The following is a 42682-nucleotide window of genomic DNA, read 5'->3' as shown; positions in this document are numbered from 1 at the left end:
ATATAGGGTGGGATAATTTTAAAAAGCAAAAATAATTTATATAACTAATAACTATAGAAAAGCAGATTTGAAAGAATCTGCTTTTTTCTCTTAATAGATTTAATTATGCATTCAAAAGAACAGAAATTGCAGGCCTTCGGGCGTTTACTCGATATTATGGACGAACTTCGGGTGAAATGTCCTTGGGATGCAAAGCAGACGAATGAAAGCCTTCGTACAAATACGATTGAAGAGGTTTATGAGCTATGTGAAGCAATTATACAAAATAGTGATGAAGCAATAAAAAAAGAACTTGGAGATGTCCTTTTACATGTAATTTTTTACTCTAAGATAGGAGAGGAAAAAGACGCGTTTGATGTTGCTGATGTCTGCAATACTTTGTGCGATAAATTAATCTTCAGGCATCCTCATGTATTTGGGGACGACGCTGCAAAAACGGCAGGTGAAGTAGAAAAATCGTGGGAGCAGATAAAACTGAAAGAAAAAGGAGGAAATAAAACAGTATTAGAAGGGGTACCCTCTTCATTGCCTTCTATTGCAAAGGCTCACCGTATACAGGATAAAGCCCGTAATGCAGGATTTGATTGGGAAAAGAAAGAAGATGTATGGGATAAAGTATCCGAAGAATTTTTGGAGCTTAAAGCTGAAATATCAAATATGGACGGTGACAAAATGGAAGCTGAATTTGGAGACCTATTCTTTAGTATGATCAATGCAGCCCGTTTGTATAAGGTAAATCCAGATAATGCATTGGAACGAACCAACCAGAAATTTATTCGGCGTTTCAATTATATTGAACAGGAAGCTATACGTCAGGGTAGGAAGTTGAAGGATATGACTTTGGGCGAAATGGATGCTTTGTGGGATGAGGCTAAGAAGAGATTATAAGTGAGCTTCTGGTTTAGCGAGTGGTAAACGTAAAATAAGAAGAGGTAGTTTCTTTAGAAGTTACCTCTTCTTATTTTATTATCTATTTATTCCAAAAATCCAGATACTTTTTTGCAACACTCACATAATCATGATTCTTTTCTACAAACTCGCGGCTTCTTCTTGAAATCTCAGGAATATCCTTTTTATTCAATATGAGCCATTCCAGTTTATCAAATACATCATCTTCGTGAGGGTGTACATTCACTATCGGCTGATTGGATGTGTCTCCGTACAGCTCGTAGATGTACGGTTCACCACCACCCACTACAACTTTGCCTTGCGCCATAGCCAATAGTGCATTCATGGCAGGGGTATGGGAATATAATTGGTCTAACACCACATGTGCTTGAGACATCAATTGTTGATATACATCGTAACTAACCGATTCCACCCTTGTAACGATTGCTTTATCAGGATATTTTTCTTTAATCCTTTCCAAGGCTTTTTCCATAACATCAGTACCTTTAAATTTCTCCCTTACTTTGTTGATACCAATAAAGAAATTGACCTTTTCAGGTTCTTCTGGTATTGGTTGGAATTCAATCTCGGCAGTATTCATCGGTAAAGGGATATATTTTACCTTATTCGCAAAATAAGGTTCGTAAGCTTTGTAGTATTCATATAAGCAGGCAGCAATACCGTCTACAGATTGGGCCAGGCTCCTATTGAAGGATTCAAGAGGCGTGCCTATCCATTTGTCGATAAAGCGTTGGTTGAAGTCTACATTTATTGGTTTTCCATCAACAAAAAATTCCGAGTAGTCGAATATTTTGTTTCCTAAGCAAGCTTCTACCCAATAGGAGTCATCTCCAAAAGCTCCCATAAAAACTTTCTTATTGTTTTTTCTAAGCTTTTTGTATAGATGGTTATTCACACGTACATTTTGTGTGGTGAAGCACGGATTTATGAGTTGTACTACATCGTAGCCTTTAAATTTTTTGAATTTATCGAGCACCGACATCAGGCTTGTAAATGTATCTATTATACCGGAGCTTTTACGACTCAGATCTATATCACGCGGATAATTTTTAAATCCGTCTCCATCCGAGGCGGTTAATACTTCGTGACCTAAAGAGCGTAGGCCCTCAGCAAGAGTAAGGTGTGCCCGGCTATATTCGCCTATTAGTAGAATTTTCATGTGTTTTGTTTGTTTTGTGCAAAGATAACTATTTAATTATAGATGATATATTTTCAAATTAAGTCTTTTTTCTTTACGATAAATGTGTCCTTATCATTGATATATAATACCGGGAACAAGTTGTCTTCACGCCAATCGGGATTTCGCTTTGTTAAGTCATTATTGAAGAAGGCTCTGATAAAGAAATCAGAATCATTATCTTCATTATGTATCAATATAGATTTCTTTTTGAAAGATTCTTTGTGCTTGTCCAGTATATCATCTAAAGATAATTCTTTAGCTAAATTTATAATGTTGTATTTGTCGTGCCGACGGCTATTATTTGCAAAAACTGTATATACATAGCCTCCTTTTTCTCCGATTGGTTTTGCCAGACATATATGAAATGAACCTTCGGTAGCCATCATCGTTTTCTGGAGATGTTTCTTCATCGTTTTTAGCCAGATAGTACCAATGACGAAGAAAATCAGATAGGGTATGATATACCATGAAACAAGCATATCATTATTAAATAAATAGAGTATTCCTATTAAGCCAACAAAAAGAAAGCATACAGGAGGAAGCATTAATATTGTTTTCCACCACTGAGTATTTTTTAAGTAGCTCATCTTGAAACTGTAATCTTTTTCTAATTTAGCGTAATCGTTAGGTTTCATATAATAATATATCTTTTCTTATTCTGGATTAAAGTAGATTCTTTTTTTGTTGAGGATGAATTCCGGTGTGAAAATACTCTTTAATTCCGACTAAATAGTTCATTCTACTCGGATTTTCGATAATATATTGTTCTAAATTAACTTTCTTTCATAAATATTATTAGAGAAAATAAAGAACTCTTTTCGCGACAATTATATTCTCTTATATAAGTCAGAAGATTTAAAATGAGTAAAAATAGAAACATCAATAGTGAAAAGGATGTAATACTATCAGAAAAGAATTAATTTTACAGGTAATTTTCAGAAACCGTATTATCCCATAATTATATTTTTTAGGCGATGGATAATAACAACTACCCGGTATATAATGCCAATGGATTGACCTATTCGAAGTTTAAGAGGCTGATGAAGGGGTTGGAAACTACATTGTCAGCCGAAGATTTACAAAAACTGAGACCTGTTGTAAAGAAAGCAATGGGCGAAGGAGTTTATTATAAAGATGAAAAAGTAGGTAGTATTACCGACCTTACAGTTAGTACATGTATTATATTGATGGAAGAACTCGGTTTGAAGAGTGCTTCTATTATTGCATTGATCCTCTATCGTCCGGTCGTCCATAAGTCTCTATCTATAACCGATGTACAAAAGCTCTTTGGTCAGGATATAGCAGATATAGTATCCGGCTTGATAAAAGTGAATGCATTGGAGATGAACGAGTCTGCGATAGCATCGGACAATTATATCAAACTTTTGATTTCTTTGGCTGAAGATATGCGGGTGATTCTGATTAAGATAGCCAGTCGTTTGCACAAAATCAGATGTGCCGAGAAATACAACGAGCAATATAGGATGAAGCTTGCTGTCGAAGTTTCATACCTTTATACCCCTTTGGCTCACAAATTAGGATTGTACAATATAAAAACAGAATTCGAAGATCTTTATCTCAAATATACGGACAGGGAGGCATATGATTATATTCTGGCTAAAATAAGTGAAAGTAAGGCATCGCGTGATAAGTATATCGCAGAGTTTATTGCTCCGATTGATGAAAAACTGAAAGAAACAGATTTGAGGTATGACATCAAAGGACGTGTGAAATCTATTTCATCGATAAATAATAAATTGAAGAAACAAAAAATAGATTTTGAATCTATATATGACCTATTTGCAATTCGTATAATTCTTAACTCTCCATTAGAAAAAGAAAAGGCCGAATGTTGGCAGGCATATTCTATTGTTACGGATATGTATACACCTAATCCAAAGCGATTGAAAGACTGGCTGTCTATCCCTAAAAGCAATGGGTATGAATCTTTACATACCACAGTAATGGGGCCCGGATCCCGTTGGGTTGAGGTGCAGATTCGTACACGTCGTATGGATGAGATAGCAGAGAGAGGATTAGCTGCGCATTGGAAGTATAAAGGAGTAAAGAGCCAATCAAAAATGGATGACTGGCTTGCGGGACTGCGCGAAATGCTTGAGAATAATAGTATGGATTCGGGGGAAAAACTTGAGAATTTCAAACTGGATCTTTATGATGATGAAATTTATGTTTTTACGCCTAAGGGCGATTTGCATAAGCTACCGTATGGCGCCACAGTACTTGATTTCGCATTTTCTATTCATTCTCGTGTAGGTTCTACTTGTGTATCAGGATTGATAAACGGAAAGAATGTCTCTATTCGTCATAAATTGAAAAATGGAGATCAGATTGAAGTTGTAACTTCACCTAATCAATCTCCAAAACAAGACTGGCTTGGTTTTGTAACTACTTCGAAGGCTAAAAACAAAATACGTCAAAGCCTCAAGGAAGAAGCAAATAAACAGGTGGAGATAGCCAAAGAGATGGTGAAGAGGCGTGTCAAAAATCGGAAAATCGAGATAAATGAATCCGTTATGATGCGTCTGATCAAAAAACTGGGATTTAAGACAATTACCGATTTTTATATTAAAATAGCGGAGGAAAATCTGGACATAAATACAGTTATAGATCAGTATTTAGAACTGGAAAAGAAAGATTCTGAAACACACGAAAGGTATGAAGCTGTAAGTGCAGAGAAATATATTCCTCAAAATTTGGATATAACAAAAGAGGTCTCCAGTCGTGAAGAACTTATTCTGGATAAGAATCTTACCGGAGTAGATTATAAGCTAGCTAAATGTTGTAATCCTATATACGGAGATGAGATATTCGGATTTGTGTCTTCGCAAGGAATAAAAATACATCGCAGTAATTGTCCTAATGCCCATGATATGATTTCCCGTTTTGGTTATCGGGTTATTCCGGCCAGATGGTCGGGAAAATCGGGCTCTTCTTATACAGTAACCTTGCGTGTAATTGGTAATGATGATATTGGCATAATAAATAATTTGACATCTATTATTGCAAAAGAAGCAGGGATCAATATGCGTTCTATAAGCATCGACTCTAACGATGGGCTGTTTCATGGAAATATATCGGTAGTTCTGAATAATACGGATATGCTGAATGGGCTAGTGAAAAAACTGAAAACGGTGAAAGGAATAAAAGAAGTCAGTAGAATAAACTAGATAAAAAGAGCCTTTGAGAAAATTTATCTTGAAGGCTTTTTTGTTTATGGATATTCTGAATTTAAAGTTTTTCTCTGATTAATATAACGGAATATTAACGATATTTAAAGTGCTTAGGTTATCTTGTAAGATGTTCAGCCTTAGCTACAATATGGCTTAAATGTTAATAAATAAATCTCTTGGGTTATTCTATCAAAAGATACATAATAATTATTAACTTTGGCCCCGATTAGAAGAATAGCATATGCAAGGGCTATACAAACAAGCGTGAATATGATGCGGTTTATATTGATAATGTTCTTAATTGTGTATACAGGTGTACATGTAGCAGCAACGGAACTAATGCCCAGCGGAGAAGGAATGCGAACAGCATTCAGAGAAAAAAACTCTGAAGAAAAAGAAAGACGTAAAAAAGAAAAGAAAATTTCCGGCTATTTGAGAGCAGACTATTTAGTGTATTTAGTTATGATAAGTAGTGGAGCGTACATTCTAATCAGAAGAAAGTCTAAGAATATACATCTTTAATATATTTATACAGAAGCCGATATTTATTTTTCGGCTTTTTTTATGCTTAGTTGATAATGTGAAAAACAAATTTTAGAATGGAAGAGGTTGAAAAAAAAGTAGTATTGGGAATTAAAGAGAAACCGAAACCGGCTCAATGGCTATTGCTGAGTATACAGCATTTGTTTGCGATGTTTGGTGCAACGGTTCTGGTGCCCGCTCTAACCGGAATGAGTCCGGCTGTTGCTCTGATCTCAAGTGGTATAGGTACATTGGTCTTTATTGTGATTACTAAAGGTAAGGTTCCATCTTATCTTGGGTCGTCATTTGCATTTATTAACCCTATTATCGCAGTAAAAGCTTTAGAGTTAGACCCTGCTTCGGGTGTGGGGGTAGGTAGCTTTCTTGTGGGAAGTTTCCTTGTAGGGGTTACTTATTCTATTGTTGCGTTGATTATTGCAAAGGCTGGTACAGGTTGGTTGATGAAACTACTACCTCCTGTTGTAGTTGGTCCTGTTATTATGGTTATAGGGCTTGGGCTTTCGGTTACAGCAGTAAATATGTCAACAAATAATCCTGCTGGAGATTATGACCTTACTTATGTATTAGTAGGACTAGTAACATTGACTATAACAATTTTAACCGCAATTTTTACACGAGGGTTCCTTAGCGTTATTCCAGTACTAGTCGGTATTATTGGTGGTTATGTTTTTTCTCTAATACTTGGTATTGTCGATTTGCAACCTGTTATAAATGCAAACTGGGTACAATTACCTCCATTCGAGATTCCATTCGTGCATTATACGCCATCATTTACATGGCGGGTCCTTTTGATGATGGTTCCTGTTGCTATTGTACCTATAGCTGAACACATAGGGCATCAGTTGGTGCTAAGTAAAGTTGTAAATAAAGATCTGATAAAAGATCCTGGGCTAGATCGTTCAATGTTGGGTGATGGTCTTGCAACAATGATAGCAGGAGCAATCGGTGGACCTCCGGTGACAACATACGGTGAAAATATTGGTGTACTAGCCATCACACGTGCATTTAGTATCTATCTGTTTATTGGAGCTTCCATATTTGCTATTTTATTTGGCTTTTGTGGTAAAATAGCCGCCTTGTTAACCACCATTCCTACTCCTGTAATGGGTGGGGTGTCAATATTATTATTCGGTATTATTGCATCTAGTGGTTTGCGTATGTTGGTTGAAAATAAAGTTGATTTTAGCCGTAAGCGCAACCTTATTATTGCATCTGTTATCTTAGTAATCGGTATCGGTGGTGCAGCTATTCACATAGGTAAGGTATTTTCACTGGAAGGGATGGCATTGGCTTCTATTATAGGAGTTATTCTTAATCAAATACTGCCGGGAAAACAAGTCGTAGACTTCGATGAGATGTTTAAAGATTAATTAGTAGTATAAAATACAAAAAATGAGTTAGAGATTGCGGCATAAAAGCAGCTACAATCTCTAACTCATTTTTTATGTTCGTAATCTAATTTGGTTATTGGCAGCTATTCTTATGATATATCTTACACCTTATTAAGGTTGTTTTCCTTATTTAGCATATTTTATGTTTGAGCCTTATCCCTTTATGTATTTTTACTTTTTATTTCTGCTTTGGCCTGAATTGCTTTGATAATAGCTGTAATGTTGATAGAATGGGCTTCTTGTTGGGGGCTTTTGTTGATTCTTTAAAGAAAAACTGTTTTTAAACATATCTAATATCATGTTAAATAGTCCTTAATTCGCAGGTGGCTATTTGTGAACTCTTGAAATAAATTCTATATTTGAAGGTTTTAAAAATGAAAATCGAAACTTTTTTAAGCGTAATATGGAAAAAACCCTTGTTATTTTAAAGCCTTCATGTGTTCAACGAACATTGATGGGTGAGGTTATTTCCCGTTTCGAGAAGAAAGGATTACGTTTAGCCGGAATGAAAATGATTCAATTGACTGATACCCTTTTAAATGAGCATTATGCCCATCTGAAAGATAAACCGTATTTTCAACGAGTAAAAACTTCAATGGAAGTTTGTCCTGTTGTTGTCCAATGCTGGGAGGGGATTGACGCTGCTACTGTAGTCCGGAATCTGGTTGGAGCAACCAATGGTCGTGAAGCAGCGATAGGTACTATTAGAGGAGATTTATCTATAAGTTCTCAAGAGAATATTGTTCATGCTTCCGATTCATCAGAATCAGCGAGAGTTGAGTTGAAAAGATTTTTTAAAGATGAAGAGATTTTTGATTATAAACTATCTACGCTATCACATTTATATGCTTGTGACGAGATCTAATTTATATTATGCAAAAAAGTAAAAATATTTTGACCGTAACCTTTAAAAGAATAAAACTATTGCCATTAGCAGCAATGTTTTTTATACCAATGAGTGGCTTCGCTCAAAAAAAGACTAATTCTTCAGAAACTAATGCTGATAGAGTCGAATTAAAATACAAACAACGCCATAGCAGATCCGCAGGAAATGATCTCTATGCCGATGGGATAAAAATAAAAAGAGACCTATCTATTTTAAAAGAAATACAAGAAGAGCGAGTGTTGTCGGCAGATGAAATTCCTGCTGAAGATCTTTATGGAGGAATATGGAATAATCGTTATGTAAATGCATATCGTTCAATAGAGAATATTCCGGATACATTTCAGGTTAATCTGGCCAATTTTACAATGCCAACAATGGGACATGTAACATCTAATTTTGGTCCCCGACGTCGTAGAATGCACTATGGTATCGACTTGAAAGTGCAAGTTGGAGATACTATTTATGCTGCATTTGACGGAAAAGTGCGTGTGAAGCAATACGAACGCCGTGGATATGGTTATTATCTAACAATTCGTCATCCCAATGGTTTAGAAACTGTGTATGGGCATCTATCTAAATTTTTAGTGGAAGAGGACGATGTGGTTAAATCAGGTGATCCGATTGCATTAGGAGGTAATACAGGCCGTTCTACTGGTTCGCATCTACATTTGGAGTTTCGTTTCCTAGGAAACCCAATTAACCCAATAAATATTGTTGACTTCGAAAATAAAGTATGCCATAAAGATACTTATACAGTTACAGCAAGTAGTTACAGTCGGAGTTCGAAAGGGGTTAACGTGAATAATCTTGCTTCAAGTGCTACTAGGTCCAAAGCAAATGTCAAGAATAAATACGCATCGGGAAAAGTAAATTACCATCGGGTAAAACAAGGAGATACATTAGGTGCGATCGCACGTAAATATAAAACAACAGTATCTAAACTGTGTTCATTGAATAGTATTACACCAAAAACCACATTGCGTTTAGGAAAATCGTTGAGAGTATCTTAATATCTTATCAGAATAAAATAACAGGCCGTAAGAACAAAATCTTACGGCTTTTGTTTATTTATTAATTAGGGCATTGCAATCTAGTTTTGTGCTGTAATTATCTCATTACATGTTATAGTGATAATACGCATATAGCCTTGTCGGTGTAAAATCTCAGCATATCCATATTTTACATTGAACTTTATGTGGTGATATATTGTTTAGCGGATTTGATTCTAAAGAGAATCGATTAAATTTTATGTGCTTAGGAAGCTCGAAATCGTCGAATCTATGGCAGAAATTTCAGATATTCGTTTTTTTAATGATTTATTTGTAAACTATCGTTTGCGTTTTGTTCGTTTTGCAAATACTTATGTTCGAGATCTAGTTATTGCAGAAGATATTACAACAGAATCTTTTATGGCGTATTGGGAAAATAGGGAGAATCTTCCATCAGACTCTAATGTTCCTGCATACATATTGACAATAATCAAGAATAAGTGTCTCAATCATTTGCAACATAATGAAGTGCGCACTAAGGTTTACAGTAATATACAAAGTGATGTTTCATGGGAAATGCAGATGCGTATTATGACCCTTGAGGCCTGTAATCCGGAACAACTGTTTTCGTTTGAGGTAGAAAAAATAGTAAACGACACATTGTCTACCCTGCCGGAAAGAACTCTTGAGGTCTTTACTCTGAGTAGATATAAGAATAAGTCACATAAAGAGATTGCAGCAGAATTAAATATTACTACTAAAGGTGTTGAATTTCATATAACTAAAGCATTGTCGCTTTTGCGTGAAAGATTAAAGGACTATATGACTTTTATTGTGACATTCCTTTCAGCATGATTTTTTTTCTTAGTTTTTCACTAGGGATACTTCGCTTCTATCTGTTATTTATATAGGTGGTAGGTAAAATGGACTTTTAGATTGTTCTATAAGTTTGGGCTTGTTTATTGAATAATGGCAGTTGATTCTAATAGGATCAATTTGTTTTATGTGTTTAGGAAGCTTGATACCATCTAATCTATGACAGGAATTTCTGATGTTCGTTTTTTTAATGATTTATTTGCGAATTATCGTTTGCGCTTTGTCCGTTTTGCTAATACTTATGTTCGGGATTTAGTAGTCGCAGAAGATATAACTATGGAAGCATTTATGGTCTATTGGGAAAATAGAGAAAACCTTCCTCCTGATTCTAATATTCCTGCATATGTGCTGACTATAATTAAAAATAGGTGCCTCAATCATATACAGCATAATGAGGTGAGGTATAAAGCATACAATAATATACAAAGTAATGTTGTATGGGAAACGCAGATGCGTATTATGACGCTTGAGGCCTGTAATCCGGAACAACTGTTTTCGTTCGAGGTAGAAAAAATAGTAAACGACACATTGTCTACCCTGCCGGAAAGAACTTTTGAAGTTTTTAGGTTGAGCAGATATGAGAATAGGTCACATAAAGAGATTGCAGCAGAATTAAATATTACTACCAAAGGTGTTGAATTTCATATAACTAAAGCGTTATCACTTTTGCGTGAAAGATTAAAAGATTATATGACTTTTATTATGACTCTGCTTTCTGCATAATTTTTTTTCATTTTTCACTAGGGACGTTCCTGCTTTATCTGTTGTTTATATAGATGGTAGAAAAAATGGATTTTAAATTACTTTACAAATTTTTTGAAGGATTTGCTACAGAAGAAGAGGAAACGGCTATAAAACAATGGCTGGCCGATTCTACTGAGAACGAAAAGCGTTTCCTTGAAGAGCGGAGATTATTTGATGCAATACTCCTGAATACAGAGGTTTCAGTAGTTGAACAAAACGGAGTAAATACTGCATTTAATATTAGTTCAAGGCGATCTACCTATCTTTTTCAGTTTCTTAAAATTGCAGCAATTGTCACTATAACCTTATTGGGTAGTTGGTTTTATTTCACACAAATAAATAAACCCAATAGATTTATAGCAAATCAAGTCATTTCTGTTCCAGCCGGTCAACGATTGAATCTTACTTTATCTGATGGGACTAATGTTTGGTTAAACGCAAAAACCAGAATTGAGTATCCGGTTTCTTTCAATGATAAAGAACGTCTGGTCATTTTAGATGGTCAGGCATACTTTGATGTTGCAAAAGATAAGGATGCCCCGTTTCGTGTTAAGACTAAAGATGGAATAGTAGAAGCCTTGGGTACAAAATTTGATGTGTTGGCGTATTCCGATAATCTTCAGTTCGAAACTGTGCTTATGGAAGGCAGAGTAAAAGTCAATGTAACAGAAGATCCCTCCCAGATACTAATTTTAACTCCTAACAATAAGGCTTTGCTCCGTAACGGAAAGTTACAGGCCGAATTTGTTGATGACTTTAGTGCATACCAATGGAAGGAAGGTTTGATTAGTTTTAAGAATGAGCCTTTTTATCAAATAATGAAGTCGTTTGAGAAAGTATATGATGTAAAGGTTGTTATAGAAAATCCTAAAATAAGTAATCTTATATATACAGGCAAATTCAGAATTATCGATGGGGTGGATTATGCCCTTCGCGTATTACAAAAAGATGTGAAGTTCGTATATAATAGAGATACAGAGAGGCATATTATTTATATTAAGTAGATACAACTAATGTTTAACCTTATTAAAACCAAATGCTTATGAGCTATTCCTAGCGGAGTATACTGTAAAAAAAGCCAATAGGTACTGCAATACCTACTGGCTCGAAAAAAAAATCAATACAATTTATTTGATCGTATTAACTTAAAACATCGTAAATCTATGGAAAATAATGTTTTTCAAGACTACTTTTTACCTAAAAATGGGAAAAATAAACATTTTTTTAGAATCATGAAAATCACGACGTTACTTTTATTCGTCGGCATTCTCTCTATCTACGCAGAGAATACATTTTCTCAAAATGCACGGGTTACAATTAATAAAAAGAATACTCAATTGGAGAAAGTGCTGAATGAGATAGAGAAGCAAACCGACTATCTTTTCATTTATAATGATAAGGTGGAAACAAATCAAAGAGTATCAGTAAATGCTAACACTAAGCCTGTAAGTCAGGTATTAAACGATTTATTTAAAGATACAAATGTTAGCTACTCTATGGAGGGGTCGCATATCATTCTGTCTAACAAGAATGAAAGTTATAACACCAATTCAAGTTCTCCTCAACAAGAAGGGAAAACGATAAAAGGAAAGGTTACTGATACAAATGGAGAACCGCTTATTGGTGTAAGTGTTACAGTTAAAGGTACTACTGTAGGTACTGTAACAGATATAGATGGAGCATATACACTCAAAGTATCCGATTCTAATGCAACTCTAGTGTTTTCGTTTATAGGATTTCAGGCTCAGGAAATAGCATTGAACGGTCAAAGTAATATAAATATATCTTTAGCTGAGGATGTTACGCTTCTGGATGAGATTGTTGTTGTTGGATATGGTACAATGAGAAAATCAGATGTTACAGGTTCAATATCTACTGCTAAAGGAGATGACATGGTAAAATCTCAAAACTTTAGTGCAGTAGAAAATCTTCGTGGTAAAGCATCAGGGGTTAATATTTTCTCAAACTCTAGTCAACCGGGAGCATATTCTAATAGAGTTGTTATACGTGGTATGTCTACAATAAATTCATCTTCAGATCCTTTATATGTTGTAGATGGTGTAGTTATGTCAGATTTCTATTTATTGAATCCGAATGATATAGAAAGTATTGAGGTCTTGAAAGACGCTTCTGCTGCGGCTATTTACGGAGCAAGAGGAGCCAATGGTGTGATATTGGTTACTACTAAGCGTGGAAACAAAGGTGAAGGTACTATGGTAAGTTATCAAGGATCAATCAGCCTTAGTTCAGTTGCTCGCTATATGGATACTATGAATGCACAAGAATGGACCGACGCTTTCATGATAGGTTTGGAAAATGAGAATAAATATCAAGGAAATAGCTGGTCTTTAGATCGTTCAAAATGGTTTACTGATAGAAATTATTTCGACGCTAATGGTAATCCTTTATATGATACAGACTGGCAAAAAGAAGCAACGCGTACAGCTGTTTCTCATAACCACCAGTTTAATATTCAGCAAGGAGGAAAGAACTCTTCTGTAGGAGCATTCTTAAATTACACAGATCAGCAGGGTGTAGTAAATAATACTTATGCAAAACGTTTGAATGCAAAACTGACATATGATGCAAAACCTCTGCCATGGTTGTCTACAGCTGTAAATCTATTGGTGAATCATACATGGGGTCAATATACTCCAGAAACAGGAGGTGGACAAGATGCTCGTCGTACTATGATAGAGATGGTGCCTTGGTTACCAGTAAGAGATGCAAATGGAGCTTATACAACATCTGCGTCTTCAACAATGAACGAAACCTTTGGTTTTGAAGGAATGTCTAACCCTGTAATGATATTAGACCTACAAAAGAGATTAAAATATAATACTAAAATCTTTGGTAATGCTGCTCTAACATTCCATTTGATGGAAGGTCTGGACCTGAAAACTCAGCTAGGTATTGATAGCAAACAACAATCAACTAAAGGTTATTCTTCAGTAAGTCTGAACAATATATCTATGCCAAATGGATGGGCATACAGAAGCCATACAAACGAACTTTATTGGCAAGAAGAGACTTATCTGACATATAACAAGGTAATGGAAGATCATCGTATTAATGCAATGGCTGGTCTATCATGGAATCAAACTACTTACGACTATGATTATATGTATACAGAGGGATTTGCTGACGATTTTTACGAATATAACAATATGTCTGTTGGTACAACTCCATCGTCACCTCAATCAGACTGGAACAAGCGTTCAATGAATTCATATTTCCTACGTTTGGCATATACATATAAAGATCGTTATTCTGCAACTGTTACAGGTCGTAACGACGGTTCTTCTAAATTTGGGAAAAATAATAAATATGCTTTCTTCCCATCAGCAGGTTTGGCTTGGATCGTATCTAACGAGAAATTCCTCGCAAATAACTCAGTTATAAGTAATCTGAAGTTACATACAAGCTATGGTCTTACCGGTAACTCTGAAATCAATCCTTATGAATCATTAGCTTCTGTTTCGGCAGGAACTTTCTTACTTGATGGAGCACGTGCGCCATATTCTTATATCAGCTCAATGGCTAATCCTGATTTGAAATGGGAAAAAACAGCTCAATGGGATTTAGGGTTTGATTTGGGGCTCTTTAAACAACGATTGAATTTCGACGTTTCTTACTATAATAAAAAGACTACAGACTTATTGTTGGATTGTCCAATTCCTACTTCTACAGGTTATAGCACCATCTTTAAAAATATTGGATCGGTAAGAAATCAAGGTTTAGATCTAATGATTAATGCAACACCTATAAAAACGAATGATTTTAACTGGGGTACTACTTTAAATCTAAACTATAATAAGAATAAAGTTCTTGCATTAGGCGAAAATAATGAAGATATCTTGCTTAATAGCTGGGTAGGAGGTTATGAAAGTATTATTCGCGTAGGAGAAAATATGAATAGTTTCTATGGTTATAGAAGATATGGTGTTTACACAGAAGAAGATTATAAAGCAGGAGAATGTAAACTTAATCAGGTAGGCCGTGCTAAACGTTCTACTGAAAAAGAGATTCTTGGTAAGGGTACTCCTGATTTGACAGGTAGCTTTATTAACAACTTCTCTTATAAAAACTTTGACCTGACAGTAGATATGCAATTTGTATTAGGTGTGGAGACTATGCAACAATTCTATCACTCTACATATGACCGTTTTGGTATCACTAATGGTTTAAGTAGTATTCTTTATGATGCATATAATGGATCAAATCCTAATACTATGCAACAGGCTATTTATTTGAGTAACTCTGGTCATGCGGGTCAGGATACTACAGTAGATTCATCTTGGGTTGTCGATGGTTCTTACCTTCGCTGTAATATGGTACAATTAGGATACACATTTACTCCGCAAATATGTAAAAGCTTGGGTGTTTCTGCATTGCGTGTTTATGGAAGTGCAAATAATCTATTTTTGATTTGTTCAAGTGACTTTAAAGGATACGATCCTGAAAGTACTTCTCAAGGAGATGGAAATAAATTCGGTCAAAATATGACATTCTTTTCATATCCAAGGGCAAAAACATTCACATTGGGTCTTAATTTAACATTTTGATTAATCTAAAAAAATGAATGAAATGAAAAAAATAGTATATATTCTTGCATGTGTAAGTCTGTTGGTGATGACAGCATGTAATGACTTTTTAGAAGAAGAGCCAAGATCATCTATGACTTCAGCGGCTTATTATAAAACGGAGGCACAAGCTTTGGCTAATGTGAATTATTTATATAGAAATGGTGCCCCAGGACGTATTTCCAATGCAGGTAGTGCCTATGTCGGCCCTAATGCATCTATTGATCCTATGTTGACAGGTTACTTTACTAATAGTTATGAAGGTCAGGAGACTATTTGTTTGTATGCGCGTCAATTGACCCGCCAACAAAATACAAGTACAGTATCTAGCACGATGAATAGTATTTGGGATAATTGCTATAGAGCAATTAATGTAGCCAATGGAGCTATTAAATATATCCCAGGTATCAGTATGGCTTCGTCGTCTGCGTCTAAGTTGATAGCTGAAGCTAAATTCTTCCGAGCTTTTAACTATTATTATTTAGTGAAAACTTTTGGTGATGTTCCTATGCCTACCGAGCCTTATGAATCAATGGAAAATATTTATTTGGCAAGAACACCAAAAGCTTCTGTCTATGAATTGATGGAATCTGATTTGAAAGATGCAGTAGATGCTCTTCCTGCTACTAAATTTGCTAGTAATAATCATCGTATAACAAAATATGCTGCTGCAATGTTGCTTTCTAATGTGTATTTGCGTCAGAATAAATACGGAGATGCTGCAAAAATGGCTAAAATTGTAATTGAATCTCCTCATAAATTAGCAACGAATGACAATTTAGCTTTGGGTAGTGCTTTCAATAAGCTACGTAGTACAGATGATTTGGACGAAGTTATCTATGCGCAAGAATATGATGCGACAATAAACAACGGAGGCTGGTGGCCAACATATGCGTTCAGTTCTTCAGCTGTATCTATATTCGGTACTTACTCTATCTTTGAGAGAGTATTTGGTCCTACAGACAGATTCTTGAAGGTTTACAAAACTGATGACTTGCGAATTCAACCGAACCAGTTCTTCCATTGGAACTATACTAATCCGGAAACAAACAAGACATGGACTTCGACTGTGGCTGGCTGTTGGTATTATTACGATGAAGAGGCCCTACTTACTTCAGGAAAATCTACTAAAGATTGGAACTTCTATCGTTTAGCAGAAGCTTTATTGGTTGGTGCAGAGGCAATTGCTCAGAGTGAGGGTGTTACTGCAGAGGCCGCTGGATATTTAGCCCAAATTAAAGCTCGTGCAGATATGAATGGAAAAACAGTAGACCAATATAAAACAGAGCTTCAGGCTATGTCGAAAGATAATTTTGTAAAAGAATGCTGGACTGAACGTTTACGCGAATTCCCATTAGAATTCAAAATATGGGATGATTGTACTCGTACAGGTATGTTCCCTGTAATCTCTGCAACTGTAGCAGGTCAGGTTGATTATGTCGCTCTTGTAGGTGCGAAAAATGGTTCAGATGCAACATTTAAAGAATCTGATTTGTTGTGGCCAATTTCTCACGATGAATTGCAACGTAATCCTCAACTTGTTCAGAATCCGGGTTATAATTAAGATTTGGAAATGTTTTAGTTAATCTAAATATACCTTTACGATTTCTATAATTGAAATCTTTCTAATGGTATTAGGTCTTAGAAAAAAGGGAAGTAGGGGTTACCACTGTGAGAGGTAACCCCATACTTTACCTATATTCTTGATATTATAATATTTGTTAACATTTTTCTATAATATTATTCCTTATTTTTGTCATATTGTAGAGGTTACGTAAGATAAGGAATCATAAATCTAACATATAATGAATTTTAAAATTAGTCGAATGACGAAAGCCATTTGCTTAGGAATTATTTCTTGCGCATTGCTTTCTTCTTGCAATGAATCCACAAAAGATTTGCAGAGTATTAATCTGACACAATATGTCGATCCTTATATCGGAACGGGAGATCATGGACATGTCTTTCTTGGGGCCAATGTGCCTTTTGGATTAGTACAGCTTGGTCCAACAAATATAACTGGAGGATGGGATTGGTGTTCCGGTTATCATATTTCAGACTCTACCATCTGGGGATTTACGCACATGCATTTGAGTGGCACAGGTATTGGTGATTTACTAGATATAGCCTTTATGCCTGTAGTAGGTGATGTGAAATTAGGTAAAGGTGAAATCTCCGATCCTAATTCGGGAATGTATTCTCTTTTTAACAGAAAAACTGAAATTGCTAAAGCTGGTTATTATGCAGTGCATCTTGATAGATACAATGTAGATGTAGAATTGACTGCTACAAAAAGAGTCGGTTTTCATAAATACACATTTCCTCAATCTGATAATGCACAGATCGTAATCGATCTGAAGAGTGCTCTTAACTGGGATGCGCCAGTTGATACATATTTAGTATACGAAAACGATTCGACCATATCTGGTTATCGTTTTTCTAAAGGCTGGGCCAATGATCAACGTGTATTCTTCACTGCTTCGTTTTCAAAACCAATGAAGAAGTTCCTTTTGTCGGAAGGTGAAGAAGTAAAAGAAGGGACTGAGCTTAAAGCTGTAGGGGTATTTGGACAAGCTCTGTTTGATACTAAAGATAAAGAGGAAATATATGTAAAAGTAGCTTTGTCTCCGGTTAGTATCGAAAATGCAAAGTTGAACATGCAGGCTGAATTGCCGGGATGGAATTTCGAAAAAACAATAGCAGATGCAGATCAGGCATGGAATGAGGAATTGAATAAGATAATCATCTCTACAGATGATAATACTATCAAGAGAAATTTTTATACAGCCCTTTATCATACAATGATTGCGCCGTCCGAATTTTGTGATGTAAACAATGATTACAGAGGATCCGACGCTCAAATGCATAAGCAAGGTACTTTTAAGAATTATACAACCTTCTCTCTATGGGATACCTATCGTGCTGCACATCCTTTGATGACTATTATTCATCCTGAGAAAATGAGTGACATTATAAATACAATGCTTACAATTTATCAACAACAAGGTAAATTACCAGTATGGCATCTTATGGGATGTGAGACCGATTGTATGGTTGGAAATCCGGGTATTTCAGTTGTAGCCGATGCAATTTTGAAGGGATATACCGGTTTCGACAAAGAACTAGCTTTCGAAGCAATGAAAAAATCAGCAATGCTTGACGAAAGAGGCCTCAAGTATATGAAAGAGTATGGTTATATTCCTTTCGATAAAGGTGAAAGCGAGGGGCTGTCTAAAGCAATGGAATACGCAATTGCTGATTGGGCTATTGCTCAGGTAGCTCAATCGATGGGAAAGACAGAAGATTATGAATATTTCTTGAAAAGAAGTAAAGCATATACACATTATTTTGATAAATCGACAGGGTTTATGAGAGGTTTGTCTTCGGATGGTAAATTCAGAACGCCATTCAATCCTTTCGAATCTGTTCATCGTGATAATGATTATACGGAAGGTAATGCATGGCAATACACATGGTTAGTACCTCATGATATAAAAGGCCTTGTTGACTTGTTCGGAAGTAAAGAGGCTTTCGTACAGAAACTCGATTCTTTATTCATTGTAGAAGGATCGTTAGGCGAACATGCTTCTCCTGATATTAGTGGACTTATAGGGCAATACGCACATGGTAACGAACCAAGTCATCATGTATTGTATATGTATCCATATGTAGGACAACCGTGGAAAACTGCAGATAAAGTTCGTCAAGTAATGTCGGAACTTTATTTTGACAAACCGGCAGGGCTTTCAGGAAATGAGGATGTCGGCCAAATGTCGGCTTGGTATGTATTATCAGCTTTAGGCTTCTATCAGGTAGAACCGGCGGGAGGAAAATATGTTTTTGGTAGCCCTATTGTAAGTGAAGCCTCAATCAGAGTAAAGGATGGAAAGATATTTAAAGTTGTGGCTAAGAATAATAGCGTTGCCAATAAATATATCCAAAGTGTTACACTTAATGGTAAGGACTATGATAAGTTCTATATTGATTTTAAAGATATTGAGACTGGTGGCGTACTAGAGTTTGAGATGGGGGACAAACCATCCGAAACATGGGGCGTCAACGGTGGTATATAAAAAAACAAAATCCCATATTTACACATCATAGGGATTTTTATTAAGGGTGAGGCTGCCAGAAGTGATTCTCGCAGCCTTTTTTGTTTTTACCATTCTATGGGAGTTATACCTTTCGATTCGAGGTACTTATTGGTGTAGCTAAAATGATTATTGCCGAAGAATCCGTTATGGGCCGATAATGGAGACGGATGAACTGATTTTAAGACAAGATGCTTGTTGGTATCTATAAATGCAGCTTTCTTTTGGGCGTAAGCTCCCCACAATATAAATACAAGGTTTTCTCTTTCTTCGGCTAGTTTATGTATTGCCGCATCAGTAAAAGCCTCCCATCCTTTCCTTTGATGAGAACCTGCCATATGTGCTTGTACGGTTAGTGTAGCGTTAAGTAGCAATACACCCTGATCTGCCCATCGGGTTAGATCTCCTGATTTAGGAATAGGACTACCTAGATCTTTATTTATTTCTTTGAATATATTGACTAAAGAAGGAGGCGGCATTATGCCATCCGGAACGGAGAAGCATAGTCCATTTGCTTGTCCATCGTTGTGATAAGGGTCTTGTCCAAGAATGACTACCTTCACTTTGTCAAAAGGGGTGTGATCAAAAGCGTTGAAAATTAATTTTGCCGGTGGAAATATCTTTTTTGTCTGATATTCACTTCTTACAAATTGAGTCAATTTTACAAAATAATCTTTATTGAATTCGTCCTTCAATTGTTCTTTCCAGCTTTCATCTATTTTTACATCCATGATATATTCAATTCGTTCTTTAGATTACTTTTCATTTATTAGATGTAAAGATACAATTTTTTCCAACCAGTGAATCTTACTATTTAACATTTGTGCATTATCGCTAACAATAGTACTTTTGTACTTGTCATGAATAAAAACATTCTAAGGTTAGCGGTACCTAATATTATATCGAATATTACTGTCCCATTGCTCGGGCTGGTGGATATGTATATTGTAGGACATCTCGATTCGGAAGATTATATTGGAGCTATCGCTCTGTCCACAATGATCTTTAATTTTATTTATTGGAGTTTCTCATTCTTGCGGATGGGAACCAGCGGTTTTACGGCACAGGCTTTTGGCGCAGAAAATACTCAGGAGCAAACAAATATCTTATTGCGTTCGTTGGCTGTTGCTATGGGAGCAGGAGTTCTTATCATTCTTTTACAATATCTTATTGCTTTAGTTGGTTTTTATTTTCTCGATGCTGGGCCCATTGTCAAAATGTATGCATATCAGTATTTTTCTATATATGTATGGGCGGCTCCGGCCGTTCTCGGATTGTATACCTTCAATGGTTGGTACGTGGGTATGCAGAATGCAAAAGTTCCTATGGTTGTGGCTATAGGTATCAATGTGGTTAATATTATATTGAGTTTTACTTTCGTTTATGGCTTCAGGATGAAATTAGATGGAGTCGCTTTGGCGTCGGCATGCGCACAATATACCGGATTTTTCTCTTTTTTATTTATTTGGAACTGGCGATATGGGAGACTAAAGCAATATATAAATTTCAAAGTGCTTAAGGATTTGCAGTTGTATATCCCGTTTTTTAAAGTAAATAGCGATATTTTTATCCGTACTATGGCTTTGGTGTCCGTTACTACATTTTTTATGTCGGCATCAGCCAGGCTCGGGAAAGATATACTTGCTGTAAATGCCCTGTTAATGCAATTATTTGTGCTATTTTCATACATGATGGATGGATTTGCTTATGCTGCAGAGGCTCTTACCGGGCGATTTATCGGAGCAAATCTTCGATCACAGCTCAAGATATTGGTGAAGAAACTATTTTTATGGGGAATAATAATAGCTGGGATATTTACACTTGTTTATGCGCTTTTCTTAGATCAAATATTAGGTGTTCTTACAGATAAGCAGAATATAATAGAGCTGAGCCGACAATTTCAGTTTTGGGTTTGCCTTATACCGATAGCTGGTTTTTCTGCATTTCTATGGGATGGTGTTTTTGTTGGAGCAACAGCCTCTCATCAGATGAGAAATTCCATGTTGATAGCTGTCGGTTGCTTTTTTTTCGTGTATTTTATTTTTTCTGATATATTTGCAAACAATATCTTATGGATTGCGTTTATTGTTTATCTAGCATTAAGAGGAGGGATACAAAGTCTTATGGCTCCCGCTATCTTGAAAGATGTCAGATAATTATTTATCAGTTTAATAAATGTTTTAATTTGTTATGAGCAAAATTGCAATAGTTTACGGTTCATCTACCGGAGCCACAGAAGCGGTAGCAGAAAAAATGCAGGCATTGTTGGAAGGGTCTTCTCTTTTCAATGCTGAGAATGTGAATGTTGATGACCTGAAACCATATGATTTTCTAATCTTCGGAGCTTCTACAACTGGTGTGGGAGACTTGCAAGATGATTGGGAAGTACTTCTGCCAAAAGTTGAAAAAATGGATTTTACAGGTAAGAAAGTAGCTTTGTTTTCACTCGGGGATAGTGCCTCTTTTTCTACAAGCTTTGCAGGTGCTATGTATTATATTTACAAAGCATTAAAGGGTAAAGTTGAAATTGTAGGTTCTGTTTCTACAGACGGGTACACATTTGATGAGTCTGATGCTGTAATAGATGGCCGTTTTGTTGGCCTGGCATTGGACGAGGATAATGAATATAACGAAACAGATGCGCGTATCGCTTCATGGATCGAAAGTTTGAAAACATTCTTAAATTAATATTATTGATAAATAATAAAGAAAGGAGCTGTTCGAAAGGGCAGCTCCTTTCTTTATTTATAGTCTTTTATCAAAAAAATGTATAGGATATAGATATGGTGAATAAGAAACCTTTATAAGATATTTTTTATCTCATATAATTTTTTCACCATATAAGTTGGTTTGATTTTTTCGGGCAATTTATTTTCCGGGTTATACCATATCTGATTTATTCCCGAATTATATGCTCCATAAATGTCAGTAGAAAGATTATCTCCAATCATTATTACTTCACTTCTGGTTGCACCAATTCTGTCTAGACTATAAGAGAAGATATCAGGATGAGGTTTATTTACACCAACAATATCGGATAGTATAATATGATCGAAGTAGGAGAGGTCTAATCTGGCACTTTCCATTTTCTGATATTGCATTTCGGTAAAACCATTAGAAAGAATATGTATCTTGTACTTCGGCTTCAGGTAGTCAAGTAAGTCTAAGGCTCCTTCTATCAAAGCTTCTTTTTTTACTATCCGCTCTATATAGTCTTTATTTATAACTCTTATTTTTTCTTTATTAAAACCATCGATATGCTTTAGGGTATCGGTGAATCTGTCTTCCTGAATTTTTTCTTTTGTAATATCTCCATTGTTATATCCAATCCATAATTTACTTACATTTTCATTATAGAAGGTGAAAAATTCGTCGAAGGACTTAAAATATTTCCCGAAGAGATAATCTCTGTAAATTTCTTTTACTGTTTCTTTTGTATTGGTAGCCGTATCTATGAGCGTATCATCCAGATCGAGAAGTATATCGGTATATTTCATTATTTTTTAATAATAGTAAGCGGTTAATTAATATTCATTTTTCCGTATCATAGTATATACAGTCGTTATTATACTTACATAAGGAACTGAAGTAAAAACAAAGATACAAAATACACTTCATATGTTATTTAATTACGGTCTTTTGCTAACTTTGCAGTTACTTTTTTGAAAAAATCAGAATTTCTATATAGAATATGGCAAAAGAACTAAAAGAACTGACTTCGAGAAGCAAAGATTATAGTCAGTGGTACCTTGATTTGGTATTGAAAGCAGATATGGCAGAGAACTCTGCTGTACGTGGTTGTATGGTGATTAAACCATATGGTTATGCTATTTGGGAAAAAATGCAACGTCAACTTGACGATATGTTCAAAGAAACAGGGCATGTAAATGCGTATTTTCCTCTTTTCATACCTAAATCATTTCTTAGTAAAGAGGCCGACCATGTCGAAGGATTTGCAAAGGAATGTGCAGTAGTGACCCATTATCGTTTAAAAAATGATCCTGAAGGGAAAGGCATAATTGTAGATCCTGAAGCGAAACTCGAAGAAGAACTGATTGTGCGTCCGACTTCCGAAACTATTATATGGAATACATACCGCAATTGGATTCAATCTTATAGAGATTTACCTCTTCTAATAAATCAATGGGCTAATGTAGTGCGCTGGGAGATGCGTACACGCTTGTTTTTGCGTACTGCTGAGTTTCTTTGGCAGGAAGGACATACAGCTCATGCAACAAAAGAAGAAGCAGAGGAAGAGGCTCGTAAGATGTTAGACGTGTATGCGCAGTTTGCAGAAGAGTATATGGCTATGCCTGTAGTGAAAGGTGTGAAATCGGCATCAGAACGTTTTGCAGGCGCTGTAGACACATATACAATCGAAGCAATGATGCAGGATGGAAAAGCATTGCAATCCGGAACATCTCACTTCTTAGGACAAAACTTTGCCAAAGCATTCGATGTTAAGTTTGCTGATAAAGAAGGTAAAATGGATTATGTTTGGGCTACATCGTGGGGTGTTTCTACACGCTTGATAGGTGCATTAATAATGGCACACTCCGATGATAATGGATTAGTGCTTCCTCCTAAACTTGCTCCATTCCAAGTAGTAATCATACCTATTTATAAAGGAGAGGAGCAGTTAGCTTTGATAAACGAGAAAGTAAACGGTATTGTTAAGTCATTGAAGGCTTTGGGTATAAGTGTGAAGTATGACAATGCTGATAATAAAAAGCCGGGTTGGAAATTTTCGGAATATGAATTAAAAGGTGTTCCTGTTCGTTTGGCGATGGGAGCACGTGATATGGAAAACAATACAGTAGAGGTGGCTCGTCGCGACACATTGACAAAAGAAACTGTTTCGTGCGATGGTTTAGATATGTATATAAAGAATCTGCTTGATGAGATTCAGGCAAATATTTATCAAAAGGCGTTTGACTACAGAGCAGCTCAGACTATCACAGTCGATTCATATGATGAGTTTAAAGAAAAGATAGAAGAGGGAGGATTTATTCTGGCTCATTGGGATGGAACCCCGGAAACAGAAGAAAAGGTTAAAGCAGAAACAAAGGCTACTATTCGTTGTATTCCTCTCGAAGGAGATAAAATTCCGGGCAAATGTATGGTTACAGGAAAGCCATCAGCGCAACGTGTAATATTTGCGAGAGCCTATTAAGGTGATATACTAATATAACTAGATAAACAGCCCCTGAAACTTGATTCATCAAATTTCAGGGGCTGCTTGTATATGATTCATAGTTAAATGGCTATTTTGTATAGCATAGTACTAAAAAAAAATATAAATTTATATCGCTTATTTATATCGCGTTATCTTTTAGTTCGTTTTTTTTGTTGAGAAATCTGTAACTTTTTCATTCTTGTACTCGTCATATTAGTAGAAAGCCCTTAAGGATTAAAAGCAATAAAATAAAGGAAATAACTACTAAATAATACAATCATGAAAGCAATCGTTTTAACCTCAGTTTTGACAATATTATTATCAGTGTCTGGTCTCTATGCAAATGAACCTCAAAATACAATTCTATGTAATCAGGAAACTTCAGAATTTGGCTTAAAGAAAGAATGTATCTCTTTAGACAAAGCTACATCTAATCCTGTTGGAAGAACAATTTATACATATAATACAGCTGGAGAGCTACAAGAAAAAGTATGTTATGTTTGGGATCGCAGTATAGGTTGGACCGGCTTGCAAAAATATGAATATGAGTATAACGAAAAAGGACAAGTAACTAATCTTATCCATACGGCATGGAATCCGACATTAGCATCGTGGTCGTCAAAATCGCAACATATTCTTCATATTTATAATGCCGATGGTTCACTTCTTGCTGTTAAGAAGGTGCAAGTGGATAATGCAAAAGATGGTTTGGTTGCTATAAAATAGAACACACTCTTTTTTTATTAAAGGCTTTGCTGTTTATAGAAATATAACAGTGAAGCCTTTTCTTTTTATTATAATTTGTAGTGAGCTTGTTTACAATATTTTTTTTAAATTTATATTTATATTAAAAGATTAACACATGATAGACACAACTAACATAGGGCTGGTGCTTGAAGGCGGAGGAATGCGCGGAGTTTTTACTTGTGGAGTATTAGATTATTTTATGGATAATGGAATCTCTTTTCCTTATGCCATTGGGGTATCTGCCGGAGCATGCAACGGTCTATCTTTTATTTCCAAGCAGCGTGGACGAGCGAAATATAGTAATATAGATCTATTGGGTAAATATAGATATATAGGTTTTAAGCATTATATCAAAAAAAGGAATATTATGGATTTTGATCTGTTATTTCATGAGTTTCCAGACAATATTATCCCTTACGATTATAATACCTACTTTGCTTCACCTTCGCGCTTCGAAATGGTTACGTCGAATTGCTTGACAGGTAAGGCTGAATATTACGAAGAGAAAAAAAGTAAAGAACGAGTGATTGATATAGCAAAAGCTTCGAGTAGTTTGCCTATCCTATGTCCGATAACTTACGTAGATAATATACCTATGCTGGATGGCGGTATTTGTGACTCTATACCTGTAATTAGAGCGAGAGAGCAAGGATATAAAAAAAACGTGGTGATTCTTACCCGAAACAAAGGCTATCGTAAAGAAGGCAAGGATATAAAAGTTCCATCATTTATTTATCGTAAATATCCTGCTATGCGGGAAGCTTTAGGAAATCGCAATAGTGTTTACAATAACCAACTCGATTTGGTGGATGAGTTGGAAGAAAAAGGTGAAATTTTTGTTATTCGCCCGGAACAACCAATAGTTGTTGATCGCATAGAAAAAGATATCGATAAACTTACCGACCTGTATGAACAAGGATACGAATGTGGTAAATATATTTTTGATATAAATATATAATTGGATCACTTTTATCCATACCACCTTATTGTTTTTTTTAACAAATATTTTAATTCTTTCCATGTCTTCCAAATCCCTTCTATAATAAAGGATTGTTAATGTATAAAGTACAATATGTTTGTATTCCTTATTGTGTTAAATATGATATTCAAATATCTGTGTTATAGATATTTATATAAAAATAATATAGAATTTATTCTTTGATTTGTATTTTTATTGGTACATTCGTATGTCATATAAATGATAGGAATGCCATGAAAACCAATTTTATTCATACATATGTTTCAGTTGACTGTGTTGTCTTTGGCTTCGAAGACGATCAACTCAATATTCTTCTGGTTCAACGAAGTGCAGATTCTAATATTCCAAAAGATTTAAAGTTGCCTGGTAGCCTTATATATAATGAGGAAGATGTTGATGATGCAGCTCACAGGGTGCTTTTCGAACTTACAGGGATTAAACGTATGTCTCTAAAGCAATTCCGTTGTTTTGCCTCTCCTAACAGAACGAAGAATCCTGACGATGTAAAATGGCTCGATGTTGCTTATCAGCCTAATATCAATCGTCTGATAACTGTCGCTTACTTGTCTTTGTGTAAGGTGGATCGGAAGCTAAATAATATATCAAAATATAAGTTGACCGAATGGTGCCCAATAAGTAAACTTCCCGAAATGCCATTCGATCATAATCAGATCGTAAAGGAATCGCTGACAGAAATACGCCATTGGATTGAGTTTGATCCGGCAATTGTATTCGAATTACTACCTCAAAAATTTACGATCAGCCAACTTCATAAATTATATGAAGCTATATACGATAAGAGTATTGATATTCGCAATTTTCATAAGAAAGTTGCTGCCATGCCATATGTTGTAGCTCTGGAAGAGAAGCAAAAAGATGTTTCACACAGGGCTGCTCGTTACTACAAATTTGATAAGAAAGAATATAATAAAAGAAAAACCAGTATTTGATTTTCTTGCTTTAGATAGGATTAAGAAACTTATAATTTATAACTTATAATTGAAAAACATGTATTTATTGGGATACGATATCGGTAGTTCGTCCGTGAAAGCCTGTTTGGTAAAAGCAGATACAGGTAAAATAGTAGCTTCAGATTTCTTTCCGAAAGAAGAAATGAAGATTACGGCTGTTAAATCGGGTTGGGCAGAACAAGATCCTGCCGACTGGTGGACTAATCTGAAATTAGCACACGCTTCGGTGATGCAAAAAGCAGGAGCGACAGGAGACGAAATTCAAGCTATTGGTATCACATGGCAAATGCACGGATTGGTATTGGTTGATAAAGAAAAGAATGTACTTCGGCCATCTATAATCTGGTGTGACAGTCGTGCCGTACCATATGGAGAGGCCGCATTCAAAACTATTGGGGAAGAGAAGTGTCTCTCTCATCTATTAAACTCGCCGGGCAATTTTACAGCATCAAAATTGGCTTGGGTTAAAGAAAATGAGCCTCATATATTTGAAAAGATAGATAAACTAATGCTTCCCGGCGATTATATTGGTATGAAGCTGACAGGCGATATTGTTGTAACAGTGGAGGGAATGTCGGAGGGGATTTTCTGGAATTTTAAGACTAACACTTTATCGGAGGATGTATTGAACTATTATGGAATACCAAAAAGTTTTTTCCCCGAAATAAAACCAATATTCGGAGTACAAGGTAATGTATCTGCTGAAGCTGCAAAAGAATTAGGCCTAAAGGAAGGAACACCTGTTTCTTATCGTGCTGGTGACCAGCCAAATAATGCTTTGTCTTTGAATGTATTTGAACCTGGAGAAATAGCTTCTACAGCAGGTACATCAGGGGTTGTATATGGAGTGCTGGACCAATTGAATTATGATAAATTATCGCGTGTAAATACTTTTGCTCATGTCAATTATACCTTCGAGCAGATACGTCTGGGAGTTCTTCTGTGTATTAATGGAACCGGAATATTGAACTCATGGCTCAAGCGTAATTTGGCTTTAGAAGGTCTTTCATATGCAGAGATGAATGATTTGGCTGCGCAATCACCTATAGGAGCAAAAGGAATAAGTATTATACCTTTCGGCAATGGAGCCGAACGAGTACTTGAAAATCAAGATGTAAACTGTTCTATTCATGGTATAAACTTCAATATTCATGATAAAAAAGATATACTTAGAGCAGCACAGGAAGGTATTGTTTTTTCGTATGAATACGGAATGGAAATAATGCGTGAAATGGGCATGAATATTCATACTATTAAAGCAGGGTATGCGAATATGTTTCTCAGTCCTGTTTTTGCCCAGACATTAGCTAATGTAAGTGGAGCCACAATAGAATTGTATAATACAGATGGAGCTGCCGGAGCAGCTAAGGCTGCGGGAATCGGAATCGGACTTTATGCTACTTCTCAGGAGGCATTTGCTTCTCTCGAAAAACTTTATGTAATAGAGCCTGATTCTGAAAATAAAGCTCTTAGTCGAGAAGCATACCAAAGGTGGAAAAATCTTGTATTGAAAAACTAATACTCATAAATCATTTTAAATAAATAACAGAACAATGGAAATTTTGAAAGGTACAAAAGAATTTTTTCCGGGAATAGGAAAAATAAAATTTGAAGGAAAAGACAGTAAAAACCCGCTTGCTTACCGTTTTTATGATGAAAATAGAGTAGTAATGGGTAAACCGATGAAAGAGTGGATGCGCTTTGCAATGGCTTATTGGCATTCGTTATGTGCAAATGGGGCAGACCCTTTTGGCGGAGCTACAATTCATCACCCATGGAATATAGGAAATGATGCAATCAGTAGCGCTAAATATAAGATGGATGCAGCTTTTGAGTTTATGACCAAAATGGGTATTCCTTATTATTGTTTTCACGATGTAGACTTAGTGGATGCAGGTAGCTCGTGGACTGAATATGAGAAGAATTTGCAAGCCATAGTTGATTATGCTAAAGAAAAACAAGCAGCTTCAGGTATTAAATTACTTTGGGGTACAGCAAATGTATTTAGCCATGAACGATATATGAACGGAGCTTCTACAAATCCTGATTTTGATGTAGTAGCTTGTGCAGGTACTCAGGTTAAGAATGCTATTGATGCAACTATTGCTCTTGGTGGAGCAAACTATGTATTCTGGGGAGGACGTGAAGGTTATATGAGTCTGTTGAATACAGACATGAAACGTGAGAAAGAACATCTTGCACGCTTCCTGAGTATATCTCGTGACTATGCTCGCAAACAAGGTTTTACAGGAACATTCCTTATCGAGCCAAAACCAATGGAACCAACCAAACATCAATATGATTTCGATACAGAGACTGTTATTGGTTTCCTTCGTCATTATGGCTTAGATAAGGACTTTAAAGTTAATATCGAAGTAAATCATGCTACATTAGCCGGACACACATTTGAACATGAATTGCAAGCTGCTGTAGATGCAGGTCTGTTAGGTAGTATCGATGCTAATCGCGGAGATTATCAGAATGGATGGGATACAGATCAGTTCCCTATCGACTTATACGATTTGGCTCAGGCATGGTTAGTATTGCTTCCAGCCGGAGGCCTAGGCAATGGTGGTGTAAACTTCGATGCCAAAATCCGTCGTAATTCTACAGATATGGATGACTTATTTATTGCTCATATTTCGGGTATGGATGTATTTGCTCGCGGGCTTCTTATCGCTGCTGATATTTTGCAACATTCCGATTATAATAAATTGCGTCAGGCTCGTTATGCTTCTTTCGATAATGGTAATGGTAAAGCATTTGAAGAAGGTAAGTTAACTCTTGAGGATTTACGTACAATTGCGCATAAAGTAGGCGAACCGAAACAAATAAGCGGTAAGCAAGAATTGTATGAAGCTATTGTAAATATGTATATTTAATATTAATTGGGTGCAGGATTAAAATATAATCCTGTACCCTTTTTCTATTACTAACAGTAAAAATTAATGCCTACGTAAATTAAAAATAGGTCTATGACCTTAAGAACCTTTTACCAATGAATAACGAAGTAAGTAAATCATATACCTTAAAACTCACCCTTATTGCGACTCTTGGAGGTTTGTTGTTTGGATACGACACTGCTGTCATATCGGGCACAGTAGAATCGCTACGTCATTTCTTTATCGATCCGATGGGATTACCGATCAATGAAGCAAATGCAATGGAAGGATTTGTTATCAGCAGTGCGCTTATCGGATGTATTTTCGGCGCTGCCATAGCAGGATGGGTAAGTCAGAGATTCGGACGTAAAAAAGCCCTGTTTGCAGCAGCGATTTTATTTCTGTTAGCTGCAATTGGCTCAGCTTGGCCTGAAATAGGTTATCACATGCCTAGTAGTGGAGACCATACTTTTGTATATCACTTTGTAATATATCGTATATTAGGAGGAGTAGGAGTGGGAATCGCTTCTATGGTATCACCTATGTATATCGCCGAAATTGCGCCGCCGAATAAGAGAGGTAGCCTAGTTGGGCTTAATCAGTTTGCCATTATTTTTGGTATGCTTGTTGTCTATTTCGTTAACTACTTTATTGCAAAACAAGGTGATACAGAGTGGTTGCATACAACCGGTTGGCGTTATATGTTTGCTTCATTGGCAATTCCATCTTTAATCTTTTTTGTGTTACTATTTATTGCACCTGAAACTCCAAGATGGTTAGTCATGAGAGGGCGTATCGAAGAAGCTGAAGGTATTCTAACCAAGCTGGTAGGAGGTCTTTTGGCTAAGCAGGAGATAACAGAAATAAAGAATAGTTTTGATAATGAGGAGACAGTCTCTCTAAAGCCATATTATAGATTTATGATGACATGGCTGATTTTATTTGTTATAGGAATTATTTCTCTTTCTTTGGCAGGTATTCCGAGTGCATTGGAAATATCTATGATTGTCAGTTTCCTTATAGCGCTATATGTTCCTATCAAATCTTATGGATTCCTTATTATAATGACAGGTGTTTTACTTTCTGCATTCCAGCAGTTTGTCGGTATCAATGTTGTTTTATATTATGCACCCGAAATATTTAAGAGTATGGGTTCGGGTACAGATTCGGCATTGTTGCAAACTATTATTGTAGGAGTTATCAATCTGTCATTTACAGTATTGGCTATTATGACAGTAGATAAATTTGGCCGTAAGCCTCTCTTGATAACAGGAGCCTTGGTTATGGCAGTATCTATGTTAGGATTAGGAACATCTTTCTCTCAAGGATTACCAGGAGGTTTAAAACTTGTATTCATGTTGACTTATACAGCTGGTTTTGCCATGTCGTGGGGGCCTGTTTGCTGGGTAATGTTAGCCGAAATATTTCCTAATTCGGTTCGCTCAAGTGTAATGTCTATTGCTGTCGCAGCTCAATGGGTTTCTAATTTCCTTGTTTCGTGGACATTCCCTATTATGGATAAGAACGAGACTTTGGTAAGTATGTTTAATCATGGATTCTCTTACTGGGTTTACAGTGCATTAGCTGTTCTTGCAGCTTTGTTTGTTTGGAAACGTTTACCTGAAACAAAGGGTAAAACACTGGAGGATATGGAAAAACTTTGGAAGAAGTAAGAAAATATTGACAATATAAAGAAACGGAAGAATACATGTATTCTTCCGTTTCTTTGTTTTTATTTATACCCAATATTATAAATCTGTAATAGGTTTAAATTTAGGAACTAAGAATTTCATAACTATCCATCCTATGAGGTATGCAACAGCACAAAAAGAGAATACAATTGTATATCCTTGAGTTTTACTACCCCATTCTAAAAAGCTGTAATCAAAGAGCATACCACTTCCCTTTTGTATAAAGAAAGAGCCGATACCTCCAGCCATTCCTCCGATCCCTGTAATGGTTGCAATCGCTCTTTTAGGAAACATATCGCCGATTGTGGAGAATATATTTGCCGACCATGCCTGATGTGCAGCTCCTCCAATACCAATCAGTACGATCGGTATCCAATATCCATATCCACCTAATACTTCCAGATGGCCTAATGGCTGTGCCAATAATATGAACAAAGGGAACAAGGCTATAATAAACATTGCTTTCATACGTCCGGCATAAGGGTTCATTCCTTTATTAATAAAATAAGTAGGGAATTTTCCTCCAAATACAGACCCGAATACGGTGATTGTATAAAGGATACCAATAGGCAATGCAATCTCAGTTGCTTGCATACCATATTCAGCTTTCAGATATGCCGGAGTCCAGAACAAGAAAAACCACCATACACCATCTGTCATAAATTTACCGAATGCAAAAGCCCATGTTTGTTTGTACTTGAAGCATTGCTTGAATGGTACTTTGGGTTCTTTAGCTTTAGATTCTTCTGCTTTTTCTTCTGCATAATCCTGATTGATATATGCACGTTCTGCATCGTTCATATCCGGATTGTTTTTTGGATCTTTATATAACATCAACCAAAAAATTAACCAGATAAAACCTACAGCTCCAACTACAATAAATGCCATTTCCCAACCCCATGCATCAGCCATAAAAGGAACGGTTAGAGGAGCTAGGATTGCACCTACATTTGCACCTGAGTTAAATATACCTGTTGCAAAAGCCCTATCTCGTTTTGGAAAATATTCGGCTGTAGCCTTTATCGCAGCAGGAAAGTTTCCGGCTTCACCTAAAGCCAGTAGTAAACGGGCAATAACAAAGGTAATGATACTGGTTGTGGCAATAGTACCAACAATCGGCCCTGTTGCATTTCTCAAAGCATCGGCATCAGGTAAACCTGTTATTTGTTCTGTAATAAGACCGCAAACGGCATGTAAACAAGCAGCAGCAGACCAGACAGCGATAGCAATCGCATATCCTTTCTTTGTTCCCATCTTATCGATAAAACGACCGGCAAATAGCATACAAAAAGCATAGCCCAATGAGAAAACAGATGTAATTGTACCATAATCACTGTCTGTCCAATGAAATTCTTCTTCCAGCATTGGCTGTAAAAGAGAAAGCACCTGACGATCCAGATAGTTGATTGTAGTGGCAAAAAATAATAAAGCACAGATTGTCCATCTATACGTTGTCATATGTTCATTAATCTTATTCAATGTGTTCATGATATTTTAGGTAGGATTTATTTTTTTCTGGCTTTGGTGATTATGGCTAAAGCATCTTTACATAGTTGCGTTATTTTGTCCCATTCTTTAGCTGCAATTATATCTTTAGGAAATAGATTTGATCCCATTCCGACACAAGTAACACCTGCGTCAATCCATTTGGTGAGATTTTCTTCTGTAGGTTCCACCCCGCCTGTAACCATAATGCTTGACCATGGCATAGGAGCTTTTACATTTTTGACAAAAGATGGACCTCCGACATTTCCGGCCGGAAATACTTTGACAACCTCAGCTCCTAACTCTTGTGCATATCCTATTTCTGATACAGATCCACAACCAGGTATATAAGCAACCTGACGGCGATTGCATACTTTAAATATATCAGGATTGAGTAGAGGACCCACAACAAAGTTTGCTCCAAGCTGTAAAAATAAAGAAGCTGTACCTGCATCAACAACCGAACCTATGCCGAGTATCATATCGGGACATTCTTTTTCTGCCCATTTGTTTAGCTCACCGAATATTTCATGGGCGAAGTCACCTCTGTTTGTAAACTCAAAGGCTCTTACTCCCCCCAAATAACAAGCTTTGAGTACTTGTTTCGAAGTTTCGAGATCGTTATGGTAAAAAACCGGTACCATTCCGGTGTCTGCCATTACTTGGCAAGCTTTAATTCTTGAGAATCGTGCCATTTATATTTATTTTTTCTAGACAGACAAGTAGATATGTATACGAAAAAATCAATCGAAACAATGGTTATGAGCCATACCTACTTGCCGTTTAATATTATTATTAATTGTTGCCTGGTTGTTTTCCGATGTATGCAAGAATACCACCGTCCACATAAAGCACATGTCCGTTAACAAAATCGGATGCGTTAGAAGCAAGAAAAACTGCAGGGCCAGCAAGGTCTTCTGCGTTCCCCCAGCGTGCAGCAGGAGTTTTTGCTATAATAAACGAATCGAACGGATGACGTGAACCATTAGCTTGTTTCTCGCGAAGAGGTGCTGTTTGCGGAGTCGCAATATAGCCCGGACCAATACCATTACATTGAATATTATATTCTCCGTATTCTGATGCAATGTTGCGAGTAAGCATTTTCAGTCCACCTTTTGCAGCAGCATATGCAGAAACAGTCTCGCGACCAAGCTCACTCATCATGGAGCAAATATTTATAATCTTACCGGCTCTTTTTCTCATCATGCCGGGAAGAACTGCTTTAGACACGATAAACGGAGCGTTCAGGTCTACATCTATTACTTGGCGGAATTCAGTAGCAGACATTTCATGCATAGGTATACGCTTAATAATTCCTGCATTATTTACAAGAATATCAATTGCCCCTACTTCCTTCTCTATCTGAGCTACCAAAGCATTAACCTGATCTTCACTTGTTACATCACAAACATAACCTTTTGCGTCAATACCGGCTTCTTTGTATGCAGCTAAACCTTTATCGACAAACTCTTGTTTTAGGTCGTTAAACACAATTGTAGCACCGGCATTTGCCAGAGCAGAAGCAATCGCAAAGCCTATGCCGTAAGAAGCTCCTGTAACTAAAGCTATTTTACCTTTTAAAGAAAATTGATTTTGCATAATATTATTTATTCTAATTTCTTCTTTTAATTAACGCGATACACGACCAGAGCCATCTCCTTTCATCAGGTTTTCAACTTCCGAAACACTAACGAGATTAAAATCACCATAGATGGTATGTTTCAGGCATGATGCAGCTACAGCAAATTCCAAAGCTTTCTGATCATCTGTTGGATAAGAGATAAGGCCGTAGATGAGACCACCCATAAATGAATCTCCGCCTCCTACACGATCTACTATGTGAGTAATATCGTAGCGCTTCGATTGATAAAGCTTATCTGAGTATAGGCATCCACCCCAAGTATTGTGGTTGGCATTGATAGACCCACGTAGGGTAATGATTACTTTTTTTGCACGAGGGAAGCGCTTCATTAGTTGAGTACAAACCGATTCAAATTCACTTGCGTCTACTTCACCACCTGTATGTGCTACATCAAAGCCTTCGGGTTTGATTCCGAATACTTTTTCTGCATCTTCCTCATTCCCAAGTATTATGTCACAACCTTCGGTTAAAGCCGGCATAACTTCCGAAGCTGTCTTTCCGTACTTCCAAAGGTTTTTCCTATAGTTTAGGTCTGTAGAAACGGTCACACCCATTTCGTTGGCTATCTTGATTGCTTCAAGACAGGCATCTGCTGCACCTTGCGATATAGCGGGCGTAATACCAGTCCAGTGAAACCATTGCGCATCTTTAAATATTTCTTTCCAATCAATCATGCCAGGTTTAATTTGCGCAATAGCAGACTCAGTCCTATCGTATATCACTTTTGACGCGCGAGCTACAGCCCCAGATTCAAGGAAGTAAATACCTACCCGGTCGCCACCTCTTAAGATATTATTTACACCTACATTATATTTCCGAAGGTCAGAGATACACCATTCGGCGATATCGTTCTTAGGCAGACGGGTAACAAATTCTGTTGGTATTCCGTAGTTGGACAATGATACAGCAACATTAGCTTCACCTCCGCCAAATGTAGCATTCAAGCTATTTGATTGTATAAATCTTTGATATCCGGGCGTTGTCAAACGCAACATAATTTCACCGAATGTTACTACTTTCTTCATAGTATGAGTTTTATTATTTATATGTGATAACAAGTGGATTTTTAATACTTGCAGAAAAATCCTTTATATATTTTTCAAAATCGGCAATGGCGGTAAATCCAAATTTAGACCAACCATAACCTGCATAGTAAGCGACGGGTATATTTGGCTGTTGAGTTGTTACTGCCAATACATGGGAGTGTGTTTCCTTTTTATTTGTCTTAGTATGTATAATATCATAAGTATCAACAATTGATTTTTCGATACCTTCAGGTAAAACAAGTGCCATGTATATATTATCTACTTTATCACTCTGAGGTTCGGAATAGATAATATAATTATCAGCAGAGATGATAGAATCTCCATTTTGGCGCTTCACGATTCCTGCTGCTACCGTCATAGGTTCTTTTATTGTATAAGCCTGTATAACTTTCGATAATTGAGAACCTGCGTCGATAGAAATAGTACGGTTTTCGGCAATAGATTTTCCATCTACATCCAGATTTTTGTAAAAAAGTTTAAATGTAGAACGTAAAGGTCCGTTTTCTAGGATCTCTTCTTGTACAAAATTATCATTGAGCCATAGTTTTTCGTTTACATATGGAGCCATAGCTCCTGCCCCTAAAGTGCGGCCTACTTTATAGTCGTCCAATCCTTCGCCATGATCGTCATGATAAGATGCTTCTCCTGAAAGATCAGCTTTGTACCACTTGTCTATTATCAAATTATTCGTACGTTTAAACCATGCATCAATACCATTGCTAGGGCCGTCTGTTTCGATCAGCGCCGGACCGTATGCTCGGAATGCCACTCGGTCATTTTCCCAAGCAAAATCATCTTTGCGTTCAGTAATGAAACGCGCATATGTTTTCGACTCGAATGTTTGAGCCTCTCCTGTTTTGATTGTAAAAGTTTTGGTTTCGTTGGCTTTCAACACTGGCTGAAAAATAAGTTTTCTGTCGTAAGTTACTTGAGATGGAATTACTTCACCTTCGCTGTTGAGTACTTCGTAAACTAAACTGTCTGTAACAATAACCTTCTCTTTGACTTTGTCTAATGGTATCTCCACCAATTCGGACATTCGGTCAAAGTCGCTTGGGTTTTCTATTGTTATTTCCATCTTTTTCTCTTGAGTACAAGACACAAGAAGTAAAATGGTAAATAATAAACTAAATGTTTTTTTCATAGTCAATATTTGATTTAACGTAATTTATCAGCAGAGAAAGTATCCATATCATCATAATCGAGGTTCTCACCGCACATAGCCCAAATAAAAGTATAGTTGCTTGTTCCGGCTGCCGAGTGAATCGACCATGATGGGGATATCACAGCTTGTTCGTTACCCATAAAGATATGGCGGGTTTCTTGTGGTTGTCCCATAAAATGACATACAGCCTGTTGTTCCGGAACTTTAAAATAGAAATATGCTTCCATCCTACGCGAATGTGTATGTGGAGGCATTGTATTCCATACGCTACCTTCTTTGATTTCGGTCATCCCCATCTGTAGTTGGCAACATGGTACTATCTCGCTCAATATAATCTGGTTTAATAGCCTTTCATTTGAAGTTGCTGGTACTCCAAGATCTCTTGTGCGGCGCATAGTAGACGTAATTTGGGTCGTTGGATATTCTTTATGAGCAGGAGATGATGCAAAATAATATTTTGCAGGTTTTGCTGCATCTTTACTCTTGAATATAACCTCCTTAGAGCCACGACCAACATATACGGCATCCTTGAATCCCATATTATAATCTTTTCCGTCTACAGAAACAATACCTTCTCCTTCGATACAAATGATACCTAATTCTCGTCTCTCACAAAAATATTCAGATCGGATAAGGTCTACAGTCTCGAGTTTCAGGATTTCATTTACAGGCAATGCTCCACCTATTATTAGGCGGTCATTATGTGTATAAGTCATTAAGACACTGTCGGCCTCAAATAATTTTTCCACCAAAAATTCCTTGCGTAATTGTGCTGTGTCGTAGGTTTTTACATCGTTGGGGTGCGTACCCCAACGTTCTTCGATAACAGTTTTCATTTTTTCTATTATTTAAATAATTGTCTATTCGTCTACTTTTAAAATTTAAAAAATTCTTTAGCATTATAGTAGGATACATTCTCTACCAATTTACTTAAAAATGGCAGTTCCGACGAAGGTAGTAACCCTTGTTCTATATCTGTTCCAATCAGATTACATAATATACGGCGGAAATATTCATGTCGAGGATAAGACAAAAAACTGCGTGAGTCTGTCAACATCCCAACAAAACGACTTAATAGTCCAAGATTGGATAATGAATTTATTTGTGCTTCCATTCCTATTTTCTGATCTAAAAACCACCAACCTGAACCGAATTGTATTTTTCCGGCTACCGAACCATCCTGAAAGTTTCCTATCATGGTTGCCAACATATCATTGTCTCGAGGATTGAGGTTATAGATGATTGTTTTGGTTAGTTGATTGTTCATATCCAATCTGTTGAGAAATTTCGACATGGCTTTAGCTACCGTAAAATCTCCTATCGAATCGAATCCAGTATCTGCACCTACTTGATTAAATAGGCGTGTATTGTTGTTCCGTATTACACCATAATGAAATTGTTGTGTCCATCCTTTTTCCCAATCCATGATTGCTCCTTCGACGAGCATTGCCGATTTGAATTTGATTCTTTCTTCATGTGTAAGTTCTTTTCCTCCATACACTTTGTTGAAAATGGCATCAATTTCGTTTTGGCTATAATCTTCTGCGTAAAACTCTTCTATACCATGGTCGGATAGCTTACATCCGATACTGGCGAAATAATCGTGACGATTACGAAGAGCAGCAATAAGGTCAGAAAAACGACTAATTGCTATACCGGATACTTCCGATAGCTTCTCAATATATGTTCTGTATGTAGCAGCACATTCTACAGCCATCGCCTTATCGGGACGCCATGTTGGGAGAACTTTTATAGAAAATCCTTCATTTTTCAAAGCCAGATGATATTCAAGAGAATCTATAGGATCGTCAGTTGTGCACACTGTTTCTACATTATAATGTTTCATCAGTCCACGTGCTGAAAAAGCAGGAGTTCGAAGTTTTTCTGTACATTCGTCAAAAATTTCTTTCGCTGTTTCGGGCTTGAGAAGTTTAGTGATTCCAAATGCTGTTTTTAATTCCAGATGTGTCCAATGATAAAGTGGGTTACGCATAGTGTATGGTACCGTTTCTGCCCATTTTTCAAATTTTTTCCAGTCGCTGGTGTTTTTGCCGGTACAATATTGTTCTGCGATACCGTTTGTACGCATAGCACGCCATTTATAATGGTCACCACTAAGCCATATTTCTCCAAGATTATCGAACTGATAATCTTCTGCTATCTGTTTTGGATCTAGGTGGCAGTGATAATCTATAATAGGCAGATGTTTTGCATGCTGATGATACAGATACTCTGCAGTTTCGTTCTGTAGTACAAAATTATCGTCTAGAAATTGCTTCATAATATTATTTATATAAGGTTTTAGCGATTCCCATTTCCAAACCCCGTAATTCGGCCAAGCCTCTAAGACGTCCAATGCAGGAATAACCCGGATTTGTTTTTTTATTAAGATCATCTATCATTTGATGTCCATGATCGGGTCGGAATGGGATAGATACATTACGTTTTTGTTGAATTTCAAGCAATCCTTTCATTACATTATACATATCTACATCCCCCTCCAAGTGGTTTGCTTCATAAAAGTTACCTTCAGCATCGCGTTGTGTAGAACGAAGATGTACAAAATTTACTCTGTCTCCCAGATTCTTTATCATCTCCGGTAGGTTATTGTCGGCGCGTACACCAAATGATCCTGTACAGAAGCATAGCCCATTTGATACATTTGGAACAGCAGCTACCAACTTCTCAAAATCGGCCTGAGTGCTTAATATACGTGGTAATCCTAAAATAGGATAGGGTGGATCGTCGGGATGGATAGCCAGTCTGACGCCGACTTCATCTGCTACAGGAGCTATTTCACGTACAAACTCAATTAAGTTTTTCCGTAAAGTTTCTTCATCAATATCTTTATATCTATCTAATTGTAATTGTAATTCTTCAAGAGTGAAACTTTCTTCTGCTCCGGGTAATCCTGCTATCATATTTCGGACAAGTAAGTCTTTATCTTCTTTGGTCATATTTTCATAGCGAGCTTTTGCTTTTGCTATGTCTTCTACTGAATAACTTTTTTCAGCACCTGGGCGTTTTAGGATAAAAAGTTCGAAGGCCATAAATGCAGCACGTTCGAAACGTAAAGCCTTGGAGCCATCCGGCATAGTATAAGCTAGATCGGTACGAGTCCAATCCAATACAGGCATAAAATTATAAGTGACGATCATAATGCCGCATTTAGCCAGATTGCGAATGCTCTCTTTATAGTTTGCTATGTACTCTCTATAGTGGCCTTCCTGAGTTTTAATATGCTCATGTACAGGAATACTTTCCACAACAGACCATGTCAGACCTACACTTTCTATAATATCTTTACGTTTTTGAATTTCTTCTACTGTCCACACTTCTCCATTTTTGATGTGGTGCAATGCGGTAACAATTCCAGTTGCTCCTGCTTGTTTTATATCTGCTAATGATACAGGGTCGTTGGGTCCGTACCAACGCCAAGTTTGTTCACTAAGTATCATATGTTTTTTATTTAGATTTTAGAAATTTATATTGAAAAAGAATTAAACCCTCCGTCTACAACCAATATAGAACCATTTACGAAACTTGAAGCATCGCTTACCAAATAATGTATTGCACCCAATAGTTCTTCCGATTCTCCAAAACGGCGGAATGGTGTATGTGCAATTACTGATTTTGCGCGTTCCGTATAAGAGCCATCAGAGTTTAGCATTAATCCTCGGTTTTGCTCTGTGATAAAGAATCCCGGAGCTATGGCGTTTACTCTAAAATTTTCTCCGAATTTTGTAGCTAGTTCACCTGCCATATATTCTGTAAAATTAGCCACAGCCGACTTTGCCACACCATATCCCATAACTCGTGTAAGGGGACGGAATGAAGTCATGGATGCTATATTTATTATATTTCCTTTCCCGTTATCTACCATCGCTTTAGAAAAAACAAGAGTTGGTGTAACCGTACCGAAAAGGTTGAGGTCGATTACTTCTTTAAATGCATCTATTTTAACATCAAAGATTGTTTTGTCAGGCGGGATCGTTGCTCCCGGCATATTTCCTCCGGCTGCATTAATCAGTACATCTATTTTTCCGTATTTTTTGAGAATATCCTCTCTATTTTGTTCTAGATCTTTTTCGTTCAAGGCATCGGATACTAGGAATATAGCTTCATATCCTTTTGCCTTTATTTTATTAGCCAAGGCTTCACCCTTTTCTTTAGAGCGTCCGAGTATGACGACTTTAGCTCCTTCCGAAGCCAGATATTCTGACATTTGAGAACCTAATATCCCATATCCTCCGGTAATGAGTACTACTTTTCCTTCGATGTTGAACAAATTGTTTTTCATGTCTATAATTTATAATTATTGTAATAATCGATGTTTTCTTTTATTAGAATGTCGATGGGCATAAAGTTAGTTTTCTGCGGTAATTGCTTAAACAAAAAATAATTAGCTAGTGCTTTAATTGCGTCATATCCTTGTAATTCGGGACGCTGAGATAAGATAAATGAAACCTGCCCATTCTTGAGTGCATTTACATTGCGTTCTATAGCATCATGCCCTATAAGGCGGGTTCTTTCAGAAAGAGATTTGTCGATTTTGTTTAATAATGATACGAGCTCATAAATACGGGAGTTAAGCACTATTCCTCCAACAAGAGAATCTGATTTTGATAAAATATCTTCCAACGACTTTTTGGTTTGAGAATAATCGTCCGGATTTATTTCAATATGATGTATTTTTCCCTTATAGCCGCTTTTTTTCAAGCAATCGATAAAGCCTAACTCACGGGTTTTCATCTGCACAGAAATCTCTTTATATTTGAAACGTATGTGTGCTATAAAGATATTGGCATTTATTCCAATTTCTTTTAGTAATAATTTAGCTGCAATATTACCGCTACCTAAAGAATCTCCACCAAAATAAGCGAGGTCATTTTGTCCGATAATGTCGGAGTCTATATATATGTAAGGTATTTCTTTTTCATCCAATTCTTTGGATAAATTAATTACTAGTTCTCCAAAGAGAGTTGCTAGTAATACACCGTCATATTCTTTTCCTTTTAATAGGTTTACTGCTTCACGAAACGACTCTCTGTCGTACTGATTGAAATGTATGTACTCAACACTGATATTGAATTTTTTCATTTCAGACTCGGCTCTGTCTATGCCATTGCAAACTAGTTCCCAATAATCTCCTTCGCTATATGTCGGTGCTATTACAGCGAATTTGTAGCTGCGCTTTGATGCTAAAAATCGGGCTACTAAGTTAGGTTCATAATTGATCTCTTTTAGTATTTGTTCTACTTTGGCCCGTTTTTCTTCCGATACTCTTCCACGTTTATGTAAAACGCGATCTACAGTTCCTGTCGATACACCGGCTAGTTTGGCTATATCAACTATACGAATATTTGTGTTGTCTTTTTTCATGAAATCTCTATTTATTTAATAAATAGTTATGTAGTGTTGTGCTCGCACACACATACTTTTGCAAAAGTAATCTTTTTTATGGATTTTACAATGCGTGTGCGCACACATTTTTATTTTTATTTTTGTATATTGT

35 protein-coding genes are annotated in these 42682 nt (G+C 36.5%); 21 read left to right on the top strand and 14 right to left on the bottom strand.

Annotated features, from left to right (window positions below; translation table 11 throughout):
- Nucleotides 1-105: 105 nt before the first annotated feature.
- A complete protein-coding gene (gene mazG / locus JGH11_RS06485; protein ID WP_201110760.1) occupies nt 106-888 on the top strand; it encodes a nucleoside triphosphate pyrophosphohydrolase in 783 nt (260 codons plus the stop codon).
- Nucleotides 889-970: 82 nt separating this feature from the next.
- Here the strand turns inward: mazG and JGH11_RS06480 are convergent, their stop codons facing one another.
- On the bottom strand, nt 971-2068 hold the full coding sequence (locus JGH11_RS06480) for a glycosyltransferase (protein ID WP_201110759.1): 1098 nt from the start codon (nt 2066-2068) through the stop codon (nt 971-973).
- A 53-nt stretch (nt 2069-2121) separates the two neighbouring features.
- Nucleotides 2122-2724, bottom strand: a complete 603-nt coding sequence (locus JGH11_RS06475; RefSeq protein ID WP_201110758.1) for a hypothetical protein — start codon at nt 2722-2724, stop codon at nt 2122-2124.
- Between the two features lie 339 nt (nt 2725-3063).
- Between JGH11_RS06475 and JGH11_RS06470 the strand changes: the two genes are divergently transcribed.
- From JGH11_RS06470 to JGH11_RS06420, 11 genes are all read left to right on the top strand, one after another.
- Entirely contained in the window at nt 3064-5277 is a 2214-nt protein-coding gene (locus JGH11_RS06470) for a bifunctional (p)ppGpp synthetase/guanosine-3',5'-bis(diphosphate) 3'-pyrophosphohydrolase (RefSeq protein WP_201110757.1), read from the top strand.
- A 273-nt stretch (nt 5278-5550) separates the two neighbouring features.
- Nucleotides 5551-5802 carry a hypothetical protein gene (locus JGH11_RS06465; protein ID WP_201110756.1) on the top strand — a complete coding sequence of 84 codons (252 nt, stop codon included), beginning with the start codon at nt 5551-5553 and terminating at the stop codon, nt 5800-5802.
- A 77-nt stretch (nt 5803-5879) separates the two neighbouring features.
- Nucleotides 5880-7193, top strand: a complete 1314-nt coding sequence (locus tag JGH11_RS06460) for a solute carrier family 23 protein (RefSeq protein ID WP_201110755.1) — start codon at nt 5880-5882, stop codon at nt 7191-7193.
- 424 nt (nt 7194-7617) lie between these two features.
- A complete protein-coding gene (gene ndk, locus JGH11_RS06455; RefSeq protein ID WP_201110754.1) occupies nt 7618-8079 on the top strand; it encodes a nucleoside-diphosphate kinase in 462 nt (153 codons plus the stop codon).
- Between the two features lie 8 nt (nt 8080-8087).
- Complete coding sequence (locus JGH11_RS06450) at nt 8088-9110, top strand: M23 family metallopeptidase (RefSeq protein WP_201110753.1); 1023 nt, start codon at nt 8088-8090, stop codon at nt 9108-9110.
- A 270-nt stretch (nt 9111-9380) separates the two neighbouring features.
- Nucleotides 9381-9944 carry an RNA polymerase sigma-70 factor gene (locus JGH11_RS06445; RefSeq protein WP_201110752.1) on the top strand — a complete coding sequence of 188 codons (564 nt, stop codon included), beginning with the start codon at nt 9381-9383 and terminating at the stop codon, nt 9942-9944.
- Nucleotides 9945-10124: 180 nt separating this feature from the next.
- A complete protein-coding gene (locus JGH11_RS06440) occupies nt 10125-10688 on the top strand; it encodes an RNA polymerase sigma-70 factor (RefSeq protein WP_201110751.1) in 564 nt (187 codons plus the stop codon).
- Nucleotides 10689-10753: 65 nt separating this feature from the next.
- Entirely contained in the window at nt 10754-11713 is a 960-nt protein-coding gene (locus JGH11_RS06435; RefSeq protein WP_201110750.1) for a FecR family protein, read from the top strand.
- Between the two features lie 228 nt (nt 11714-11941).
- Nucleotides 11942-15274, top strand: coding sequence for a TonB-dependent receptor (locus tag JGH11_RS06430; RefSeq protein WP_236263892.1), 3333 nt, complete (start codon nt 11942-11944; stop codon nt 15272-15274).
- A gap of 22 nt (nt 15275-15296) precedes the next feature.
- Nucleotides 15297-16856, top strand: a complete 1560-nt coding sequence (locus tag JGH11_RS06425) for a RagB/SusD family nutrient uptake outer membrane protein (RefSeq protein WP_201110748.1) — start codon at nt 15297-15299, stop codon at nt 16854-16856.
- 241 nt (nt 16857-17097) lie between these two features.
- Nucleotides 17098-19365: a GH92 family glycosyl hydrolase gene (locus tag JGH11_RS06420; RefSeq protein ID WP_201110747.1), complete on the top strand. Its 2268-nt coding sequence runs from the start codon at nt 17098-17100 to the stop codon at nt 19363-19365.
- A gap of 86 nt (nt 19366-19451) precedes the next feature.
- Here JGH11_RS06420 and ung read toward each other — a convergent pair whose 3' ends face one another.
- Nucleotides 19452-20114: a uracil-DNA glycosylase gene (gene ung, locus JGH11_RS06415; RefSeq protein WP_201110746.1), complete on the bottom strand. Its 663-nt coding sequence runs from the start codon at nt 20112-20114 to the stop codon at nt 19452-19454.
- Between the two features lie 129 nt (nt 20115-20243).
- Here ung and JGH11_RS06410 point away from each other — a divergent pair, with 129 nt between their 5' ends.
- A complete protein-coding gene (locus tag JGH11_RS06410; protein ID WP_201110745.1) occupies nt 20244-21539 on the top strand; it encodes an MATE family efflux transporter in 1296 nt (431 codons plus the stop codon).
- Between the two features lie 34 nt (nt 21540-21573).
- On the top strand, nt 21574-22071 hold the full coding sequence (locus JGH11_RS06405) for a flavodoxin (protein ID WP_201110744.1): 498 nt from the start codon (nt 21574-21576) through the stop codon (nt 22069-22071).
- 113 nt (nt 22072-22184) lie between these two features.
- Here JGH11_RS06405 and JGH11_RS06400 read toward each other — a convergent pair whose 3' ends face one another.
- On the bottom strand, nt 22185-22880 hold the full coding sequence (locus JGH11_RS06400) for a YjjG family noncanonical pyrimidine nucleotidase (protein ID WP_201110743.1): 696 nt from the start codon (nt 22878-22880) through the stop codon (nt 22185-22187).
- A 194-nt stretch (nt 22881-23074) separates the two neighbouring features.
- Here JGH11_RS06400 and proS point away from each other — a divergent pair, with 194 nt between their 5' ends.
- The 7 genes from proS to xylE all read left to right on the top strand — a co-directional run bounded on the left by proS (nt 23075) and on the right by xylE (nt 31811).
- Complete coding sequence (gene proS, locus JGH11_RS06395) at nt 23075-24556, top strand: proline--tRNA ligase (RefSeq protein ID WP_201110742.1); 1482 nt, start codon at nt 23075-23077, stop codon at nt 24554-24556.
- 282 nt (nt 24557-24838) lie between these two features.
- The gene (locus JGH11_RS06390; RefSeq protein WP_201110741.1) at nt 24839-25285 is read left to right on the top strand and encodes a hypothetical protein; all 447 of its coding nucleotides are present in this window, start codon (nt 24839-24841) and stop codon (nt 25283-25285) included.
- A gap of 136 nt (nt 25286-25421) precedes the next feature.
- Entirely contained in the window at nt 25422-26264 is an 843-nt protein-coding gene (locus JGH11_RS06385) for a patatin family protein (RefSeq protein ID WP_201110740.1), read from the top strand.
- Nucleotides 26265-26518: 254 nt separating this feature from the next.
- Nucleotides 26519-27235 carry an NUDIX domain-containing protein gene (locus tag JGH11_RS06380; protein WP_201110739.1) on the top strand — a complete coding sequence of 239 codons (717 nt, stop codon included), beginning with the start codon at nt 26519-26521 and terminating at the stop codon, nt 27233-27235.
- 58 nt (nt 27236-27293) lie between these two features.
- Complete coding sequence (locus JGH11_RS06375) at nt 27294-28775, top strand: xylulokinase (protein ID WP_201110738.1); 1482 nt, start codon at nt 27294-27296, stop codon at nt 28773-28775.
- A 34-nt stretch (nt 28776-28809) separates the two neighbouring features.
- Nucleotides 28810-30138, top strand: a complete 1329-nt coding sequence (gene xylA / locus JGH11_RS06370; protein ID WP_201110737.1) for a xylose isomerase — start codon at nt 28810-28812, stop codon at nt 30136-30138.
- Nucleotides 30139-30254: 116 nt separating this feature from the next.
- The gene (gene xylE / locus JGH11_RS06365) at nt 30255-31811 is read left to right on the top strand and encodes a D-xylose transporter XylE (protein ID WP_201110736.1); all 1557 of its coding nucleotides are present in this window, start codon (nt 30255-30257) and stop codon (nt 31809-31811) included.
- Nucleotides 31812-31886: 75 nt separating this feature from the next.
- On the opposite strand, the gene JGH11_RS06360 is transcribed toward xylE, so the two are convergent.
- The 10 genes from JGH11_RS06360 to JGH11_RS06315 form a co-directional block, all read right to left on the bottom strand.
- Nucleotides 31887-33317, bottom strand: a complete 1431-nt coding sequence (locus JGH11_RS06360; protein WP_201110735.1) for an MFS transporter — start codon at nt 33315-33317, stop codon at nt 31887-31889.
- A 17-nt stretch (nt 33318-33334) separates the two neighbouring features.
- Nucleotides 33335-34009 carry a bifunctional 4-hydroxy-2-oxoglutarate aldolase/2-dehydro-3-deoxy-phosphogluconate aldolase gene (locus JGH11_RS06355; protein ID WP_201110734.1) on the bottom strand — a complete coding sequence of 225 codons (675 nt, stop codon included), beginning with the start codon at nt 34007-34009 and terminating at the stop codon, nt 33335-33337.
- Between the two features lie 100 nt (nt 34010-34109).
- Entirely contained in the window at nt 34110-34913 is an 804-nt protein-coding gene (locus tag JGH11_RS06350) for a gluconate 5-dehydrogenase (RefSeq protein ID WP_201110733.1), read from the bottom strand.
- A gap of 30 nt (nt 34914-34943) precedes the next feature.
- A complete protein-coding gene (locus JGH11_RS06345; RefSeq protein ID WP_201110732.1) occupies nt 34944-35981 on the bottom strand; it encodes a sugar kinase in 1038 nt (345 codons plus the stop codon).
- 13 nt (nt 35982-35994) lie between these two features.
- Nucleotides 35995-37146, bottom strand: a complete 1152-nt coding sequence (locus JGH11_RS06340) for a DUF4861 family protein (RefSeq protein ID WP_201110731.1) — start codon at nt 37144-37146, stop codon at nt 35995-35997.
- Between the two features lie 14 nt (nt 37147-37160).
- The gene (gene kduI, locus JGH11_RS06335; protein ID WP_201110730.1) at nt 37161-38003 is read right to left on the bottom strand and encodes a 5-dehydro-4-deoxy-D-glucuronate isomerase; all 843 of its coding nucleotides are present in this window, start codon (nt 38001-38003) and stop codon (nt 37161-37163) included.
- 38 nt (nt 38004-38041) lie between these two features.
- Nucleotides 38042-39448, bottom strand: coding sequence for a glucuronate isomerase (gene uxaC / locus JGH11_RS06330; protein WP_201110729.1), 1407 nt, complete (start codon nt 39446-39448; stop codon nt 38042-38044).
- A 4-nt stretch (nt 39449-39452) separates the two neighbouring features.
- Nucleotides 39453-40625: a mannonate dehydratase gene (gene uxuA / locus JGH11_RS06325; RefSeq protein WP_201110728.1), complete on the bottom strand. Its 1173-nt coding sequence runs from the start codon at nt 40623-40625 to the stop codon at nt 39453-39455.
- A 26-nt stretch (nt 40626-40651) separates the two neighbouring features.
- Complete coding sequence (locus JGH11_RS06320; RefSeq protein WP_201110727.1) at nt 40652-41467, bottom strand: SDR family oxidoreductase; 816 nt, start codon at nt 41465-41467, stop codon at nt 40652-40654.
- 2 nt (nt 41468-41469) lie between these two features.
- Nucleotides 41470-42549, bottom strand: coding sequence for a substrate-binding domain-containing protein (locus JGH11_RS06315; protein ID WP_201110726.1), 1080 nt, complete (start codon nt 42547-42549; stop codon nt 41470-41472).
- Nucleotides 42550-42682: the final 133 nt, after the last annotated feature.

This window comes from Dysgonomonas sp. Marseille-P4677, assembly GCF_016652235.1.
Lineage (GTDB): Bacteria > Bacteroidota > Bacteroidia > Bacteroidales > Dysgonomonadaceae > Dysgonomonas.
Note: the sequence above shows the minus strand (reverse complement) of the source record. Positions and strands in the feature narration are given on the sequence as shown.

What these genes read in the sequence shown, in the direction of transcription:
- mazG (WP_201110760.1), top strand. Translation starts at nt 106, where the DNA reads ATGCATTCAAAAGAACAGAAATTGCAGGCCTTCGGGCGTTTACTCGAT.
- JGH11_RS06480 (WP_201110759.1), bottom strand. Translation starts at nt 2,068, where the DNA reads ATGAAAATTCTACTAATAGGCGAATATAGCCGGGCACACCTTACTCTT.
- JGH11_RS06475 (WP_201110758.1), bottom strand. Translation starts at nt 2,724, where the DNA reads ATGAAACCTAACGATTACGCTAAATTAGAAAAAGATTACAGTTTCAAG.
- JGH11_RS06470 (WP_201110757.1), top strand. Translation starts at nt 3,064, where the DNA reads ATGGATAATAACAACTACCCGGTATATAATGCCAATGGATTGACCTAT.
- JGH11_RS06465 (WP_201110756.1), top strand. Translation starts at nt 5,551, where the DNA reads ATGATGCGGTTTATATTGATAATGTTCTTAATTGTGTATACAGGTGTA.
- JGH11_RS06460 (WP_201110755.1), top strand. Translation starts at nt 5,880, where the DNA reads ATGGAAGAGGTTGAAAAAAAAGTAGTATTGGGAATTAAAGAGAAACCG.
- ndk (WP_201110754.1), top strand. Translation starts at nt 7,618, where the DNA reads ATGGAAAAAACCCTTGTTATTTTAAAGCCTTCATGTGTTCAACGAACA.
- JGH11_RS06450 (WP_201110753.1), top strand. Translation starts at nt 8,088, where the DNA reads ATGCAAAAAAGTAAAAATATTTTGACCGTAACCTTTAAAAGAATAAAA.
- JGH11_RS06445 (WP_201110752.1), top strand. Translation starts at nt 9,381, where the DNA reads ATGGCAGAAATTTCAGATATTCGTTTTTTTAATGATTTATTTGTAAAC.
- JGH11_RS06440 (WP_201110751.1), top strand. Translation starts at nt 10,125, where the DNA reads ATGACAGGAATTTCTGATGTTCGTTTTTTTAATGATTTATTTGCGAAT.
- JGH11_RS06435 (WP_201110750.1), top strand. Translation starts at nt 10,754, where the DNA reads ATGGATTTTAAATTACTTTACAAATTTTTTGAAGGATTTGCTACAGAA.
- JGH11_RS06430 (WP_236263892.1), top strand. Translation starts at nt 11,942, where the DNA reads ATGAAAATCACGACGTTACTTTTATTCGTCGGCATTCTCTCTATCTAC.
- JGH11_RS06425 (WP_201110748.1), top strand. Translation starts at nt 15,297, where the DNA reads ATGAAAAAAATAGTATATATTCTTGCATGTGTAAGTCTGTTGGTGATG.
- JGH11_RS06420 (WP_201110747.1), top strand. Translation starts at nt 17,098, where the DNA reads ATGAATTTTAAAATTAGTCGAATGACGAAAGCCATTTGCTTAGGAATT.
- ung (WP_201110746.1), bottom strand. Translation starts at nt 20,114, where the DNA reads ATGGATGTAAAAATAGATGAAAGCTGGAAAGAACAATTGAAGGACGAA.
- JGH11_RS06410 (WP_201110745.1), top strand. Translation starts at nt 20,244, where the DNA reads ATGAATAAAAACATTCTAAGGTTAGCGGTACCTAATATTATATCGAAT.
- JGH11_RS06405 (WP_201110744.1), top strand. Translation starts at nt 21,574, where the DNA reads ATGAGCAAAATTGCAATAGTTTACGGTTCATCTACCGGAGCCACAGAA.
- JGH11_RS06400 (WP_201110743.1), bottom strand. Translation starts at nt 22,880, where the DNA reads ATGAAATATACCGATATACTTCTCGATCTGGATGATACGCTCATAGAT.
- proS (WP_201110742.1), top strand. Translation starts at nt 23,075, where the DNA reads ATGGCAAAAGAACTAAAAGAACTGACTTCGAGAAGCAAAGATTATAGT.
- JGH11_RS06390 (WP_201110741.1), top strand. Translation starts at nt 24,839, where the DNA reads ATGAAAGCAATCGTTTTAACCTCAGTTTTGACAATATTATTATCAGTG.
- JGH11_RS06385 (WP_201110740.1), top strand. Translation starts at nt 25,422, where the DNA reads ATGATAGACACAACTAACATAGGGCTGGTGCTTGAAGGCGGAGGAATG.
- JGH11_RS06380 (WP_201110739.1), top strand. Translation starts at nt 26,519, where the DNA reads ATGAAAACCAATTTTATTCATACATATGTTTCAGTTGACTGTGTTGTC.
- JGH11_RS06375 (WP_201110738.1), top strand. Translation starts at nt 27,294, where the DNA reads ATGTATTTATTGGGATACGATATCGGTAGTTCGTCCGTGAAAGCCTGT.
- xylA (WP_201110737.1), top strand. Translation starts at nt 28,810, where the DNA reads ATGGAAATTTTGAAAGGTACAAAAGAATTTTTTCCGGGAATAGGAAAA.
- xylE (WP_201110736.1), top strand. Translation starts at nt 30,255, where the DNA reads ATGAATAACGAAGTAAGTAAATCATATACCTTAAAACTCACCCTTATT.
- JGH11_RS06360 (WP_201110735.1), bottom strand. Translation starts at nt 33,317, where the DNA reads ATGAACACATTGAATAAGATTAATGAACATATGACAACGTATAGATGG.
- JGH11_RS06355 (WP_201110734.1), bottom strand. Translation starts at nt 34,009, where the DNA reads ATGGCACGATTCTCAAGAATTAAAGCTTGCCAAGTAATGGCAGACACC.
- JGH11_RS06350 (WP_201110733.1), bottom strand. Translation starts at nt 34,913, where the DNA reads ATGCAAAATCAATTTTCTTTAAAAGGTAAAATAGCTTTAGTTACAGGA.
- JGH11_RS06345 (WP_201110732.1), bottom strand. Translation starts at nt 35,981, where the DNA reads ATGAAGAAAGTAGTAACATTCGGTGAAATTATGTTGCGTTTGACAACG.
- JGH11_RS06340 (WP_201110731.1), bottom strand. Translation starts at nt 37,146, where the DNA reads ATGAAAAAAACATTTAGTTTATTATTTACCATTTTACTTCTTGTGTCT.
- kduI (WP_201110730.1), bottom strand. Translation starts at nt 38,003, where the DNA reads ATGAAAACTGTTATCGAAGAACGTTGGGGTACGCACCCCAACGATGTA.
- uxaC (WP_201110729.1), bottom strand. Translation starts at nt 39,448, where the DNA reads ATGAAGCAATTTCTAGACGATAATTTTGTACTACAGAACGAAACTGCA.
- uxuA (WP_201110728.1), bottom strand. Translation starts at nt 40,625, where the DNA reads ATGATACTTAGTGAACAAACTTGGCGTTGGTACGGACCCAACGACCCT.
- JGH11_RS06320 (WP_201110727.1), bottom strand. Translation starts at nt 41,467, where the DNA reads ATGAAAAACAATTTGTTCAACATCGAAGGAAAAGTAGTACTCATTACC.
- JGH11_RS06315 (WP_201110726.1), bottom strand. Translation starts at nt 42,549, where the DNA reads ATGAAAAAAGACAACACAAATATTCGTATAGTTGATATAGCCAAACTA.